The sequence below is a fragment of the Thermococcus argininiproducens genome, assembly GCF_023746595.1.
Lineage (GTDB): Archaea > Methanobacteriota_B > Thermococci > Thermococcales > Thermococcaceae > Thermococcus_A > Thermococcus_A argininiproducens.
This window is the reverse complement of sequence record NZ_CP080572.1, coordinates 511514-569184: the sequence shown is the minus strand read 5'-3', so window position 1 is coordinate 569184 and position 57671 is coordinate 511514. Positions and strand designations below refer to the sequence as shown.

Genomic DNA, 57671 nt, shown 5'->3' with positions numbered 1-57671 from the left:
AACTACTTTGAATCCTCTGTCCTGGAAGGTGCGAAATTCGTAGTTGGACGCCCTGTCCTTGCAGAATTTATTAACGGTGCTTCAAAGGTAAACGGAAAACGCGTCGCAATACAGCTCAAAAACATACTTTTCTCCAGCAATTACATAATCATCGAGAACGAGACTGAAGAAGACTGGAAAAAAGCATGGGAAATCTTTGAAAAATTCAATGATCAAGATGGCATGGATTTGGTGGACTGCCTGAGCTTTGCAATTATGGAGCGTCTTGAAATCACCAAGGCATTTACTTTTGATAGTGACTTTGCAACTTATGGTTTTGCAGTAGTTCCCAAGCCTTCAAAACAAAGGAAGAAGCAAAAGAAGGTGTGAACTGCCCCACCCTTACGGACAGGGTTTTGTCTTTTAGAGAAGACCCCTTCCGAAAGGGAGGGGATGCAAGCACTCTAAAAGCAGGCGCCGAAAAGTTTAAATACTTTTTACTCTGCTGCATAGTAATGAGTGATGCTAATGTACTTAACGCAAAAGAATCACTTGCGAGTGGACAAGAAAACGTACAAACTCCTTCGCACTTTAACTCACTTATCCAAAGACCTCTACAACCTAACCTTGTACGTGACTAGGCAACACTATGAACTGAACGGCTCGTTCCTACCATTCGTTAAAGCCTACCACTTGCTCAAAAACAGCATCCCATACAAATTATTGCCAAGTCAAGCAGCTCAACAAACCATGAAAATCGTGGAGAGAAATTACAGATCATTCTTCAAACTTTTAAAGGAAAGGCAAAAAGGGAACTACAATAAACCAACTCACCCGCCAAGGTTTTTGCCGAAAGACGGGCACTTCCTCCTAATCTTCCCCTACCAGTCCTTCAAGATTAAAGAGGATAAAGTTATTCTAACTCTCGGCCGAAACTTTGCCAAAAAGTTTGGCGTAATGCACTTGGAAATTCCCCTCCCCAATAATGTCAAGGATCACAGGATCAAGGAAGTTCGCATTTTGCCAAGGTATAACGCCCTCTGGTTTGAGGTGGAGTACGTTTACGAGGTTCAGCCTGAAAAGAGGGATTTGGATTACTCAAAGTACTTGGCCATCGATTTGGGCGTGGATAATTTCGCAACTTGTGTAGACACCACCGGGACGGCCTTCATCGTTGAAGGCCGGTGGTTAAAAAGCTTTAACCGGTGGTGGAATAAGAAAAAGGCCAAACTCCAAAGCCAGTATGACAAACAAGGAGTAAAATTCGGCAGAAGGATGGCCCGGCTTTTGAGGAAGAGGAAGAGCGTGATGAATAATTTTATGAATCAAGCCGTGAATTACATAATCAAGTACTGCTTGGAGAATAAGATTGGAAGCATTGTTATTGGCGAATTGGAGGAGGCGAAGCAGAGGGCTTCCTTGGGCAAAGTGAATAATCAGAACTTCCAATTCATTCCTTATGGTCTCTTCAAGCGAAAGTTAAAAGCCAAGTGTGAGCGTTACGGGATTAACTTCGTTGAAGTTGATGAAGCTTACACTAGCAAGGCAGATGCTTTGGCTTTAGAGCCTTTGGAAAAGAAGGAGAAATATTGGGGTAAAAGACTCTGTAGGGGGTTGTACCAATCCTCCACAGGTGTGTTAATTAATGCTGATGTGAATGGTGCTTTGAACATTTTGCGGAAAGTAGCCGGCGATTCCTCCGTTGGGAGGATAGCCGGTAGTGGCCGCGTGAACCGGCCGGTGAGAGTGAGGCTACCGGCAACGGGACGCCAAATGAACTCTCACAAAGCCCTGTCCGTAAGGGCAGGGTAGTTCACGTACGCTACTTCCAGTCCAATTTTTTCCGCCACGTCTCTTTGTTTTTTATCGCTTGTAACAAGTTTGGCTTTTAAATTTCTAGCTTGTGCCAAAAACAAGCCATCATAAATGGAAATGTCGTAATCTACAGCAATTTTCAAAGCTTCTTGCAAATATTTCCTCCCTGTCTCCAGCGTTATAACCTCCTCCCTTATGAGCTTTACCATTTGTCCATAAAGCCCCATGGCTTGCTCTCTCGTTATTAGCCTGTACCTTTTCATGTATTTCCATATCACGTTTGTAGTCTCAATGGTTAACATGTCTACGGCATACGGTTCCAAGTTGGGGTCTAAGTAAGGGATTACCTTTTCCCAGCCTTCTTCCTTTAGTAAGAACTTTGAAAAGGCTGAAGAGTCAATGACTATCACGGTCCTCCCTCACTAACTTTTGTGCTGTTCCCTTTGGCGCTTCGGGCAAGGTTTGGATGTAGGCTACAACTTCTTGGAGGGCTTTTCTCTTTTTGTATTCTTTAATCCTCCTTTTTATGAATTCCCTAATTTCCTCACTCCAGTTAACCTCACCCTTTAACCTATCCATTTCGTGCTTAATTTCTGGCGGAACACGAATACTAATAACATTTCCCATGTAATTCACCTGTAGATAAAATTGTATTACATATATATAAGCATTTTGTATACTCACATTCCTGTTCTTAAACTGGAGCCTCATCCACAATATTTGAAAGCCCTATACCTATGTCGCCGATAAGCTGCCCTCCCCTCGCCGTGAACGACGAGGCCTTCGCGGGGGTAATTCCTAGCTGTCTTTCTTAAAAAGTTCAAACATCAAGGCATGCAAGAAACAGGTAAACCGGGATCATCAAAGGATCAGTGGAGAAATCCTCTTTTGATAATGTCACGACATTTCTTATTTTTCCTACCTTAACTCTCGAAGGTTTGGCATTTTTCCGCCATTTGACTTCAAAGCCAATACCCTCTTTTGTTACCACATCAATTTCGCTCCCGTTCCTCCAGTAGCCAACCTCGTACTTTCTGGCCAGGTGCGACGCAACGACACTTTCAACGATCTTATCCTCACTCGGACCTTCAATCAAACACCAACGTGAAAAGAGGCTATACAAAAATGGATCTATGAAGTGAATCTTCTTCTCTTTTTTGAACTCCGGTTTTAGGGTGTTGGGATTAAAGTACTGCAGAACTTCAAGGACAAAACTTTTCTCAAAAAATTCAACGTAACTAAAAACCGTTTTATGAGAACCAACCTCAACTTCTTTTGCAATTGTGTTCCAAGCTACAGGGGATGGAACCTTCTCAAGGATGGCTTTTATTATCCTTTTTGCAATACCTTCACTCTTTCCCAGCCTGATCAAATCCCCTCTGATCCAAGAGAGGTAGGTATCATAAGTCTCCTCACTTACTTTGCCTTTCTCAAGAACATCTTTCACAGCCCTCGGGAACCCACCGCTCTTCAGATAGAGAACAAAAAGGTCGTACAGTTCTTCTTTCCATGATATTAGCTTCAGACATTTTTCAATCTCAGTGGCAGCTTTAATCTTGGGAATTCTTGAGTAAAGCTCCGGTGCAGCAACTTTTACAAATTCCCTAAAGCTTAGAGGATACATTATGAGGTCCCTTCCTCCCCCCCTCCTGCCCGGGAAAGTTTCAACCTCGCCTTTAAGATACATGCTGAGGGAACCTGTCAGGATCAGAACATCCCTTTTAAATCTCCCCATGTCAATGTAGAGCTTTATTGCCCTGAACCATTCCCTCAGAAATGTAATCTCATCCAAGAGAAAATAAGATCCCTCAACCCCTTCAATCCTCCTGAGCTCCATATACTCATCCAAGACCTCCATAAGTTCTTTGTAATCGCTTAGATAATCACACCGCACATAAAATATCGCTTTAGGATCAACTCCCGTGTCCAAGAGATTTTTTATGATGAGCTTTAGAAGGGTTGTCTTGCCAACCTGCCGTGGACCAAATATGAAATTCAGGGAAAACGGCTCTAGTGAGATCTTTTCAATAGTTTCCGGGATCCATCTAACCTTGCTTTCTTTCCATTTACCGTAATCTTCATCTTCTCCTATAAACTCTTTTCCTTTCCACCATGGATTGAACTGTTCAATCATGTTGGTATTTGTATTACCAATTATTTAAAAATATTTTGGTAACAATATTACCAATACTGTTTACATGACATAACACCTCCATGGAGCCCACGTTTTTACACTTTTGAAAGCCTCGCCCTTTAGGACAGAATAGTTCACCTCCTACCTGTTCAACTGGATAGTGAAAATAGTGTCAAAAAACAAAAAATTTTTATAAATTCTTTAATAATTTTGGCACGGTGATATCATGCTCACCAGAACAGAACTCAGGGTTCTCTCAGCACTCCATAAACCAACATCCCTTAGAGAACTCTCCGCTCAACTGGGCCTTTCCAGGGCAAGAGTCTCCACAATTACCAGATCTCTTGAAATAAAGGGTCTCATAGAGAGAAAAAGGGAAGGCAAAAAGATCATGGTTCTTCCCTCCAGTACCAAACCCCTTGAGCTCTTTCATGAGCTCTTAGCTAGGTTTCCCCATATGAACTTTGCCTCTCTCCTCGCAGGCAGAAACCTCAAAGTAATCGGTGGGATGGCCATCGAAAAGCCAAGAGCCGCATGGGAAATCGCTCTAAGGGCCAACGTGAGCCGCTACACTGTGCATCACGTTTTGAGTGGACTAATGGAAAGGCTCATCGTTGGGAAAAACGAAGAGGGCTACTTCATTACAAAGCGTTTCTCACTCATCAAGGAATTCGCAAATGAATACTTCCGGCTGCAGAACTCAATAAAAGCCAAGAGCTTCAGCGAAGATGCAACAATTGTATGGAGCGGTGTTAATGAGTTCATACTCGCCACGAGAAGCTTCAATGACAAGACATTAGATCTGTTCCAGCTTACAGGTTTGGCCCGTTTTGGAGACTTTGGTCTCACCATAATATCGCCGGGAGTTTACCACTACTACTGGCCTTCCAAGCAGATAACGCTCGAAGAGGCTATTGTTCATGCATTGGTCGTTTCAGAACCCGGTACAAGAGAGCTCCTTTACATAATAACCCTCCTAAAGGCTAAAAAATTCAACACCGCTAAGCTCAGACGTCTTGCCCTCAAGTTTGATGTTCTCGAGATTATTAACGAGATTATTGAATATCTCAATGGAAAAGAGAAAGGCTATCCATTCCCCTCTCGAAGAGAGGTTGAAGAAGTTTATCACCAGTATTTCGGGAGGTTAAAAAGGTGATAACAAGAGAGATTAACCAAAGAATTCACTCTGCTGGATGAAAAAGCTGCACTGCTGGCTTCCCAAGGGGTTATCCCCGAAAGGATAACGCTTTACCTCATAGGTGGTGGGAACCTTGCACTGAGAGGTATGAAAGAGGCGACAGCAGACATCGACATTGTCGTTGAGAATATCCCTGTTCTAAAAGCCCTTGATGAGGTTCTCACAAATACTCCCCCCGAGCTCAAGGTTGGCCCAGGAGTGAGGGTTATCTACATGAAAGAAATTGAGCATGAATATAAAGTTAAACTTGGAGCTTTTTCAGTTTACAAAAAGCTTGACCCAGAGCTGGGTGACTTCACTCTTGATGTCTTTGTAAAAAGAGTTCTAAGAGGCATAACACTTTCAGATGGTATGAAAGTTCGCTCAATAATTCCAGATGAGTTTATGAATTTAAAAGTCCTCAGGGTTCAGCTGGTTTCTCTTGAAGACATCTTCTTATTCAAAGGCGTGACCTCTCTTAGCAGGATCAAGGATATTGACGATCTACTCCGTCTGCTTGAGCACGGTATAGATTTCAGCATAATTCTTGACGAGCTCAATAGTCAAAAAGTTCTCATTGAGCCAGAACGGTTTGAATGGCTTATAGGACTGCTTTACGAAAAGTCATTGATGCTTAAAGACATACTCGTAGAAAGAGGGCTCAAAAGCAGGGGATTGGATAAATTAATTAAAAGTTTAGAGATCTCCTTGCAATCCGAGTAAATAACTCACAGAAAGATGCTTATCACCTTTAACTTTCTCTCCTCCTGAAAGAGGGGACCTGAAAAGGAGAATTACGTAATCCGCATTCTCAGGGGGCTCTACTATGTAAAGACCGTCGAAGAGTTCAAGCTAAAAAAGCTTTAAAACCTCTGGAAATTATCGGGCTCGGACTGAACAAACTTGGCGTGAAATGGCACTATAGCCTGTTCACAGTCCTCAGACTAAACGCCCTAATACATGAGTACTTCACAAGAATATTCCTTCTGAACGACAGGATTTATATTTTTCTTTTGAAAGCTTCGCCTTTTAGGAGAGGGAGTGACCCCCCGCTTTTCAAGATGGGTATATTGAAAAAGAAAAATATCAGTAAATGTTGTATTTCCTGGCTATATTCTGAACTGCTTTTGCAAGCGGATTCTCTGCAATGATGTACTTTCTGCGCTCTTTGCTGTGCTCAACCATTCCTGAGGAAACGAGGTTCCTTAATATACGGCTAAGACTCCTATCACTAATTTTTTCCCTGTGAAGCACTTCGCCAGCGATCTCCTTTCGTGTTAGGCCGAATTTTGATTGAGCTAGTGCCCAGAGTGTCGTTACATAAGCTCTGGTGCTGTAGATGTTAAGAAAAGCCTCTAAATCCTGCTCCCAGATGTTTATGGCATAGTTTGAAGCTTCTACAAGAGCTTCACTGTGGTTCATACCTCTGGTTCTCTGCTTACCATAATAGGCCAAAAATCCGGGTACATTTGAGAGCTCCTCTGCAGCTTCTTCAACTTCAGCTCTGGTGCAGGATACTTTTGCTTTGTGTAGTCCTTTTTTGAGGTATCCCATGCTTTCCTCACGTGTCCAGCGCGGTATGTGAATCCTATCCACATATCTGGCGAACATTGGTTGCGACGCTGAGGGACTGAGTATCTTCTCAAGCAATCCCGGCATCGATCCTGTCATTATCACGGTTATATTGTCCATTGTGTTGCTTATCAATTGAAGAAGGCCCAGCATGTTAACTCCTCTGATGCGGGGCATTACCTGAGCTTCATCTATTATTACAAGAAGATTATCGTATTTACCATTTAGTTCCCTTAAGAGGTTAATCAGGGCATTTTGGAACTGTACCCCATTTTCGGGCTTAACATCAAGCCGTACAAGACCCAGACTGAGCTGGGCATGGTATGAGAGCTCATTTGTTTCAATATTCATCATTGCTGGAGTCAGCTCGGTATAGCTGATCCCTGGCTTGCTCATAAAAGGGGATAGATCATAGTATATGTACCGGTACCTGTACTTATTCAAAAAAACCCTAATGATGCTCGTCTTGCCGACCCTTCTTGGGCCCAGAATTGCTGTAAATGTTTTCTCCTCAACATTCTTCTTCAGCTGTTTAAGAGCTTCTTTGTGCTTTTTTCCATAAAGGTTTTTCTCATTGGTTACTGGCCGGGTTTCAAACATTTATAGACACCCCATTCTATATGGAAGGGGCTTCCATATTTAAACTTTTTGTACAGACAAGCAATTGTGGACAAACTGGAAATATGCAAATTTCTGGTATAAAAGATAGAACAGGCAGAGATTGAAAAACTAAGACAAGAATTATGGAAATCTCAAAAAGAAAAAGATGTGATAAAACAGACAAAAATTGAAAAAGAATTAGAATATTATCTACAGAGAAAAATCTTAATAACAATAGCCGATAATTACGTCAATCTCAGAAGAAGAGGATTAAGACATTAAAAAGAAACCAGAGACACACCCGGTCATCCGCCCCCTCTTGTCATCGGATGGGCTTCACAGGGGAGCGGGCAAAATAAGCTGTTTTCTACATCGATTACTGTTCCCAAGGGTTTACATTATTTCAACCTTTTTAACTCTTTTGGACACCCTATCATTAAACCTTTTTAATACTTCTCCCAATTTGGGAGATATCAATCAAAAAACCTTAAAGAACTCGCTGAGCAAGTATCAAAAATCCAACAACTAAAATTATCAGATTAATGATCTTCTTCAGCTTCTCCCTCTCCACAAGTAAATTTATCCGCGTGCCCAAATAAACCCCCGGCAAAGTGCCAAGTATCAATGCAGAAGCCAAAGAATAATTCACCCTACCAAGGAGAGCATAGTTCAGAAAGCTAAAAGAAGACAAAGCCAACCCGTAAACTATCGTGACACCAACAACTTCCTTTGGGTTGACTCTGGCAAGATTCATTAGAGCAAAGCTCACAATTACTCCCGCACCAACTGAAGTGAATTGAACAGTTAACCCCACGATAAAGCCCAAAAGATATAAGTAATCCCTTCTCGGCCTTATTGGAACCCTGATTTCCCCTTTAATCAGGCTCAATGTGGAGGTAATTAAGAGGACACTGCCCAAGAGGATGGTGAGATACTCGTTTAAAACCGTCCTCTCAATTTCTCTCAAGAGGAAGTTTCCTAATAGTATAGCTGGCAAACTTCCGAGGAAGAGCCTTGAGGCCAGATCAAACCTTAATCCATTATTCTTGTGATGAAAGAAAACACCAAAAATCCTTGTGACCGTTGCATAGAGTAAATCGGTACCAATGGCTATAACAGGCTCTACCCCAAGGAAAATCAAAGCTGGAGTCATCAAAGCTCCGCCACCTATTCCAGTGAGGCCCACTAGAGTTCCCACAAGAAAGCCAAGAAAAGTAAAGATAAACATAGAGTCACCTCAGAGATAACCGAGCTCTTTGGCCTTCTCTAACACGGCCTCTACCTCTTCCTCCGGCGTCATCTTTGAAGAGTCGACTTTCACCTCTGGGTTCTCCGGCTCTTCATAAACCCCATCATAGCCCGTCAATCCCTTTATCTCACCGCGCATGGCTTTCTTGTACAATCCCTTTGGATCTCTCTGAATCCTTACCTCCAAAGGTGCATACACATATACCTCAATGAAGTTGCCAATCTCCTTCCTCGCATACTCTCTCACAGCCTTATAGGGTGAGATCAGTGAAACTATGGTTATTACCCCGTTCCTGCTCAAAAGCTTGGCCATATGGATAACTATTCTGTTGTGCATTTCCCTCGCTTCCTTAGAAAAGCCAAGCTCAGGATACAGGGTCTTTCTTATCACATCTCCATCCAGAATCTCCACCCCATAGCCCATTGATTTAAGCTTCTTCTTCAAAGCATGTGCTAAAACGGTCTTTCCTGCTCCACTTGGGCCAGTAAGCCATATCGTAAATCCATTTTCAAGGCTCTTTTGAGTTTTCTCGCTCATATCACACTCCTCCCGTTAAGTGGTTTTTTCATTCCAAATAGTCTAAGCACAGTTGGTGCAAAGTCGTAAATTGTGAGCTGTGTTCTCTTTGCTTCACTCATTCCAGGTAAGTAGAGTGAGAACACTCCGTATTCAGCGTGCACGGCATCATCTGGGCCTAAATCATTCTCCAAGAGATATGGACTCTCATAGCCAAGAGTTCCCGCTGCTCTCCAGTTCAAATCGTCCAGGTAAACCATCAAATCCGGTTTGTCCCCCTTGGCTATTGGGTAAATCTCCTCCGGATAGAAAACTTTGGTGTTCCACTTCTCCCCATTGGGCCCTCTGATGCTCTTTATTCTCTCGGCAACTTCATCTCTAACCTTATCGTATTCCGAGGGCTCAATTATGCCGTGGGGCTCCCTTCCTTTAACGTTGAGGAAAACCCGTGAGTAATAACCTCCCCAGGCCCAGGCTATTGTTTTGCTCCAGTCCACATCAAGTTCATTGAACCTGACCTGTCTCCCTTCCTCAAGAATCTCCGGGTTCTTGATCTTTAATAATCCCTCATCAATGAGCCACTGATTTATGGCAAAAGCTCCTTTCATGGCCTTTATACCATGATCGGAAACTATAATCACAGCGGTCTCATCCAAGTCAAGAAGCTTTAGAGTTTTACCTATTTCTTCATCAAGGAGCTTGTAGTAATCGGGAATGACGTTTTTGTATGGATTGTCATCGCCCGGGTATAAATGATGGTTCTCGTCAAAGTACTTCCAGAAGGCGTGGTGAACCCTGTCAAGGCCTATCTCCACGAACTGGAAGTAGTCCCACTCCTTCTCCTGAATTAAATATCTTATGACCTCAAACCTCTTTCTCGTCATCTCCCAGAGCTGCTCCTTTGTCTCATCTCTGTTCTCCTTCCTAAAGACAACGTCGAAGATATACTCACCAACCAAGCGCTCAATCTCTCCCTTGAGCTCCTTTGGATAGGTGTAGTCAACGGTTGCATCAGGAGTAATGAAACAGCTTATAAGATAACCGTTTACCCTTTTAGGTGGATAACTCGGGGGGATTCCAATTAAAATCGATTTTTTACCCTTCTCGGCTATGTGGTGCCAAACGGCCTTTTCCTTAACCATCAAAGCATGGGCAATCCAGATATCGTTGTAGGTGCCCTCTTTCCTATGCCTAAAACCGTAAAGGCCAAGTTCTCCCGGTGTTTTACCCGTGGCCATGACCATCCAGGCCGGAATTGTAATGGCCGGAATTGTGCTCTGCATTGGGCCATAAATAGAGCGCTCCACAAGCCACTTTATGTTGGGTAAATCGTCCAAAAACTTACCAAACAAAAGTTCAGGCGGAGCTGAGTCAAGGCCAATGACAAAGACCTTCTTGACCTTTTCAATCCCTTCATTTATTTTTTCTTCCATATTGATCACCCCAAATGAGCGTTAATTATTCTCAAAACTTCCTCAATTTTATCTTTCTCACAAATACACCCTAAAACCTCTCTCTTACCTCCGGCATTGAAGCCTTTACCCTTAAGTTCAGAGATTATTTCACCCATATTTATTTTCTTGGCCATTTTCGACGAAATCCTGAAGTAAATCTGGGCCTTCCCATGGAAGTCCTCATTAACAACCACCGCTCCCTCATAGCCTATCTCCCAGACGGCCTTTCTGGCCACCTTGGAGATAATGTTGAACGGGCTCTTGAAAGTTATGAAGGCCATTCCATCCCTCACCTCTGCCCCCGCAAGGGCCCCATTAATAGCCTCCCCTATTGCCTCAGCCTTTTTGACCCATGGCCCATATGTCAAAAGATCTCTCACAGGGGTTTCAAGAACTACTTTAACGGCCTTTTCAACGCTTTTCCTTTCCGTGGTTATATAATTCGAATCCATGAGCTCCACTAGCCTCAAAGCTTCCTCCTTTGTGAAGCCCTCCCTTTCTAAAAGCTCCCCAACTTTAGGAATCTCAAAGGCCTTTTCCCCTATATCCCCAATAACTCCCAGAGCGCTCCAAGTGTTCCAGAAATTAAAATATTGAGAAACAACAAAGGAAGCCGAGGGAGCCTCCTCACCCTCAAGGGCCGGGTTTATCTGCTTGACTTTTGGGTTTCTGATCCTTGGCTGGATGTGGTGGTCTATGAATACTATGCTTTTATTAATGCCCTCAACTTCGTGGGGAAGGTTTAGATCAAGGATGTAAATTTCCTCCGATCTCTCAATAGCTCTCTTGATCCTCTCATCAAAGCGGAACTCGCCAATGGGAGGACTCATGTTTTTAAATTCCACTAGGTTGAGGGCCTTAACGAGTAAAGCTGCTGAGGTTATGCCATCCGTGTCCCAGTGGTGGATTATCAGCATAGAAATCACTCTACAAAGGGATTATCAAAGCTCCTTATGACCTCATACACCTCGGGCCTCATGAAGTATGCTGGAGGTACTTTGCCCTCCCTTATCATATTTCTGATCTTTGTTCCACTGAAGTATTCCCTATCTTCCATCGGATGTGGACAGATCCTTTCGTTAACTATTGAACCACATCTCCTGCAGTAGAAGAACTCCTTGAAGAACATTGGTGTTATGCCCAGGTCGGGGAAGTGGTTAAAGATCTCATGAGCATCGTAAGGCCCGTAATAATTGCCAACGCCTGCATGATCCCTTCCTACGATGAAGTGCGTTGCTCCAAAGTTCTTCCTCATTATGGCGTGGTGAATTGCTTCTCTAGGCCCGGCATAGCGCATCTCATACCTGACGGTTGCCAGTGTAGCGGCATCCTTTGGATAGTAGTGCTTGAAAAGCACCTCATAGGCCTTGATAATCACTTCATCCTTATAGTCGCCCTTTTTCTTCTTACCCAAAACAGGGTTTATGAAGAGGCCGTCAACGAATGTGAGGGCTGACTTTTGGACGTATTCATGACCCACGTGTGGAACGTTCCTAGTCTGGAAAGCAACTATGGTTTCCCACCCCCTCTCCCTAAAAAGAATCCTCGTTTCAACCGGTCTAAGAGTGTACTTGGCAAAGGGATTCGGAAGCTCATTCAGGAGCTCTATCTCTCCACCAACTAGATAATCACCCATTGAGTAGACCCTTGCAACCCCCGGATGGGCCTCTTCAGTGGTTTTGAATACGTTTTTGGCAAACTCCTTCTTGTCGTAGGTGTAAATCTCCTCCACATGCATTCTCGCTACTGGTAAGTCCTCATAGTAGAGAAGAACCGCGTCTCCTTCTTCAAAGGTTGGATTTTCAACATCAAGCACTATTGGAATGGTCCATGGAGTGTCATCACTCAACCTCATGTGGTCTAAAACACTCTCAAAATCATCTCTCGTTAAGAATCCCTTCAGTGGAGAATAAACACCATGGGCTATGTTCTCAAGGTCAATGGCCCTTCCATGATCAATCTGAACTCTCGGATACTCATGCTGCTCACTTAAAATCCTCTCCCTTGTCTTCGGGGCAGCTATTCTCCTAACCAGTTTTCCTCCGTGGGGCTTAGAAACCATCGCTATCACCTAAAAAGTTTTAGAGAATCAGTCGAGATACCCCAAAGCCCTAAGCCTTTCTTTGACCTTCTCCTCTTCCTCCTCGCTGAAGACCTCTTCCTTCTCTTCTTCCTCAAGGCTTGCCAAAACCTCTCTCAAAACATAGGTCACGTAGTCTGAAACTGACGTAAACCCAGTGCCCTCAATCCTCTTTTTTATCTTCTCATAAAGGGGCTTTGGTATAGAAACGGTTGTATATTTCCTTTCCTCATCCATCATAAACACCTCCAGCTTTAATGATATTTAATTACATTTAATTAAACTTAATTAAAACTTATAAATGTTTTGATTGATAATAAGGAGCATGCCGAGTTAGAAATAGGAGAATTTAGGATAATTTACTTTTTCTTTTCAAGCCTCGCTCTTTAGGGCGGGGAGGAGGCCAGCTACCTCTCTCATGTGGGTTCACCTTCTTCAATTTATGAGCCCTTTATGATTCCTTTGAGTTCTTCAACACATGATAAGTACCTCTTTTTGCCCTAAGGAATAGACTTTAGAGACAATGTAGACCTTCCGGTACACTACCGTTAAGTACAGTAAACCCAAGAAACTTAACGGTACTGTAAAGTTTTGTGAATAACAATACTTAACGGTAAACATGGACGTGAATGATCCAATAATGTTGATAAAAGAAGGGGAGAACGAACGAATAGAATTCAAAATTAACGCCACAAAAGATATGCAAGAGAAATATGTGCCTTAACCAACTCTAACGGTGGCTATATACTGATAGGACTGACCTCCTCCTCACCGTGAACGGCGAGGCTTTCAAGAGGCAACTCTGAATAACTGGAACATGTTGCCCTGAGGTTTTCTAATCATGATTAGTCGAAACTTGTTTACCCATCGATAAATTTTTATATTCAGTAGATGAATAATTCAGTAGGTGAATATAATGCGCTTCATCGACAGGGATACTGAGATGAGAATACTCGAAGAAGCAAAAAAACGCTCAAAAAAGAAGCTCTACACTTTAGTGGTTTATGGATTAAGACGAGTTGGCAAAACAAGACTCCTACTTGAGTTCTTAAGAGAGAAAGACCTCTATTTCTTCGTTAATAGAGGCAAGACTTCTGAATCCCTTTTGAGAGAATATGAAGAAATTCTAAAGAAAAGAGGGGCCATAACAAAGTATGAACATATATCAAGCTGGGACGAGTTTTTTGAAGTGCTTTTTGAAAGATTTGAGGGTGTTGTTGTCTTTGATGAGTTTCAGGATTTCCAGAGAGTTGAACCCTCAGTGTTCTCAACCCTTCAGAAGCTCATAGACCTCCATGAGAGCAGAAAAAACCTCATGCTAGTCTTCACCGGCTCAACAATTGGGATGATTGAAAAGATCTTCAGAGACTCGAAGGAGCCACTCTACGGGAGGATAAAGCGAGAGCTCCATTTGAAGGAGCTTGGAATTAAAGCCAGCTATAAACTGTCAAGAGAGCTAGAAATAGAAGAGATTGATGACTTTATGAAACTTTATGCAGTTTTTGGCGGTTTGCCCAAATACTACGTGGCCATAGAGGATGAAGGGCTTGAAGGAAAAAGTGCAGAGGAAATCATTAAAAATCTCTTCTTCTCTCCTTCAGCCCCACTAGAAGAAGAAGTACCGAGGATACTCTCCCTTGAGTTTGGAAGACGTTCTGGAGTGTACTATGACATACTCGAGGCTGTGGCTAATGGAGCAACATCGCTAAGCAAGATAGCAGGCTATATGAATCGGGAGGAAACATCACTGACAAGACAGATAAAGGAATTGGTTGATTACTTCAAGCTGCTCTCCTATGATAAAGCCATTCTCGGAAAGGAGAGAGTGATTTACATAAGACATCCGCTGCTCAACTTCTGGTTCCGCTTCGTCCATCCGAGACTGAGTGAGTATGAAGCAATGCGTGAAGAGCTCGGAAAAGAAGTAATCTCCATGTTGTCCGACTTCACTGGAAAGAGGTTCGACTTCATCTGCAGAGAATTGCTGTGGATTTTAAATGGCAAGGGAGAGTTACCCTTCAAATTCACCGAAATAGGACGACACTGGGGCTATTACAGGGAAAACGAGCAGAGAAAAGTCTATGAAATAGACATAGTGGCCCTCAGTCGGGACAGAAAAAGGGCTCTCTTTGGCGAGTGTAAGTGGCGGAACAAGCCCGTAAATGGTGAAAAAGTCCTCGAGGACCTGAAGAGAAAAGTTGAGCTAAGCAACTGGAAAGGAGAGAGCTATTATCTCCTGATAGCTAGAAAGGTAAAGAATGCGCCAGAGAACCTAATAGTGCTGGATGAAAGGAAGATCCTCCAGATTTTAGGGACTTGAAAAAGTATAGGGCACAAAAACCTAAAACCTTCTTATTAGCCCTCTCCAAGATCTCAAGTTTCCTCTTCCTATTTGCAAATTTTTCCAAAATTAAGCATTTTTTAACCCCAAGACTAACATTTTCCCGACGCTGCTTCCAATCTAATTGCGATTTTTAATTTTTGATCATCTTTTAACTAGATCACTCCCGATTATTTTTAATGAATTTCAAATTATTTTTTGATTTATATATATTTTTTCGAACAAGAACCTTTATATACTTCAAAACCAATCATGTATTGAGGGGCACTGTGTGGGAAGGGACCGAAGCGAAAGCTTCACCCTGATCCAGAGTTCATATCTAACCGTAAACCGAGCAACTTACCCAGAGTTGTGAGGTTTATGGGTGAAGATGTGAGCTCTGCCTCAGAGCGAAACTTCACTGAGGCCTCCGGACCATGCGGTGTCCCTCACTTGTTCTATTAGACCTTAAAAATTGAGTTATGTGAACTCCACGTCTATTGCTTCATCCTTATTGGCGCTCTCTAAAGCCTTTATGGCAACCATCAGCGCATGAAGTCCCTCTTCTCCGTTCACTAATGGTTTCTCTTCCTTTTTAACACACTCAACAAAATGTTCAAGCTCGTTTCTTAAAGGCTCCTTAAACTGCACCTTCGCCTCCTTGACCCACTCATGATTGTATAGGATCAGCTTCTGGGTTATGTAATTCAATTCCGCTATGCCCTCAGTCCCAACCACACTAAGGGTTCTAACCTTATGAGGAGTGAGCCAGTTGGTCTCCACAACTCCTGTGGCGTTTTCAAAGTCAAGCATTATTATCGCATAATCCTCAAGTTCAAGGGGATTCTTTGCACTCCCAGCCCTAGCGTAAACTTTCCTCACATTTCTCTCAAGTAAAAAGCTCATGACATCAATATCATGAACAGCCAAATCTATTATTACACCAACATCCTTGATCTGTGGAGGCAAAGGCCCAACACGCTTGGCAGTGAGAGTAACCACTTTTCCGATTAAATTCTCATCCAAAATCTCTTTAAGTTTCAAAACACCGGGATTGAATCTTTCCACATGTCCAACCATTAAGGTGACATTATTCTTCTTTGCTGCCCTTATTATTTCTTGAGCGCTCTCAATGCTCTCGGCTATTGGTTTTTCTACTAAAACGCTGACACCATTTTCAATAAACTCCAGAGCAACTTGTTTGTGGAGAGAAGTTGGAACTGCAATACTCACAGCATCAACTCTCCCTATCAGTTCCCTGTAATCACCAAAAGCCTTTGTTTTAAATTGAGAAGCGACTTCTTTAGCCCTCTCTAAGTTAGCATCAGCCACCCCAACAAATTCTACCTCTCCTTCCTTTGACAGCTCAGAATAAATCCTCGCATGATGCCTCCCCATATTTCCGACGCCAACTACACCAACACGGAGCATTTTGATCACCTTGCATAAAAAATGATAGATCAGCTTCAATCGATGTTCTTTTTTGAGAAGTTAAGGTATATAAGCACTATCGTTAGTTATTATAATCTTAATGATAGGAATATTATCCGATGCACAAACACCTCTAATATTCAGCTTAACTGACTTCCTCTCCTGAAGGATAAGGTTTTCAAAAGGTAAGTTCTTAAATAGAGGAGATACTATGTACTCTGAAGAATTTTCAAAACATGATGGGCCTTTTTTGTTTTCTCTTTGAATGGCATTCAACAAAACTTTTTTATATAATTTCGACTTAAGATTATATTATGAAAATTCGAAAATTTGTAAACCGAAAAGAAGAGCTTGAAACACTCGAAAAACTTTACAATAGAAGCGACTTCACTCTTGTACTCGTCACTGGTAGGAGAAGAATAGGCAAAAGCAGACTCGTGAGAGAGTTCTTGACAAACAAGAGCACAATAACAGTGCAGTTCGAGAAGAGGGTGTGGGAATACAACCTTACAAAACTCAACAGGGCGATAGGAGAGTACTTTAGCATCCCCGTGCCAAACTTTTCAACCTTCTCAGATGCTTTCCGTTTCATAGGCTCGCAGGCAAAAGGGAGGCTTATAGTTTTCCTCGACGAATTCTCCTACTTGCTTCGATATTCTGAGGTCGAGGCTGAATTCCAGAGCATAGTGGACGAAATTTTAGCCGACAGTAGTATAATGCTAATCCTGTCAGCTTCCTCCGTTGGTCTTCTAAAGAGGAGCTTCTTTGACTACTCAAGTCCACTCTATGGGAGGAGTGATGCAACACTTAACCTCCAGCCCTTGAAGTTTAAACATCTCTTTGAGTGGTTTGATGGGACAGATCCAGAGGAAGCTGTGAAGATTTATGCAGTAACTTCCGGTGTTCCAAGATACCTTGAGCTCTTTGAAGGTAAAAGTGCCGAAAAAGACATTGAAAAGAACTTCTTTGATCCAAATGCATTTCTCTTCAGAGAGGCCAAAGAGCTCTTAGAGGAAGAGTTCAGGGAACCAGAGACATACTACACAATACTTGAGGCAGTAGCTGAAGGAAAAACACGCGTCAATGAGATAGCCCAGCACTCTTTTATCGAGCCCAAAAATACAGCCCGCTATCTAAGGATACTTGAGGATTTGGGAATACTAAAGAGGGAACTCCCAGTGGCAAGGAAGGCAAAGAGAGGAATTTACCGCTTCAGAGACCTCTATTTTGCTTTCTGGTTCCGTTTCGTGGCACCTTATTTCGAGGAAATTGAAAGTGGTTTTCCAGATGGAGCCCTTGAAGAGTTCAGACGAGGCTTCAACCAGTATATAGGCTTTGCCTTCGAAGAAATAGTAAGGCAGCTTTTAATAGAACTTAATCGCGAAGGAAGACTGCCATTTAAGTTCACAAAGATTGGTCGCTGGTGGCATAAGGGAGAGGAGATTGACATTGTTGCACTGAATAAGAAGGAGAAGAAAGCCCTTTTTGTCGAAGTTAAGTGGAAGGAGTTGAGTGAAAAAAAAGCCCAAGGAATTCTGAAGGACTTAGAAAATAAGATTGAAGTTGTAGGACTGGAAGGATGGGAGAAAAATTGTGGATTGGTAGCAAAAAGAGTCGAGAATAAAGAAGAATTAGAAGAGAAGGGTTTTCTGGTGTGGGATTTGAAGGACTTTGAGATATCTAATTGAGCGGAAAGAATGAACTCTAAAGGGAACTCTTAAAATCAACCCTAAGAGAGAAGCAAATCTTGCTTTTTTCTCTTTAGTTTATAAAGAAAAGGGAAATCACTAATAAAAATTGGCGTCACAGAGTCCCCAGTTCCCTAAGGGTATTGATTATATAATCAATGTCTCCCCTATTAACAGCTGGGTGCACCGGTAAGCTCAGCACTTTCTTTGAGGCTTCAACGGCATTCGAACAAATGTCATTTGGATAGCCAAGCTTTTGATAGAAAGGCTGATGATGAACTGGAATCGGATAATGTACAGCGCTTCCGATCCCTTTTTCCCCCAATTTTACCATGAGCTCGTCTCTATTTAATGGAAACTCCTCCTCCACCCTAATCACATATTGATGAAATACGTGCTTGACTCTTGGATCAGTATAAGGTGGGGTTAATCCATCAATCTCGCTTATTCCATCGGTTAAAAGCCTTGCATTCTCAATTCTTCTCTCATTCCATCCATCGAGCTTTTTGAGTTGGGCCCTTCCAATAGCAGCCGCGATGTTGGTCATCCTCAAGTTATAGCCAAGCTCAACGTGAAGGTACTTCTCCGCCTGGCCGTGATTCCTTATTAAATCGGCCCTCTTTGCTAACTCATCGTCATTTGTAACAACCATACCGCCCTCCCCGGTGGTCATGTTCTTGGTTGGGTAAAAGCTGAATGCAGCAATGTCTCCAAAGGTTCCCACCTTTTGGCCATTAAACTCGGCTCCATGGGCCTGGGCACAGTCCTCAACAAGATAGAGCTTGTGATCCTCCGCTATTTCTTTAAAGGCCTTCATATCAGCAGGCTGGCCATAGAGGTGAACAACCAATATCGCCTTGGTCTTCTCGTTAATCTTTTCGAGGACCTCATTTGGATCTAAGTTGAAGGTTTTTGGATCGATATCAGCAAAAACTGGCTTTGCTCCTTGGAATAGAATTGAGTTTGCTGAAGCGATGAAGGTGAATGGAGTGGTTATAACTTCATCTCCTGGCCCTATCCTCAAAGCCTTAAGGGCAACATCAAGTGCGGCAGTTCCATTTACAACGGCTATTCCATGCTTCACTCCCAAGTATTGAGCAAATTCTTTTTCAAATTCTTCTACTTCCTTTCCACTCGCCAGCATCCCGCTCTTCAAAACCTCAATAACACCGTTAATCTCTTCATCCCCGATCAAAGGTTTAGCTATTGGGATGTTCCTCATAACAACACCTCACAAATCCTTCTCCCTTAGATATCTTTCATAATCTTCCCTTCTGATTTTAACTTCTCTTCCACAGTGGGAACACTTAAAGACTATTCCACTCTCATCTTCTCCGATTTTCTCCTCTAATTTCCTCCCACAATAACACACAAAGCCTTTAAGCCTTGCTGGGTTTCCAAAAACCAGACCAAATGGGGGAACGTCCTTTGTAACTACAGCCCCCGCTCCAACCATTGCGTATTCTCCAATTGTAACTCCACAAACTATTGTTGCATGCGCTCCTATGCTTGCACCCTTCTTTACAAGAGTTGGCACAACTTCCCAGTCCTGATTAAAGGCTCTCGGATAAAGATCGTTAGTAAATGTCATGTGTGGGCCGAGAAAAACGTCATCCTCAACTTTAACACCATGATAAACACTCACCCCGTTCTGGATCTTCACATTGTTGCCAATTTCAACACCAACATCAATGTAAACGTCTTTCCCGATGTTACAGTTTTTGCCTATTTTGGCCTCTTTTCTAATGTGTGCAAAGTGCCAAATTCTAGTCCCTTCACCGATTTCAACATTTTCTTCAACAACGGCCAGAGGATGAACGAAATACTTTTGAGCCATTTTGAACACCACAGAGTATTGAATCCCTAAATTATAAAAGCATTGTTGAGATAACTCATGTGAGGTATGCCCATGGAAACAAAGAGTGACTTAGTAATATTCTCCCAAGCTTTTCCGCCAGAAAAGGGCGGGAACGCATCAAGAATGGGCGACCTTTACAACTATCTCACAAAATTTGGGGTTGGGATTACCGTTGTTTCTGCGATCGAGACCTATCCCTTTGGCACGTTTCCTCGAAAGTTTAAATTTTCAAAGAGAGAGGGAGATGTAATCAGACTTTTCACATACCAGCCAAAAAAAGAAGCATCCGGACTTGAAAGGGCCATGTATTACACATTTTTTCCTTTACTTGCGAGCCTCTGGTTGATTCGGAATAGAAAGCGTACGGATGTAATTCTAATAACCTCCCCACCCCCCCAGATGTATATTGTTGCATTAACCGGAAAACTCCTGAAAAAGAAAGTTATCGTAGACATAAGAGATCTCTTTCTTGATGTTAGCGTAAGCTTAGGCTTCATAAAAAAGGGGAGTATTGTTGAAAGGATCTTTAGATTTCTCGAATCAAAGGCCCTTCAAACGGCCAATGCCATTACAGTAGTCACCCCCAAAATAAGACGCCAGCTGATCAAAAAATATGGAGTAAACCCCACTAAATGTTACGTTGTCCCAAATGGCGTTGATTTAGAAGCATTCAAATGTAAGAAGAAAACAAGAAAACTCCAGATGGTCTATACAGGTTATTTCGGTCATGCTCAAGACTTTGATACATTTTTGGAAGGCTATGCTTTAGTTAATGAAAAGGATAGAATTCCCCTGATCCTTGCAGGAAGTGGGGAAAACCTCAACGAAACTCTGGAAAAGGCTGAAAAACTTGGTCTGTCCAGATGGATAAGCTACATTGGAATGCTGTCAAGAGAGGAAGTTGTTAACCTCTTATGTTCTTCCATCATTGGAGTGGCCCCGATAAAGGCAGACGAGAGCTTAAAATATGCCATCCCCTCAAAAATCTATGAATACCTGGCATGCGGCTTACCATTTGTTGGTGTTGGAGCCGGAGAAATTGAAAGAATAGCCAAAGAAAGCCAAGCAGGGTGTGTAGGGAAAACTCCCAAAGAGGTTGCTGAATGCATTAAAAAACTTTTAAGGTCAAACATGCGGAAAATGAGGCTATATAGCCTAAGATATGTCTCACAGTACAGCCGTGAGGCCTCGGCAAGAAAGTTTTTACGTGTGCTTGATGTAGTGAGGGAGCAAAATGGAGAAGGGCATTGAAAAATATCTGTACTCATTGGAGAATAGCACAAGTCAGCATCTGATAATTGAAGAAGATACTGCATACATAAAAGACCCCGTGTTTGGAATTGTGAGAAATAGGGTTAGTGCTGAATACCTAAAATCCATAATCAGACTTCATGGAGAGAAGAAAAGAGAAGTCATTCAAAAACTCGTGAATTTTCTCTTACTAAGACAGAACCCCAATGGTTCATGGAATGAAATCCATCCAAATTACAATCAAGAATCCGCCCTTGTAACATCATTTGTGGGAGAAGCCCTGCTTTTATCATTACCATACTTGGAGAGCCAGCTTAAAGAAACGATTCAAAAGGCCTTAATAAAAGCACGAGATTTCGTTCTTTCCAGCGAGGTAGAACCTGGATACTTCCTAAAGTCCAAGCTATATAGGGCAGACTACCTTAACGTTGATGCCACCTGCGGGGCATTTTTGGCCCAATATTACAAGGTTTTTAATGACGGAGAAGCCCTAGAAGGTGCAAAGAGAGCTGCCAAGAGAGTATGTGATTTCCAAGAGACCGATGGTTCCTTCCCATATACTGTAACAAAAGGAAACCAACAACATCACCTAAAAGTCCCATGCATCCACTATCAAGGGGTTACCCTTTATTACCTCTCAAAAATTCATGAGGTTATTCAAGAAGAATGGCTCAAAGAATGCATGCTCAAAGGAGCTCAATGGCTTTCAAAGGCCCAAAAAGATAATGGAAGGTTTGATTGGTCAAAAAGTGGCCTCATGTTTGCTTATTACCTAACAGGGGCCTATGCTTTTGGAATTGCATCCTTCCTATACACCTCCAAATGGGATGAGCATTACCTAGAGAATGCAAGGAAATCACTACCCATCTTAAAAGAAAACACCCCGGATATAGCTCTTAGATGGGAAAGAGGGAACTGGCCAGGTTTCCCAACAGATGTCCTAACTTCATTCAAAAGCGCTTGGATTGGAGATTATGCATTAACACATAAACTATTTAGGTTTGGCTACGCTATTTACAGACAGATAGCGAGGAGAAGGTTCTCCAAGGAAGTAAAGGACGACATGCTCTTTAAAATTGTAACAAAGCTTTTAGGCATAAAGGCCTCAACGATTGAACCTTCTAAGAACTTTCCGGATATGTTTATGACGTCTGAAATTCTTGATTGTTTGACCTATTCATTAAAGCTTCTTGAGGGTGAATTCAAATGAATATCCTCTTCCTAGCGTCCAACTTCCCAGATCCAGTGAACAAAACGTGGGCACCTTGGAACAAAAGCGCAGTTGACAGTGTTTTAGAATTTGCAAACCCTGTGGTAATAGCTCCAAGGCCCTTCGCTCCCCCATTTTCCAAATTTGCCCAGATTCCAAACCAAGACCTCTCTTATGGTTATCCTGTATACTATCCAAGATTTTTGTATCCCCTTCCAAAATCCCTCTTTTATTGCATTACCGGGGAGCTTTACAGATATTCTGTTAGCAAATTCATCACGAAAAGCTTGAAGAGAGGGGAAATTGCAAAGCCAGATATTATCCACGCTTTACATCCTTATCTTGACGGATACGGAGGCATCCCCATAGCAAAAAAGCTGAATACCCCAGTCATAGTAACAGTACACAGCCCAAACAATCTTAACATATGCTCAAAAAATGTCCTTTCAACACTCCAAGCTGCAGATAAAGTCATAACAATTGCAGAATTCCTTAAAAGAACCCTAATAAATTTGGGCATCTCTGAGGAAAAAATTGAACACATAAGCCTTGGAGTTGACCCCAATGAATTTAAGCCTCTAAAGCGGGAGGACTCAAAAATCGTTATTCAAAAGTATGGAATCACTCCTGAGAACATGATAGTGCTGTATGTCGGCCAGCTGATACCGAGAAAGAACGTCAAAACCCTCTTGCATGCAATTCCAGTAGTTTTACAAAGACTTTCCCAAGAAGTTAAGAAGAACATCAAATTTGTCATTGTTGGAGGCGGCCCCGAAGAGAAAAAATTACAAAAGCTGGCCCTAGAGCTAAATATTAGGGACTATGTTATTTTCACCGGCAGAGTTCCATTTAATGAGCTCAAAGAGTGGTATGGGATTGCAGACGTATTTGTCCTACCCAGCCTCTCCGAAGGGAAGCCCGTAGCAATCTACGAAGCCATGAGCAGTGAATGTGCAATCATAGCATCCAACATAAACGGAATCCCAGAGCAAGTTTTTGACAACGTGAATGGATTCCTCATAAATCCAAGTGATACCCAAGATCTTGCAGAGAAAATTATCTATTTACTGGAAAACCAGCAAGAACTGGAGAGAATGAAAAAGGAGAGTCGACAGTTATTATTTAGGCTCGGCTACACCTGGGAAAGCTATGGAGAAAATATAAAGCAAATTTATAATTCTCTGATGCCGCAAAACATATAAGTTATCCCCCGAGATGACTCTAAAGGTGAGAGAATATGAGTGAAATCAAAAAAGTACTGCTTATCACAATTGACTGTCTTCGTGGTGATCACCTTCACTATAACGGTTATGAGAGAAATGTCACCCCCACAATAGACAAACTTGCCAAAGAAGGCTCAAACTTCTTCATGGCCTTCTCAAACGGCCCGCACACACACTACTCGTTTCCATCAATTTTAACATCCACATATCCCCTGATGTTTGAGGGTCCCAAAATAGGAGCGGGAAGAATAACTTTAGCCGAAGTCATGAAAATGCTTGGATTTAAAACAGTGGGATTAAATTCCAATCCATTTTTATCCGAATACTTTGGGTATGGAAAGGGATTTGATATTTTCAACGACTTTCTGAGTGGAGAAGAAGCCAAGAAGAAGAGTTCTCTGGCTGTAAAGTTAAGAAAGAAAATTCCAAAGGGAAGTGTGATTTATAGATTCCTTCAGTTTGCTGATAAATACAGGGCGATAAAAAACCGCAAAACCCCGTACATTACGGCGGATGAACTTAGAGCAAGGGTTATTGATTATCTTGAAAAGTACAAGGATGAAAAACTCTTTCTATGGGCCCATTTTATGGATGCCCATTATCCCTACCTCCCAGATAAAGATATAATGGAGAAACTTGGTTTCAAAGATGTGAGTGACTTCAAAAAAGCAAGGCTCTTCACCAAGATGCTCAACGCCCCAGAGAAAGTTACCCCAGAGGAAGCCCAGATTTTAATCAACCTTTACGATGCCCAAATTTACACAATAGATCAAGAGATTAAGAAAATCCTCGAGTATCTTGATGAGAATGGATTGCTCAATGAAACACTAATTGTAATCACCGCAGACCATGGGGAAGAATTTGGCGAACATGAAGACTTCACCCACAGAGTCGATAAAGACAAACCAACGCTCTACAACGTCCACATTCATGTGCCTCTGATATTTTACAGTGGAAGCTGGGAATACCAGGATGTTAAGCCTAATGTCTCACTAATGGATCTTGCCCCAACCATTGTAGATATTGTCTCTGGTCAGAAAGTGAAGAAATTTATGGGGAAGAGTTTATTACCCTTAATGGGTGGAGAAGAAGAGGGACATAGGGCATTCTACTCGGAGCATGAATACCAGGAGAGCGAGATCGTAGGCAACATCATGAAAGAGAGAAAGAAAGCAATTGCATACGTTGAATATCCCTACAAACTGATCTATTATGAAGGGGACAACAGCTATCAACTTTACAATTTTGAGGACGATCCAGAGGAGAGAAATAATTTAATTAATGACCCGAACTCCCAAGAGATTGTTTCATACATGAAAAATAAGATTAGAGAGCATTTGAAAGAGATAGAAATGTCTAAACTCAGGATTAAAATGAAAAGGTTAAAGTTATGATTCCTGAGGTGTCTAAACTATGATCAAAGCCGTATTGGCAGGCCCATACCCATACATCGGCCAAGAGATTACTGGAGGCGCTTCTGCAGTAGTATTTAACCTCTATCAGGGGTTTCGTAAATATGGAGATAAGGTTTCGATTAAAGTTCTCAGTGGAACTCCAGAAGCCAAACAAGACTATGAAACCTATGATGATATTGTGTATATAAAAAAGCCCAAAAAAGCCATAGGGAGTACATTCCTGTCCAGATACCCATTTAGAGTAAAAACACAGATACAAAGAATGGACTTCGACGTGATAAATGCTCATTCCCTAGATTTTGCATACTATGCTATCACCCAAAAAAAGGTGGATAAGTTGGTTTTTACGTTACACGGAGTGACATGGGAAGAGAAAAAGTATCTGCCAAAATGGAGTCAGATAGGGTGGGATATCCTATATGTAAAGCGCCTAAAAAGAGTATTAAATGAGTTAAAATATCTTGTGGCAATTAACCCCTACGTAAGAGAGGTCGTAAACGGTAAAACCAATGCAACGATTTTTGACATTCCAAACCCAGTGCCCGAGGAATTTTTTAAAATCCCCACAGACATGACTGAGGAAAATAGAATGTTCTATATCGGAGTGATTGGGAAAAGAAAGAACTTATTTACATTAATAAAGGCTCTTCCCTACGTGAGAAAAGAAGTTAAAGATTTTAAACTTGTAATTGCCGGAAAAGTAAGAGATAAAACTTACTTCCAACAAATACAAAATCATATTACCAAACATGGGTTGTCAGAGAACGTTGAATTTCTGGGAACAATAAGTGAAGAAAGAAAATACGAAGAGTTCTCTAAAATGAGTTTCTTAATTTTGCCCTCTTTCCAAGAAACGGCCCCCATGGTTATATCGGAAGCATTTGCCGCTGGAAAACCTGTGATAGCTTCTAACGTTGGTGGAGCCCAATATATGACAGGGGATAATGAGAGAGGACTCTTAATTGACCCCTTTAACGAAATGGATATTGCAGAGAAGATACTATACTTCCTAGAAAACCCGGATGAAGTCAAAAAAATGGGGAGAAAAGCCAAAAGATATGCAGAAATGGAACATTCATTAAAGAACGTCATTAAAAGGTATGAGGTGGCTTATGAAGAGATATCTAATCAAACATAGGAGGCGAAACAGTACATGAAGAAAGATAAAAAAATTGTTATAATTGGATTGGATGGAGCGAATAAAAACACTGCAGGATTTATAGGGTTAGATACAAAAAATATCCATGACATGTTATCGACGATTCCTCCCTACACTCCTCCAGCGTGGACTTCAATCTTAACTGGAGTAAATCCCGCAAAACATGGGATTATGGACTTTCAGAAAATTGACTTCAAGACGTTTACACCAAGACTCACAACTTCTCATGATGTGAAATACTATAGAATATCAGAGCTACTCAATATGCATGGGCTGAAAAGCATTCTTATTAATCTACCAATGACATATCCCTTTGATGGTATTAGATTCAAAAAAGAGAATATAATCGTCTCTGACTGGGCGGCCCCACGACAGGAGATATACCCACAAAGACTCAATGAGAAGTACCAGGAATATTTACTTGACCCACCTTCTTCTTGGAGAAAAGCTGCCAATTTGCAAGAATATGCAAACGTTGTGGAGGAGTACACAACAACTAGACTTAATTTATACTATGATCTGCTAGAAGATTATGAGTGGGATATGTATTTTATCGTATTCAGTGAAACGGATTGGCTATCTCACATATTTCCCCAAATTTTAGAAGGAAAGAATGTTCATACAATAAATCCTGTTTTTCAAAAAATAAAAGAATTTATTGACAGAGCTATGGATATTGCGGATATAACGTTCATTACTAGTGACCATGGATTTGAGGTTAAGCACAAAATTTTCTATGTAAATGAAGCCCTAGCCCGTTCTGGTTTTATAAAATATAATCACGTTAAAGCAACTTTAGCTAGATTTGGCGGAAAAATACTCCCTAAAAAAATTATAAAAATGTTCGTTAAAACTGGAAAAACCCAAATTTCATTCTCCTCTGATCCCCAGAAACGTAAAGCTTTTATGACATCCAGTCCCTCTTGGGGAGTATATTTAGCCGACAAAACCATTAAAGAACACGTGAAGAAAGCACTTAAAGAATTTCCAGAGATTTCCAATGTGTTATCTCCTGAGGAAATATATAATGGGCCCCATTTATATTCACTTCCCGACTTATTTATAATTCCAGAAAAGGGCGTAAAACTGTCACGTCATATCAAAGGAAAACTTATAGAGCCAATTTATATGGGTGATCACGACTTACATGGAATTTTTGCACCCTATGGAGAAGGAATTAAAACATCCATTACCTTTAATAGTCCTCCTACTGTGTACGATATAGCCCCAACAATTCTCCACATTTTTGGTCTGCCTATCCCAAATGATATGGACGGGAGAGTTCTAATAGAAATCTTTGAAGAGGATTCAGAATTCGCAAATAGAGAGCCCAAATATGTTAGTCCAAGTTACTATAAAAGAACGAACAATGAAGAAAAATTAAAAAATGTTATTAAAGAACTTAAATTAAAAGGAAAAATTTAAGGGAATACAAATGACACTCCCAAATTTTATAATTTGTGGAACTCAAAGGGGAGGAACCTCATCTCTATATCACTACCTTAATGAGCATCCAGAGATACTCATGAGCTCGATAAAAGAAGTTCATTATTTTGATTTGAACTACAACAAGGGTCTAGACTGGTATGAAAAGCATTTTATATCTTCTACATCAAATTATAAAGCCATAGGAGAAGCTTCCCCATCATATATGTATTTCTCGGAAGTTCCAGAGAGAATTCATGAATTACTCCCAGATGTCAAACTCATTTTTATCTTAAGAAACCCAGTTGACAGAGCTTATTCCCATTACTGGCACGAAGTTAAACTTGGGTATGAAAAGTTATCATTTGAAGAAGCTATAAAGATAGAAAAAGAAAGGCTATCCAATGGTGACATAATCAGCGTACGGCATTATTCTTACCTAGATCGGGGAAAATACATTGAGCAAATTAGGAGATTTAAAAAATACTTTTCAAAAGACCAGATGTTGATATTGTTTACAGAAGAGCTTAGAAAAAATCCCGAAAAAGTTATGAAAACTCTGTTTGAATTTCTAGAAGTAGATCCCAACTTCAAAAGCGATTTATGGCATAAAAAGAAGGCCAATGTAGGAAGAAGGCCCAGAATCAAAGAAATACAATCTCTCAGAGGCAAATTACACAAAATTAAAACTTACGATTTTCCCAGACTCTCAATTATCATCAAACCACTTATATATGGGATTGATAAAATTAACCTGATCCCCGGATATCCCCCAATGAACCCAGACACTAGAGAAAGACTGTTAAATTACTTTAAAAAATACAACAGGGAATTGGAAAAAGAGCTGAAAAGGAATATCCATTACTGGTACAGATAGGAGGGAAATTCATCATGAAAATACCTCAAATAAGAAGATATAACTTGATCCACTATCCAATTGACCTGATTTCGTATAAATTAATTAAACATAAGTTCAATATCCAAGATACCATTATAATTGCAGGAACACCACGAGGAGGAACAACGTGGTTTATGGAACTTCTAGAAACTCTTCCAGAGTATAAGTCAATATTTGAGCCATTCAATAAAAAATGGTTCCCGGGCGTAAAAAAGCTTAATCTACCACCAAGGCCATATTTAGAACCAGATACTGAAAATAACCCCCTTAAAGACTATTTAAATCTCGTTTTTACTGGTCAAACGGTAAGTCGAGCACCAAGATTTTCCTTGACTCCAAGATCCATTAAAAAACGTCTATTAGCAACAAAGGTGGTGGTTAAATTTATACGTGCAAATAGACTTTTGCCATGGATTATTAACAATTTTAAAATAAGAGCCACGTATTTTCTACTCCGCCACCCTTGTGCCACAATAGCTTCCCAACTTGAAACAGGAGCTAGAGGATATTTTATACCAAAATCTGCCTCTATCCCAAAAGAGACAATTCTAAAAGAAGCTTCTCAAATTCCACAGATAAAAGAAAATGAATGGTTAATGAAAAAACTCACTACAATCCAGAGCCCTGAGGAAATCCTTGCAACTATCTGGAGCTTAGATAATTATGTACCCCTCCTTTATCTGAGCAGACATCCAAATGCGTGGTATACCACCACATATGAAAAATTGATCACAGATTTCGATGAAGAGATTGAGAAAGTTTTTGAATACATTAATGAAGAAGTCCCAGACGAAGTCTATGAGAAATTTAGAAAGCCCAGTGCAACAACACACGATAAATCACATTTGGGAACCTCCAAACAACTCACAAAGTGGAAGAAAAAACTATCCACGCGTCAAGTAAAAAACATATTAAAAGTAATTCACTGGTTCGGTTTGGATTTTTACACAGAACATCCAGAGCCTGATTATGATAAGTTAAGGAATTGGAAACCATAGAAGAATCGTTATAAATCAATAAATTATATAGACTCCTAACAATAAATAATATTGATGAAGCACTATGATAACTGTAAAGACTAAATCTCATCACCTGATACAAAGAGCAATGCGTAATCAAACATTAAAATGGATTTTAATTCATAATGCTTCCTTATTTTACAGGGCTCAAGGCAAGCTCAATGCTCACTTTCTTCATGTCAGCAAAACTGGCGGCACCGCAATAAAAGAAGCTTTATCCAACATTACAACAACACCCAAGTACAAAATTTGGTTACACCGCCACCACATCAAACTTTCTGACATTCCCAAAGGTGATAAGGTCTTTCTCTTTATCCGTGACCCAATTGATAGATTTATAAGTGGTTTTTACAGTAGAAAACGAGAAGGAAAACCTGGACACTACAGACCTTGGAATTCTGTGGAAAAATTGGCATTTCAAAGATTTAGAACTCCCAATGAGCTTGCAAAGAGTTTATCCTCGCCGGATGAAGAAATAAGAAATAGTGCATTCCAGGCAATGCATGGAATTGGACATGTAAAAACATTCATTAAAGATTGGGTGGGTTCAGAAGAATATTTGCTCAGTAGAAAAGAAGACTTCCTATTTATTGGCTGTCAAGAATATCTGAACAGAGATTTTGAAACCCTTAAAGAGCTTCTGGAAATACCCCCCGAAATGGCAAAGCTACCCGAAGACCCCACAAGAGCCCACAAAAGCCCAACTAATGTCGATAAACACCTAGATCCCGAAGCTGTTAAAAATCTCCTCGAATGGTATGAAGAGGATTATGAAGTTTATAGAACCCTTTTAATGCTCAGAATGAAAATTCTGAGAAGATTAGGCAAAGAACTTCTAACTTGTGAAAAATGGAAGTATTGGAAAAAAATCGCCAGAAAACCAAAATAATACATCAAACAAACCTTTTGAGGATCTTTTTCACAACTCTAAGGTCAAGCCCTAATCGTTTTTCTATTGCCAATATCATCTCAATATCCTCTTTATCTATACTTTTGCTTAGAAGAATCAAGAACACATAGGCCATAAGAAATACCATCAAAACTGGAATTACATACCATATGGTTGGAACTCTCAAGTGCAAACTCTTGATGATTCCGAGTAAAACAAAGCTAATAACCAAAGGCTTCACGTAATTCCGACCAAACGGATGGATTCCACTTTTCACATAAAGCCAAAATGACCTAGAAGCATTGGCCGCAAAATATGAAACTGCAGTAGCAATGGCAGCCCCATTCAAGCCATATTTAGGAATTAACAACATGTTTAATATTACATTGAGGGAAGCTGCAATAAGGTTTCCAAGGAGGTTTAACTTGGGTTTGCCAATAACTGTCAAACTCAATCCATTTAACCCCAAAAACGTGTGAAACATAAAACCTAACGCGAGAATTTGAAGAGCGGTAGTAGCCCCCAAATATTCCTTTCCAAAGATGAAATTAATAGTGACCTCTGGGAAAAGAAACATCACAGCAAAAATAGGCAACGTCAATAAAAACACCCACTTTGTTAGAATTTGATAAACTCTACCCATCTCTTCAATTCTCCCTTGAGCATAAAGTTGAGAAGCTATCGGCGTGTAAAGAAACCCTGCGGAGTTCAAAAACATAGGGAGCATTCTAGCTAATGGAGCCGCTGCATTATAAACCCCAACAACTTCTAAACTCAAATAATAACCAAGCATTAATGTATCAGTCCAATTCATTACAAACGCTAAAATCCCAGTTAACATTAAAGGTAAGGAGAAAAATATTAGTTCTTTCCCTAAAGAAGGTATAAACGAGGGGCTAACCTTAATAAGACCTATTCGTGTCACATCAAAGAGCAATAAGAATAAAGTTATGCCCTGCGCAACCACATAAGCAAAAAATATGTATGAGAACCCCATTTTTAACAAAGCACCGGTTAGAATCAGGATGAAGAAAACTGTTGGGTAGGTCACATTCTGGAAATAGACTTTCTCTCTAACCCTCCCAAAGCCTCTAGAAATTGCGACCAAAAGATACGTCAATGCAGAAAAGGGCAAAGAAATTCCAAGTATTCTCAGCGGATAGTCCAATCTTTCATCATGAAAAAGCAGGGCCACTTTATCAGCACCAATCACCAACAAGACTGCTAAAGAGACATTAGTTAGAATTGCAATAAAAAGTGCCGTTGATATTAAATCCTTCAATTGGGAAGGTTTCCTCTCCCTATATATAGCAACTTGTCTAGGAAGAGAATTCCCAAACCCTAAAGTACCTATAACAAGAGAAATACTAAGAACAGTAAGGGCCATGTTAAAGACACCATACTCTCCTCTGGAAAAATATCGAGCAATAATTGCTTTATTTAAAAATCCAAAGAATGTCGAAATAATTATTCCAGTAAATATTATCCCAGCGCCCCTTGCAATCCTCTGTAAAGCCCTGTTAACCTCACTCATTCTCTCACCCAAGTAACTTCCGCACAAAAGTCATTATCCTTTCAAGCATTATTAAAACTTTACTACGAAAAAGCCCCACCTTAAAGAGCTAAACTTCAATAGAAAAAGTAGCAAACCAATTATCTCAAGAACCCTTTGTCATGGCAAAAAGTTTTAATCTAAAGGATTATCAATGTTGATAATCTTCCTATAACATGACTAATAATTTAAAGCCACTACCCCCATATAGGAAAAGGTGAGAAAAATGAGTAATGAAGTTAAAAAACCAATATTCATTGTTGGGACTGGACGATCAGGTTCTACAGTGTTTCACAGAGTATTTTCTACACATCCAAACGTAGCATGGTTCTCTTATGTTTTAAAGAGATTTCCAGACAAAATTATTCTGAACAAGCTCATAATGTACTCCCTCGATATACCTCTTATCAATAAAATAACTAAAAAAACTGGACCCGGAGAGGTGTATCAGTTCTGGGATTACCATTGTAAAGGATTTAGCAATCCATGCAGAGATCTTAGAGCTGATGACGTAACAGTTGAAATTAAAAGAAAATTGCCCATTGAATTCTCTAAAACCCTAACCAAAAAGCGAAATAGACTTTTGATTAAAATCACCGGCTGGCCCAGAATTGGATTTCTTCATGAAATATTCGAAGATGCAAAATTCATTCACCTAATCAGGGATGGAAGGGCCGTTGCATATTCTCTCTTGCAACAACCATGGTGGTGGGGCTGGAGGGGGCCCCCAAATTGGAGACTAGGAGAACTCCCCCCACAGTACAAAGCCGAGTGGGAGAAATACCAAAAATCATTCATTGTACTTGCCGGTATATACTGGAAAATCCTACTAGATGCCATGGAAGAAGCAAAAAAGAGCATTCCAAAAGAAAATTACCTTGAGATAAAATACGAAGACCTATGCGAAGATCCAGTTGAAGTATTCAAAAATGCTGTAGAGTTCACAGAGTTGAAATGGGATCAAAAATTCGAAGAAAGAATAAGAAAACATCGTTGGATAAGTGGAAATGAAAAATGGAGGAATGGACTCACTGATTACCAAAAACAAATACTTGAAGAAGTTCTTAAAGACCACTTAAAGAAATATGGTTATTTATAAGGGGAAGCTAATCTCCCCTCTGTATCTTCGCATGTCCCCCAACTAAACTCTTCTTTAACTCTAAATTCCTTATTTCACACTTCTCATCAATGATCGAACGCCAGATTGTTGAACTCCTTATCACAGTCCCATCAAAGATTATTGAATCACTCACATCAGAATTCTCAATCACACAGTTTTCTCCAATATAAGCATAGGGTCCAACTATTGACCTCCCAAGAATCTTTGCTCCCTTTTTAATCACAACCGGTGGGATTATTTTGGAATAGGGGCTTATCTGAATCTCTTCAATCTTACTCTCCTTTAAAAGAGTCTTCATTGCCTCAAGATAACTATCCGCAGAACCAATGTCATACCAATAATCATCAAACTTGTAGGCATAAACCTCTATGCCCTGTCTCAAAAGCCACTCAATAAAATAGCCGGGGGAATCTCTATTGCCGTTCTTAAGATATTCGTCAACCTTCTCCATAACCTCCTTCGGAAAAGCATAAACACCCGTGCTTATCAATGTGGACTTTGGCTGCGGAGGTTTCTCTTGAAAATCAACGACTTTATTTCCTTCAACGAGCACTACACCATATCTCCTTGCCAGTTCAAAATCACCAACATCATAGACCGCTATTAACGGCTTTCCACTGTAGTGTTTCAAAAAGTCTTCCAGAGAAAAGGAGAACAAATTGTCACCAGCGACTATGAGATAATCATCAACACCAAGTTCCGAGACTGCATATTTAATAGCTCCAATAGTCCCCAGCTTTTCCTCTTCACTTATGGTTTCTTCCACAATAAGTTCAATGTTGTTCCTCTCGGCCCAGTTCTTAAAATGCTTCTCAAAGAACTTGTTGGTGGATACATGAACTTCCAACCCAAGATCCTTAGTCTTCTCAAGGATGTAATCGATGATATACCTATCTCCCACAGGCAAAAGAGGTTTTGGTTTACCTTTTGTAATCGGCCACAAACGAGTGGCATAGCCGCCAGCCATTATTAAAACTTTCATATCTCTCCCTCCAAGCAGTGTTAAAGTTACTCTAAACATATTTAAATCCTTTGTCATAATTAAGGTGGTGATTAAAATGAAAATTCTGGTTACTGGCGGTGCTGGATTTATAGGTTCTCATCTTGTTGACAGGCTCATGGAAGAGGGATATGAAGTTAGAGTTCTCGATGATTTAAGTGCAGGAAGCTTGGAAAATCTCAAAAAATGGATTAATCACGAACGTTTTGAGTTTATGCAGGGAGACATGAGAGATCTTGAGATCCTCAAGAAAGCTGTTGATGGAGTTGATGCTGTTTTTCATCTTGCTGCAAACCCGGAAGTAAGAATTGGCTCACAAAGTCCACAATTACTCTACGAGACCAATGTTCTCATAACTTACAACCTCCTTGAGGCCATGCGAGAGAGAAGGATAAAACTGCTGGCATTCACTTCCTCATCCACAGTTTATGGAGAGGCAAAAAGGATACCAACTCCTGAAGATTATGGTCCCTTGGAGCCAATAAGCGTCTATGGAGGGGCAAAGTTAGCAGCTGAAGCCTTAATATCGGGTTATGCCCATACCTTTGATATAAAAGCTGTGGTTTTTAGGCTGGCAAACATAATAGGGAAGAGATCAAACCATGGGGTTATCTATGATTTTATAAACAAGCTCAAGGCAAATCCCGACCGCTTGGAGATTTTAGGCGATGGAACACAGAGGAAAAGCTACCTCCACGTTAGCGATACCATTGAGGCCATGCTCTATTTATTTAAGGAATTTTTAAAGGAGGACAAAATCTACGATGCTTATAATATCGGCAGTGAAGATTGGATCACGGTTACAGAGATAGCGGAGATAGTGAGCAGGGAAATGGGCCTAAGTCCAGAGTTCTACTTCACCGGCGGCGTAGATGGAGGAAGAGGATGGAAGGGTGACGTTAAGATCATGCTCCTAAGCATAGAGAAGGCCAAAGCAAAGGGATGGAAACCAAAGATGAACAGCAGAGAAGCTGTTGAAAAAACGGTGAGAGAGTTATTGGGGAAAGAATAACTACCGAGACAAAAGCCACTTCCACAGAGGCACTATCTTAATTTCCTTCCCTTTCTCTTTAATCACTTCTTCCTGATCCCACGTAATAATTAGAAGATCATTACAGCCAAGTTCTCTTGATGCTTTGATTAGGGCAGAGACCTCTCTTTCATAGTTGTTATCGTTAATTTCGTAGGTAACCTGAACTATTTCCTTTACACCCTTCTTTTCCTTTAGGACAAAATCCACCTCTTTGTTGTCCCTTGTCCTGTAGTAATATAGATCCCTATTTGGCTCCAGGCCCGCTTTTAAAAGTTCGACAAAAACCAAATTCTCCAGTAGTTTGCCCTCATCTTCAATACCTAAAACAGCCAGTAGTCCATTGTCCACCAAATAGGGCTTGAACCCATACAACTCTTGCAACTTATACGACTTCACCAGAGGTTTAAGAGCATAGAAGATCAGAGAATCATCTAAATACTCCAAATAATTCGCAACCGTCGTTTTTCCAACTTCAATACCAATTCCCTTCAGGTTTTTATAAGCCTTGGAAATCGAAAGATGCGATGAGAAAGCAAGCATCTTGAAAAGGACTCTCAAAGCTTTTATGTTGGTTACTCTCCACCTTTCAATAATATCTCTGTAAATAGTGAGGTCAACTATCTCTTGAAGAATATCTCTCCTCAAAGAAAAGTCCAGTACAACCTCGGGATAACCTCCCCAAAGGAGATATTGCCTAAGCAACTTCTTGATCTTTGCCTCCTCGTAGGTGGAGTAGAATGTATCGAGCTTTATTCCATGAGAAATCAATATCTCCTTGAATGAAAATGGGTAAACTTTTATAGGAATACTCCTTCCCCTCAGTTCGGTTGCTATTTCTTTTGATAAAAGTCGAGAGGAAGACCCTGAAACTACCACTCGCTGATTTTTATCAAGTAAGAACCTCACAAACTTTTCCCAATTTTTGACTGTTTGAATTTCATCTAGGAAGAAGTGATTATATTTCTTGACATTTTCAGGGAATTGGGAGTAATAGACATCCAAAAAACCCAATAAATCCTCCAAACTGGTATCTATTAGTCTGGGATCTTCCAAATTAATGTAAACCGTCTCTTCTTTCCTAACTCCCTGTTTTAGAAGTTCCTTAATTATCTGAAACATGAAATAAGTTTTTCCAGCTCTTCGCGGCCCAATAATAACTAAAGCTCTTTGGACCTTAGGTATGGTGTATTTTATGTTTCTCTCAATAAGTTCAACATCCCATTCAAGATAATCTCTTATGATTCTTCCCCATACGTCTTTTGGTATCATGTACTATATATAGTGCTAATACTTTATAAATATTTGTACTATTAACAGTCCAACCTTTAAAACAATTTATATTCCACCAAGTATGTAGCCAATTTTAATGTTACTCTGCTTTCTACCATGGCCGCAATAAAAATTAAGATAACTGAAATTGCCAGGAGTTTGAAGAACTCTTTTGCGTCTTCTTCAGTGATCATTTCTTTCTTCTTACCCAACGCAAATCTCAACAGTTCGTAAGGAATTTTAAAACCCGCAGCACCAGCAATAATTAAAGCTGGAATCTCAAAAATGCCATGAGGTAGGATAAGAAAGAAGAACGAGTTAAGTTCGCCCACATGACGCAAGTTCCATGAAGAATGCAAAAATAACCCCAAAGGAATCCCATTAAATATCAAACCCCAAATAGTCAAACCACCAAAGGTCAAAATACCACCAAAGGATAGAATGAGGATAACTTTCAAATTATTTATAAAAAGAAATCTGAAGTTTGGCACTATTTCATTTTGTTTTTCATAAAACCCAAAAATATTGGGCACGTTTTCACTCTTAGGTGTATTCAATAAATTAAAACCAAGAAAAGCCCCAATTAAGAACAGAAACATCGAAAAAACTAAAAGCCTGTAAAAAATCTGCATTATTTCACCTCTATTTAATAAACCACCAATGTGAATACTCCTCAGCATATGACTTGTAAATTTTTGCTTTTCTTTCATCCCCCTCTTTCAGTGCTTCTCTATAAAGCTCCATATAATGGTGATATTTACTCACCCGCTTTGTTTGCATGATCCCCAGCAAAAGAATTGAAATTGTAAACAGACCAAACAAGATGTAATTATCATTCATACTTCTCCCCTCCTATGCAAGTCCCGCTAATGCCAACACTGAAACCCCTAACCCAAGTGGATTCCCACTAGCGGCACCAGCAAGAGCTGCGGCCCCAAACATGCTAATCCAAGTTGTGTAAAGATTCATTTCTGAACTATATTCCTCTGCTAGCGATTTATAATAATCTGCCATTCTATTGTTGCCATTTAATAATGCTTTTCTGTACAACTCCATATAACGGTGATATTTTTCTTTTGCACTGTTGTACTTGTGGATTGCATAGTTTGCTTGGTTAGTTACCTCTCCAACAACTACTCCAAAAGCCATCAACACTAACCCAAGGGCAAGAAGTTTCTTCCACATTAATTACCACCAATGATTATAACTAAGCAACTACGATAAAAAGTTTTTTGAAAGAAAGTTGATTACCACCATTGGGGTTTTGAATCATAGTTAAATAACTATCAACCAACATTCAAAGTCTGCGTATTTTTGACAAAATCTTCAGAAGCCATTAACTAGCTAAAACACCCAAAAAGGTTTAATAAGTCCCAAACGTATTGAATATCATGTTTGATATAGAAGAATTTACTCGATGGATTAAACAGGCGGAGTATACACTTAAAAGTGCAGAGCGCGATAAAAACAGTGGAGATTACTCTTGGGCATGTTTTAAGGCTCAACAAGCCGGAGAACTTGCGGTAAAAGCTCTTTTATATGGGCTGGGAATAATGGCATACGGACATTCAATAAAGAAGCTCTTAGATGTTCTGTCAAAGGATGTAGATGTCCCAAATGAAATGTTTAGATATGCAAGGATTTTAGATAGGCATTATATCCCACCCAGATATCCAGATGCATATGTAGAAGGGTCTCCCTACGAATTTTACGGTATCGAGGATGCTGAAGAGGCAATTAGAGCCGCTAATGTCATAATAAACTTCATAATGGGTGTTGCAAATGATTCCATACGAAAAAGAGATTAAAGAATACGTCAAGAGTATTAAAGAAAAACTCGACCCCAAGCTGATTATTCTTCACGGATCAATAGCAAAGGGAACATTTGGTCTGGGGAGTGATGTTGATCTTCTTGTGGTCTCAGATGAGCTTCCCAAGAATTTCAATGAGAGATTGAAGCTACTTTACGAATTGGACAACACAAGAGCCCCGCTTGATATAAAAGGATATACAAGTAAAGAGTTCAAGAAGATGATATTAAAGGGCCATCCCCTTGTGTTAGATGCTCTAGAGGATGGGGTAGTACTCTTTTCAAAGAAAGAATTCTTGCAAGAAGCCAACAAACTCTTTAAAAAGGCCAAAAGGTCATTTAAACGCATTGAAAATGGATGGATGAAAGTTAAGAGATAAACTTTCCAAGTAACACTCTTAGAAAATTCCTTCTGACTCTTCAGATATTTTTAGCTATTTTCATGGTGATTGTGCTTTCAATTACTGCTGCAATGAATATTAAAACTATTGATATGCCTACAAACTTGAAGAACCCTTTTGCGTCTTCTTCAGTGATCATTTCTTTCTTCTTGCCTAAGGCAAATCTCAATAGCTCGTAAGGAATTTTAAAACCCGCAGCACCAGCAATAATTAAAGCCGGAATCTCAAAGACACCATGTGGGAGGATGATAAGAAGGGTTTTTGTTAATCCAATTTGGGTTGCCGTTGTACCTATTGCTGAGCCTATAACAAAGGCATTAAATAGCAAGTTCACTAAAGTGGTTATGCCAAATGTCACTGCTCCTGACCATAATAAAAAGGCTACGTTGATATTGTGTCTGAAAAAGAACAAAAATCCAGGGTTGAAATTATCAAATGGATCAAAGCCGAAATATGCTGAGTAATCATTTTGAGAAGCAGAAAAAAGACCAAAAATCAAACCAAAAATAAAAATAAGTGGAGATACTGCTCTATTCATATTCTCTTCCTCGCATTTTTAATTAACTTATAACAATACAAGTAACATTGCAAATACAAAGAGTAGAAGTATTACTGCATCTCCAAGCCAATCATGGCCACTCCGGATTTTTGTTTTCTTCATTTTAATCCCCTCATAGTGATGCTCCAACAACTAATAAAAACCAGCCTGTTGCTGCTGCCAAAGTAGTTATAATACCTGCTTTTATTAGTACTGCTCCCATTGCCAAACCACCAGTAATTGTAGCTCCCCCCATTTTTTCTGAGTGTGTAATTTTCCACACTAAAAGACTCTCTTCTGTTACTGTTCCACTAATTGCAACCCCTAGAGCCATTAACACTAACCCCAAAGCAAGCGCCTTCCTCCACATTGATTACCACCAATGATTATAACTAAGCAACTACGATAAAAAGTTTTTTGAAAGAAAGTTGATTACCACTATTGGAGTTTTGAATCGAGATTGAACAATTGCCAAAGATTCCCGACCAATATTCGAATATCTTTACTTTAACAAATATCTACTGAACTGCGTAAGTTATCTTATAGTTCCACAACATTTTTATGCCCTATATGTCAACGTAATTTGCTAATAAGCCTCTTTACGGGGGTGCTAAAATGAAGTACATAAAAATAAAATTAACGCTTTTAGTGCTATTAGTCTTCACGGCCGCCCCCATAAGTGCTTTAACAATCCCCATTGGCACCCTCGAAACCAAGTACATAATTATATCCAAAAACCGTCCCACAATCCTAGGGGTGGCCCTAAATTACGATATCTCAATGAGTGAGTTATATGGCTCAATAATAGAAGGAAAGTATGAAATAAGCCTAGCAAACTACAGCGTTGAGTATGCTATGTATACAGGAAAAAGGAAAATTATCTGGGCACCCCCGGTTAAGTCCTCAAAATTTATCCCACGATATAACGAGTCCGTTTATCTTCCTGAAGATTTGAAAAAAATAGTTAAAGAAATTGCAGAGTCTAGTGACACCGTCGCTGAATTTGTATGGCGAGTTTCATGGTTTGTCCACAAAACCATAACATATGAAGATGTTTCTTACATAACTGAACTTGGGCGCGTGATTTTTACCAAAAATGAAACGAATTGGCTGATTGACGAAATATGGGAAAAGAAAAAAGGTGTTTGTAGACACAAGGCAATTTTAGCACAACAAATGCTTAGATATGCTGGTATTAAAGCTAAATACGTTGGAGGCTACGTTTTAGTCCCTGTAAGTGGAAGCCACAAATATATTGACCCGTCCGAACTCAATACAATACCAGAATTAGTACAGTTCTCAACCCACACGGGCCTAGGTCATGCATGGGTCATTGTAAATGATCCTGAAGTAGGTTGGTACCCCATAGATCCAACAAGACAGAGAGATCCTCTCCATCCGATACTCCACGACAACATCGCAGTATACGTTGGAAATTACACCCCCTTTGCACCAGACGAAATCCCTCTTTTCAGACTTGAAAGTGTAGAGAATTACACTACCAACGCTAATGAAGTGAGATATAAGGGTATGAAAATAATTGAATCCAGCGAAACAGGCATAGTAATTTACAACCCCAAAGAGGATCAAATTGATTACTATTCTGGTGGTTATGCATTAATAATCCCCCAATCATTTAATTGGTCTTATGGGAGGTACTTCCAGAACACCACAATAAACACGAATATAACGGTAATACACAGAAAAGGAAAGTACTATGTTAAAATCGATGGAATTGAAATGCCTTTATATTTCACAAACAGAGACAAGATTGTAAAACCATTATATAAAAAGGGAGAGTATTACGTGTACAGAGAAAGTGATATCCCAATAATAGACGAAAAGGCCTCTTTTAAAACACCATATTACCTGTTAAAGGTGGATGTAAAAGAGGATATTTTCATGGAAATTCCTGGAGCTAAAATCCCTAACTCCCCCCTTCCGTTCCAGTGTGTGATCCTTCCATATTAATTTGGTCTCGTTCTCAGCTTTTTAGAACAGTTTAACATCCCAAATTTTCTAATAAATTCAATACAAAAAGCATCGAAAGATTTATAAATTAATTTTTGGTTATCAACATCGACGCCCCGGTGGTGTAGCCCGGTCAATCATGCGGGACTCTCGATCCCGCGACCCGGGTTCAAATCCCGGCCGGGGCACCAGAAAGCGGGCCCGTGGCTCAGCCTGGTCAGAGCGCCCGCCTGATAAGCGGGAGGTCCGGGGTTCGAAGCCCCGCGGGCCCACCAAAAACTCTTCTAAGGAAACGTTTCGAGAGCTTTTTATACACAAAAACCCAGTGATAACTATGCACGTTAAAACTTACATTGCTAAACTCGTTGATCTTGTGGAGCTTGAAAGAGAGGCCGAAATAGAGGCCATGCGAGAAGAAATGCGAAGACTTAAGGGATATGAAAGAGAGAAAGTTGGTAGAGCGATTTTAAATCTCAACGGGAAAGTAATTGGTGAAGAATTTGGCTTCAAACTTGTAAAGTATGGAAGGAAAGAGCCATTTAAAACTGAAATTGGAGTTGGGGACCTGATTGTAATAAGCAAGGGAAATCCACTAGCGAGTGATCTTGTTGGTACTGTTGTAGAAAAAGGAAGCAGATTTATTGTGGTAGCCGTCGAAGCTGTGCCCTCTTGGGCTTTTAAAAACGTTAGAATAGACCTCTACGCTAACGATGTAACCTTCAGAAGACAGCTCGAGAATCTTAAAAAACTGAGTGAAAGTGGTATTAGGGCCTTAAAGCTTATTCTGGGCCAAGAAGCCCCATTAAAAAGTTTTCCTGAAGAGTTTACACCTTTTGACAGGAACTTAAACCAGAGTCAAAAGGAGGCCGTAAGCTACGCCTTAGGAAGCGATGATTTCTTTCTAATCCACGGGCCCTTTGGTACCGGTAAAACAAGAACTTTAGTAGAACTCATTATACAGGAGGTCAAGAGAGGAAGCAAAGTTCTTGCAACGGCCGAAAGCAATGTAGCCGTTGATAATCTTGTAGAAAGGCTTTGGGGGAAAGTTAAACTCGTCAGGTTGGGCCACCCTTCAAGAGTCTCAGTCCACCTAAAGGAATCAACACTCGCCTTTCAAGTCGAATCCCATGAGCGATATAGAAGGGTTAGAGAACTGAGAAATAAAGCAGAAAGGCTTGCAATGATGAGAGATCAATATAAAAAACCCACACCACAAATGAGGAGAGGATTAACCAATAAACAAATACTTAAGTTGGCAGAGAGAGGCAGAGGAACCAGAGGTGTTCCAGCTAAGGATGTTAGGCAGATGGCCCAATGGATAACACTAAACGAGCAAATTCAGAAGCTCTATAAATTTGCAGAAAAGATTGAAAGTGAGATAATACGGGAGATAATCGAAGATGTGGACGTTGTTCTGAGTACAAACTCCTCCTCAGCCCTTGAATTCATAAAAGATGTTGAATTTGACGTTGTCATCATAGATGAAGCTTCCCAAGCAACGATCCCAAGTGTTTTAATCCCAATTGCAAAGGCCAAGCGATTTATTCTTGCTGGAGACCACAAACAACTTCCCCCAACAATTTTGAGTGAAGAAGCCAAAGAGCTGAGTGAGACCCTTTTTGAAAAGCTCATAAGTTTATATCCATCCAAGGCGAGAATGCTTGAAGTCCAATACCGAATGAATCAACTTTTAATGGAATTTCCAAGCAGAGAGTTCTACAAGGGGAGGATAAAGGCCGATGAGAGCGTAAAAGATATAACGCTGGCCGATTTAAAGGTTAGAGAACCCTTCTTTGGCGAACCCTGGGATTCAATATTAAAAAGAGAAGAGCCCCTTGTCTTTGTAGATACCAGTGATAGAACAGACAAATGGGAAAGACAGAGAAAAGGTTCAACTTCAAGAGAGAACCCCCTAGAGGCCCTTTTAGTTAAGGAGATTGTCGAAAGACTTCTTCGAATAGGTATTAAAAAGAATTGGATTGGAGTTATAACGCCCTATGATGACCAAGTTGACTTAATACGCTCTCTTATCGAAGATGAAGACATAGAGATCCACACAGTGGATGGATATCAAGGGAGAGAAAAGGAAGTTATAATCCTATCTTTTGTTCGATCCAATAAAAATCATGAACTCGGGTTCTTGACGGATTTAAGAAGATTAAATGTTTCTATAACAAGAGCAAAGAGAAAGCTTATTGCCATTGGAGACAGTGAAACTCTAAAAGAGCATGATACTTACAAACGCTTCATAGAGTTTGTAAAAAGATATGGAAGATCCATAAGACTAAGAAACATGGAAATACACTAATCCCTTTTTCTAATTTGTGGGATCGGTCTTTTTGAAATTGAAGTACTAAGGGAAATTCCAAGCAATGGGACAAGAGGAAACATTGCCAGAAAGCCCATCACAGAGGCTGAAGCAAAATTCATGTCAAAACCTATTTGAGAGGCTATACCACCACCGATTAAACTTCCCAAAATAAATCCAGTTGAATTGACCAAGTTAGAAGTTGCTAAAATGCTTCCCTGCTCTTTTGTACTACTCCTTCTCCCTATAAATGACGTTGAAGAAACACTTATGTAAGACCAAGAATAGCCCCAAAGGAGATAACTTGCAGTGCTTGAGAGCATCAAGGAATATTGAAAGTCCATTTGTACTAATAGGAGGAAAATTCCAAGAGCCCTAAAGAAATACCCCTGTACCAACCCTAAAACAGGGTTCTTTGATCTGAGCTTTTTCCCAACCCTTTGATAAAGCATTGCTGATGTTGAAGAGTTTAGGAGAGCCAATCCAAAGACTTCTTGACTAGTAAACCCATTTTTTATTAAAAATACAGGGAGTTGAGTGGTATACATTCCAGATGATACCCAAAATAAGAAAGAAGATAAATAAAACCCTCTGAATTTTGGCGAGAGTTTTAGTCTCATGGGAAGATGAATTAAGAAGTTGGGCAAGTATCTTCCCTTTTGAATTACCTGATTCACAAGAGGTTTGATATTATTCCTATGAAGGTAAACTGGTGCTTCTCTAATAGTCTTCCAAGCTATAATGAACGCAGGAATATTTAAGAGAGCAAATAATAGAAGAAGCTCTCTAAAAGCAAGAAACCTGACGAGTATAAACCCCAGTAAAAGGCCAATTACCCACGCCCAACCCCCAATTTTGTTGAACTTTCCAACACCTTCTTCCCATCTTGTCTTTCTAACATTTCTAAAAAGCAAAACAATTGGTATAGAGACTGTTGACGCCAAGAAGAATGAATAAAGAGCATTAACGAGAATTAATTCCCAAAAGTTTGATACAAGTGAAAGAGCGCTGAGGAATACGGATACACTAAAAAAGCCCATTAAGATAAAAAGCTTCCTTTTAAGAAGCTTATCACTTAATTTACCCCAGAAAACTGTCCCCAATGTTGATGCAAATGCCGACAGAGAAGTTAACAAACCGATTTCACCTGCCTCAGCACCAAGCTGAAGTGCATAAAGGGAGATGATTTGAGAAGATCCACCCGTAGCTACCTTAAACGGAATGAAAGAGTAAAACCACCTAGGCATTTTGGAGTTTGGACTAAGCAGGGAAGCTTTTCTAGCCTGCATTGTTGCGTTTACCTTTTTCCTCATTTTTCAACCACCACGATACTCTCGCCGAACGAAGTTCGCTTTATAAAGTTTTGGGACGCAAAAAGAGGCCTAATGAACAGAGATGAACAGAGAAGAGAAGAAAAATTTACCAACCTTGAACCTTCTGAAGAACCTCATCCCCAACCTTGCCCTCTTCTACATCAGTTATTGCTTGTTCAAGTCTGTTGAGGCCCTCTTCGAGGATTTCTTCCTCAACTGTAAGCGGAGGTTGGATCCTCAGCACATTTCCCTGGAGAAAGGCAAGAATTAAACCAAGCTCATACGCTCTCCATATGACCTTTTTAGCTTCATCATAGGCCCTTTCTTTGGTCTCCCTGTTCTTTACTAGATCGATTCCTATCATCAATCCCTTACCCCGAACATCCCCAATCAACTGGTGCTCTTCTTTCATCTTGTTAAGTCTTCTCATGATGTAATCTCCAAGCTTTTTGGCACGTTTAAGTAGATCCTTTTCCTCTATCTCCTCTATAACAGCAAGTGCTGCTCTGCTTATAAGTGGATTTCCGCTCAATGTAAAGGCATGCCCTAAAGAAGGAAGAGAATCCATGATCTCGGCTTTTCCAATAACAGCGCTTATAGGCAACCCTCCACCCAAAGGTTTGGCCACTGTTAATATATCTGGCTCAACTCCAAAGTGCTCTATTGCAAACCATTTTCCAGTTCTCCCAAGGCCACTTTGCACTTCATCAACAACTAGAAGAATCCCATGCTCATCCAAGATCTTCTTAATCCGTCTAAAATAATCCTCGGGTGGTACAACCATTCCAGCATCTCCTTGAATCGGCTCAGCAAAAAGAGCTGCAACACCATCTGCGTAAACTTCACCCTCAAATTTGGCTTTTAAGTATTCAACACATTCCATCTTACAAGAGCCTCTTTCTTTGCCGAAAGGACACCTGTAACAATCGGGATATGGGATGTAATGAACATCACTAAGCTCTCCAACCAACGCCCTGACGTGAAAATCTAATCCAGTAATACTTGAAGCCCCATAAGTACAACCATAATAGCTTTTGAGGTAACTTAGAAGGGTTCTCCTTTTTGTGTAAGCGCGAGCAAACTTTATTGCACCGTCATTAGCATCACTCCCACTTAAGCCAAGGGATACTTTTGGATTCTCCACAGGTGAAATCCCAGCAAGTTTTTCAGCCAAAAGAAGTGGTTCTAAGGTAAAACCATAAACAAAGGTAAAGTGAATAAGCCTTTCTACTTGTTCCTTTATTGTCTTCACAACCCTTTCGTTGTTATGACCAACATTCTGAACAGCAGCATCACTTAGAAAATCTATGTACTCTCTCCCTTCTATATCCCAAACTCTCGCATTATTGGCCCTAATCCCAACTATGGGAGCGTAAGTAACGCGAGAAGCTTTTGGAAAGATCTTGGAATATCGTTCAATTACATCTTCTTTTTTCATGGTTTCACCGCTTGATATATGCGTTTGAAATTAATAGAAGTTTCGGTCAATTTCTGCTTAATCTGACAAAAATAATAGAATATATTTAAAAACCAACAATACAATATTTAAACAAAATGCTAATTGGTGATAAAGGTGGCACTTGATAATATTGATAGGATGATTTTAAGACTCCTCCAAGAGAATGGAAGAATGAGTTATTCAGAGATAGCAAGAAGAACCGGGGTTCCGGAATCCACAGTGCGGTTAAGAGTAAAAAGGCTCATGGAAGAGGGAGTAATAAGGAAATTTGCCGCCCTTATAAACCCTTTTAAGGCGGGTTATACAATAGTGGCGTTTATAGCAGTAGACGTTGAGCCAAGCAAAATCAAGAGAGCCGTAGAAGAATTATCCAAACTCCCAGAAGTGGACGTATTAGGGATAGCAACCGGGGCCCATGATATTTTAATGCAAGTAACTGTGAGAGATCTTCAAGAGCTAGAGAACTTCCTTATAGAAAAGCTAGGAAAAGTGGAAGGAATAAAAAGTACTGAAACCTCAATATTAACAAGTGTTAAAAAATGGGGATATGCAAGAGTCTTTTAACTTATCAGATGGGAAGCCCCTTCAGAAGGGACGAAAGCCCGAAAAACGTAAATAAAACTGTGGAGGAACGCCTTCTGGTCACCTCATACTTCCTCGCCACCTCAGGCCAAGTAACCCTCAACATTCTCAAAGCATACGCTGAGAGCCAAGGTGAGAAAATCACCGGTTTTTTCGTGGTCTCTTCAAGGTATGTATCCTCCTCTTTGTTTCTTTGAGAGCCTCGACCCTCTTTTGGGCCTTCCCTTGTTTCATGGCTTCAACTTCCTCCTTAAAAGCCCACTTAAGAAGCGGGGGTGTTATCAAGACAGATATTGTAATGAAAATCAAAGTGGCCGCTATAAATTTTGGAGCATCGCTTTCTGGAATCGCCCCACCATGGATAGCCACCATAAGATCGACCAAAGCCACCTCCGTCCTTGGAATTGAGCCTATCCCCATTTGAAGGGCCTTCTTAGTGCTCCAACCCATTATAACTGCCCCAACACCCCTACCAAGCACTTTTCCAACCACTGCTACGAGGGTCAAAACCCCAGCTAAAGATAAGGCATCAAAACTTGTAAAAACCCTCAAATCAAGCATTGCTCCAGTGTAAACAAAGAAAACAGGGACCAAAAAACCATAACCAATAGCCCTCACATCTTCCATTATCCTCTTACCCTCAGGAAGCCTTGAAAGGACAAGCCCCGCCATGAAAGCCCCCTCAATAGCAGCATCAAACCAATGTTCAGCCAAAGCAGAAAACAGGAACATCAAAGCAAGCACCATTCCAAGAATACCCTTTTCCACATGGAGCCATTCCACAAAGCGGAGATATTTATCTATGCTGTACCAGGCCACTAAACCTGTGATTATAAAAAACACCGCCATTTTACTAATTAAACCCAAAATACTCCCAGTACCAACTGCAAATATGATAAGTGCTATACCCAAGAAATCATCCATAACACTTGCACTTAAAGAAGCAGCACCAACTTCACTTCTTAAAACCCCAAGATCCATCATAACCCTAACGGTAATTCCTATGCTTGTGGCAGTTAAAAGAACTCCCCCAGCAAAGGCCTCTCTAGAGGGATATCCCATAAACTTAAGTCCAGAGTAACCAAGAACCAAAGGTACAAAAACCCCCAAGAGGGTAGAAACCGTTGCAACTGCACCAGTCTTTTTAAGCATTTTAACATCAGTATCAAGACCACCCAGGAAAAGGAGAAATATTATTCCAAGCCTAGCTAAAAACTCAAAAGTCTCATTTGAGTGTAGAGTCAAATATTGTGGGCTAATGAGCCCAAAATAAATCAGATTTCCGAGAATCATACCCATAAGTATTTCTCCCAAAACGCCAGGGAGTTCAAAACGCTCCATTATATGATCGCCTAATTTGCTAAAAACCAAGGCTACTCCCAGGGTGAAGAGGAGCCATGTTGCGTCCATTGGACACCACCCACCTTAATCAGCCTTAAAAATTCATCAATGAGCAGTCTTAGGCTTATTTCGCCTTTTAAAGTATTATTTTCATCAACAATTGCTAAGATCTGAACTTTATAGCGCCTCATTTTTGTTAGAGCATCTAGCACTGTAGACTCTTCGTCTATTGTCATTATATTTCGTTCCATGACATCAGCAGCCTTTTCTGCCCCACCCAAAATCGACTTAAAGACTGCACTTATATTTCCAAGTCTTGCTTTAGTGGTCTCTGGTGGTAAAAGAATGCACATAACGTCAAGATACCTTATTACACCTTCAAGTTTCATACTTTCCCTATCACTCACAACCCAAACGTGATGTCTTGTTCTAAGCAGTTTAAGCACGTTAACGATAGGTGAATCCAAAGTAACAATTGGCATTGAGATTATTGGTGGCATGATATCACTCAGCTTCATGGAATAAAAAGTCTGAAGGGCCTTTTCTACGCCAGTCATGCTCTCACCACCACAAACATAATTTAAAAGTTCTTAAAAAGATACGTGCCAAAAAATCTACATTCCTAAACATTTATAACCCATAAAGCATACCCTTGCATAAGGTGGTACTTAATGAAAAAAATTGTTGTAGGGATTCTTGCACTTCTCATAATTGCTGTCGTTGCAAGCGGGTGCATTGGTGGAGAAAACACCCCCCAGAGCACCACAGAATCCACAACCCCAACAGACTCTAACACATTCACTCTTGACAAATCAAAGTTCCACTTTTACATGTATGGGCTGGCCACGTGCCCCCATTGTAAAAAGATGAAAGAAGAACTCCCAAAATTCTTCGGAGAAAACTCCTTAACTTACTATGAAATACAAGGGAATGAATACAATGGCAAAATGTTTGAACAGCTCTATCAGATACTCGGTGTAACTGGAGTTCCTGTAATAGGAATATTCTATGATGGAAAGCTCTATGCAATAGTCAATGGCGAATTCCCAGTCGATTATGCCGATGATTTCGTAGAAGAAGCAAAAAAAGCAAAAGGAATTCTCTTTATAACTGACAAGGTTTATTTGATCCCAGAAAACAACACCGAAATCATTAATAAACTTGAATACGTTTTCACCAATGGTGAGCCGAGTGAGGTCTGAAATCAAAGTTTTGCTTTTAATTATCTTCTCTTCCCTCGGATTAACTGCAGGAATCCTAACCTTTCTTGGTCTGAAAGACTTAATTTATCCTCTTTTAGGACTTGCGGGGGCAGATTCCATAAACCCATGCACATTTGTCATCTATACCATGTTGCTCATAGCATTATCTCTAAAGGAGAACATCACTAAAAAAAGAATTTATGCTGTTGGGATGGCCTTTGTGAGTGCAATTTACATCTCTTACTACCTACTCGGGGTTGGCCTAGTAATACTAACCAAAACAATTCCAGTATGGGTTGCTGGGGCAATATCAATAATCTTTGGAGCTTATACATTTGCCACAGGGTATCTAGAAAAGAGCAGAATTGTTGGAAAAAAAGAAGCAAGACGAAATATATTCAGAAAAGAAGCAACAATTTTTGGGGCCTTTTCATTAGGAGTTATAATATCATTCACGCTTTTACCCTGCTCTTCTGGTACTTATTTGGCCTATGCCATCTTAATCTCCAAAGTTGGAAGAACATTAACGCTGATACTTCTGGCCCTATACAACATCATCTTTATTCTGCCTTTGTTGATAATACTCTTCACTGTAGGGAGTATAACAGAAAGTAAATCAATCTCTCAAAAAATTGTACAGAGATCAAGAGAACTTTCGATGATAGCAGGAGTTATTTTGATAGCCCTAGGAATATACGTGATCATTGAGATGTAGGAAAACGTGAACTACCCCCTCGCTTACGCAAGGGGGCTTCCCGCTTCACTGAGAGAACTTGCCCCTCGATCACCTTCCGATAGGGAATAATTAGGAGTAGAGGTTCTCTCTCCACGGGCGTTCGGGACCGTCCCAGCCCCACATCTAAGATGTTTAGGGAAGCGTTGTAATCTCTGTCCGCCTCCCATCCACAAATAGGACAAACAAACCATCTATCCTTCAAGGTTAGGTTTTCCATGACATAACCACACCTAGCACATCTTTTTGAAGTGTTAGCAGGCTTAATTCTCAGCACCCACCTACCAGCTCTTTCAGCCTTGTAGGCGAGCAGTGAGAGGAATTTATACCAAGCAGAATCGTGAATGTGTCTATTCAGAGTTGAGGAGTTACCGTTCTCTACCATATCCCTAATGTCGAGATCTTCCACGCAAATTACGTCATAGTTGTTGACATAATATCGAGAGAGTTTATGCAGGAAATCGTTGCGTTGATTTTCGAGCTTCTCATAGAGTTTAGCCAGCCTAAGTCTGACTTTCTCTCTTCTTTTTGATCCCTTCTGCTTTCTTGATAGCTGTTTCTGCACCCTCTTTATTTTCTCAAGAGTTTTATCGATGAACTTTGGATTCTCGAACGCAAGTCCATCAGAATCAACGCAGAAGTTCTGAATTCCCAAGTCTATAGCAATAGCTCTCCCCGTTGGAGGTAGGGGTTCTGGCTCCACTTCAGCTTGCACGATTGCGAACCACTTACCGCGTTTGGTTCTCTTGATTATTACACCCTTAATCTTACCTTCAATTGGACGGTGAAGCTCTATCGTGATCTCTCCAACTTTGGACAGGACTAACTTCCTCCTCTTGAAGTCAATTCTGAATCCGCTCTGGTTGAAATTCAGAGTTTTAAATGAGTTTGGTGAGGTCTTATAACGAAGCCATCCAACCTTCTTTCCCTTCTTTCTCAGCTCGTTTAAGCCTTTAATGTTTGACCAGAGCTGGTGGTTCACCATCTGTAAAACTTTGGAGTAAACGTTCTTCAGCTCTGGTTTTTCTTGCTTAATCTTCACGATAAGAGCTTGAGTGTCTCTCCAAGTTATCTTTCTACCTTCTCTACGAGCTTTGTTGACTTCTTCAAGCAAACGGTTATACAACCAGCGACATAACTCAAGCTGTTCGTTTAGTTTTGCTTCTATAGTCTTTGAGGGATATATGCGGAATTTGTAGCTAATCAGCACCATTCTCACCTTGTGATTCCACATACTTCTTCAAAACATCCAACGTAACTTGTCCAGTCGTTGCGAGAAAATATGAAGGAGACCAGAAGACGTTCTTCCACAGCTTCTTCTTCACCTCTGGAAACTTTCTCCTTATCTCTCTCGAAGTTATGGTTTTCAGGGCGTTGATGTACTTGGGGATGTTCAGGGTTGGCTTTGCTTTGAACAAAATGTGAACATGATCCGCATCACACTCTATTGCAAGAACTTCAACTTCAAAAGTTTCTGAAATCTCGTGAATCTTCTGTTTGAGGAAGTCAATGATTTTATCATTTGTAAAAACTTTTCTACGGTACTTTACTACGAAGATGAGATGATAGTGAAGAGAGTATACGGAGTGAGCTCCTCTGTCAAGTTTGTATTTCATAGTTACATATTTTTTGTTGAAACTATATAAAACTTTCCATCTACCACCCCATCTCGCCCCTCCTGCCGTATTTCCTCCCTTTCGGAAGGAGACTTAACAGCAACAAAAAAGTTAAATCTTTCAAATGCAAAACTTATGTGGTGTTCATATGCAAGAGTGGTATCAATCACGGGCCCTTTATGAAACTGTTTCAAAACTCATAACTCGTGGGGATTTCGCTAATGCCTTCGAAATAGCCCAATCAATCCCGGATAAGGGGATAAGAGCAAAGTCACTTTCCATGGTAACTGTTGAGATGGCTAAACAAAGGATGGATTATAAAGAAGCCCTTGAGAAAACGATAGAAGCAATAATGGAGATAGAAAACTACGAAAATGTGACAAAGGCCCTTATGAGTCTCGCTTTTGAGTTCTTAGCACTCAAAAGGTTTGATGAAGCCTTAAGAATAGCCGAATTTATAAAAGATGTCTCCAATAGATCAAAAATCCAAGCAGAAGTTGGACTGGCCTTAGCAAGAGAGGGAAAAATACACGAAGCGTTTAAGATAATTAACGATATTCTCGATGATGACGTAAAAACCTGGGCCACTTCAAAGCTCGCCTCAGAACTAAAAAGAGGTTAACATTTTTCTGATTATTTTCTACTTTTCTTTCCATTAAAATATAACCAAAATAGTTCACAAGACTTTTTAATACCTGGCTCAAGCTTTGAGAGGCAAAAGGGGAGAGAGGTGATAAAATGAAAGAAGCAGTGGGGCTAATAGGAATGCTTCTTCTCGTGAGCTCTTGGATTCCTCAAACACTGGAAACGATAAAAAATAAAAAATGTCCACTGAATTTAGAGTTCATTATGGTATATGTTACCGCTTCTACATTGTTAACAATCTATTCATATCTAATTGGAGACATTGTGTTTTTAACGTTGAATTCACTTGCAGCATTTCAAAGTGGAATTAATCTATACGTTAAGCTCCGCTATAAGTGATTTTTTCTTTTTCAAGCCTCACTTCAAAGGATGAAGTCAGCTTCTTTCATAAAGCCCAACAAGTTCCCCAAACTGAATGATATGGCCCTGAATAGCCTTCTCTAACTCCTTCTTTGTAGCTCCAGGTTTTAAGTCAAGAGTTGTATCAAGTACGTAAATCTTGAAGTGGTAGTGGTGCACCCCATGACCTCTCGGAGGGCATGGACCATTGTATCCAATTCTTCCAAAATCATTCTTACCTTGCAAAGCCTTTATCGGAGATTCGACTACTTTTTCCTTTGGAACACCTTCTGGAATTTCATCTACAGGAGGAATATTCCAAGCAACCCAATGAGTGAAAGTTCCTACAGGAGCATCAGGGTCATCCACTATTATTGCAATGCTTACTGCCTTGTCACTAAGCCCTTCAAGATGTAGTGGGGGGCTTACATCTATCCCCTCACAGGTGTATTTAGAAGGAATCAACTCATTTTCTCCAAAGACCGAACTAACTTTCAAACTCACTTTCTCACCTCCCCCAAGACAGCCAGCTGCAAAGACAAAAATGGCAATTAAACATCCCAAAGTTTTCATGATTCAATATTTTATTTAGGAACGTAAAAATATTTCGGAATTAAATTTTGCTTAGTACATAATAGTGGTGAAGATTTGGATGTATAGACATGATTGGAAAAGTGAAAGCTATAGACGGCAAAGGGATTAAATTTTTAACGTCATCCTTCAACATTTTTCCATGAAAATCGTTTGGGAAAAAGAAATCCCCACAAGTAGCATTAAAATTTCACCAAGACCAGTATGGAAGTGCAGAAGCTGTCCAAGTTATGGGAAAAGCCCTTCTTGCCCCCCATATGTTCCTTCATGGAAAGAAACAAAAGAATTACTAAAACATTATCATACAGCTCTTTTAATAAAATTTACAATTGACCCTGAAAAATTCGAAAATGAAAAACGAGAAATTTTAAGGTATCTTCTCAACAAAGAGCAAGAACTATTTAAAAATGGAAACTTCTACACAATAGCATTCTTTCCTGGAGATTGCAACCTATGCAAAGAATGTGAGTTTGAAAAAAGTGGAAAATGCAAAATGCCAGAGAAAGTGAGGCCCTCAATAGATGCAATCGGAATAGAACTCTCAACTATCGTTAATCTAGACTTTTCCGAAAGTGTTTTGTATGGTCTCATACTTATAGATTAAAGTGAGGAGAATGAAAGCATACATAACAATGCTTGGAAGATCCACATGGGCCATGGTGAACGCTTACTATGCCACAGTTATGAATGGATACAAACCCAACGAAATTTACATTTTTCTAGAAAATGCCTACAAACAAAATCTTCCAAAGGCTGTGGAGGCTTTAAAAATAATCTCAGAAGCTTATGATTTTTCTCCAAAAATTGAGTGGGAAATCATTGAAGAAGACAACTTTCTTGAAGCTGATGAGAAGATTGGAAGCCTTTTAAAGACATTGAAAGAGAAAGAGTATGAGATAGCAATGGATATAACCTCTGGAAGAAAAGCTCTTGTTGCAGGAGCTACTATCCATGCACTTCCACTGGAAGTAGAGCACCTTTTCTACCTCTCTCTCAGAGATCTTGAATATGCTAGCAGGCCATATATGATGATTCCCCTACATGTGCAAAGGTTAAAAGACTTCATGGAGGGCCGAAGATGGAAGAGATTATAGAAAAAGCTGAACTACAAATCTTGATCAACTTAATCCAGAGAAACAATAAGATCCAAGTGAAGGCACCCCTATACGAACTTCCACTTCTCGAGGCCTATCCATACAAACAAGGTTACAAGATAAATGTTCTCGCACATGAAAATGACTTTTACCATATTTTAAAAGGAAATGAAAGGTACTTTTATGACCTCCCAAATTATAGGGATTTCTATGAATGCTTCATCTCCAGTGGAGTGATAACATATGAAAACATGGATGAATTTGATAAAAAATTAAAAGCTTATAAAAGCTTAACGAAGAAGATTATCTTCGCTCCAGATACAAACCTCCTATATCATGCATTCCTTTCTAAGTTCAGGGGTGTAGAAGGGGTTCAAATAGCAATAGTGGATCTTGTGAAAAAGGAAATAGAAAATGCAATGAATTTTAAATACAGCCCTGGCCAATTGAGAGAGTTTAAGAGGATTTTGCACAATTCTCACCTCCTGCACGAATTTAGCAACAGAAGAATGAAGAAATCGCGAAAAGCCACTTATATTGCTCTAAGAGAGTATGAAAAGATCAAAGACAAGATAATCGAAGTCAAGAGTATTAACGAAAAGACAAACACTAATGACGAATTAATAATCAAAACCTTAAAGGAATTTGATAGGAACACACCTTCCCTAGTTGTCCTCTTAACTGCAGATATAGCAATGACAGACATGGCAAGGATGGAGGGGCTTGAGTATTTCCTTTTTCAGTACCCACATGAAGAACTTAATGAACACTATGCAAGTGGATACCAGTTGAGAACGCTTTTGTTTAACTTGGCAGCAGTTTTTGGAGTAATTGAGATAAACAACGTGTTAGTATTTGGCGAATTTGGAGGAAAAACAAAACTTAATGAGTTAAAGTTAAGATTTATGAAAGACATATATCAAGAGTTTCATTTCCACTGGAACCTGTGCAGAAAATTAGAAGAGTTGAAAATTGAGAGATGATTAAAGATAACCAACTTCCTCCTTTGGTTTTCTTTCTTCAATTATCCTCTTTAAGAACTCTTCAGCATCTTTAGTATCCATCCCAACTTTGACAATTAAGAATTTCAAAATTTCATCTTTTTTCATGCCTTTTTCCAGACGATCCATAACCATCAAAGCAATCCTCTCAAACACTGCACGAGCAAATTCCTCTTCCAAACCCAAAGCCAATATTAGTTGATTCAAACCTATGAGGAGAGCTGTTAGGGCGTCATTAAACTCTGCTTTTCCAAGAGTTTTTCTGTCAAGATCCACCCTCAACATTATTTCTTCATTCATCCCACTTATAGTGAACTTAAGAAGATTTAATTTTTCATTGAGAATCAACAATGTGTGATAAATTTTTAACCGCTCGGGCAGGTCCAAAGCTACAGTTTCTACCCCACTGGGGACTATCAAATGAACAAACTCTTCTGTTATCACCACGTTCAATACGAATGGAATCTTAGGATATTCAGCTATGAACACGCCCTCTGTCTTTTTCATTACATTCCATGGGAGATCTACAATATCCTTCGCACTATCATGTCCTTCTTTCAACCACTTAATAACTTCCACTTGAACCACCATATGAAAATGAACACTTGAAGTATTTAAGTCCACGCTTCCAATGGAAACCCACTCCCAAACTCAAGAGAAATCATGAAAAAATTTTACAAATAGAAAGAAGCAGACGTATCCAATTGAGGATTTCTCTTGGAAGAAAAATGCACATTTATGTTCATTAAAATGTGATCATTAAAGTACATTTATATCCATGTTGTTAAACAAATTTGTTTAAATTTTGTCATTCAAGTAAACAGAAGACCTACCCCCCAGAGTTTCATTTCCACTGGAACCTGTGCGGAAACACCATCCACTTTAATTAAAATGGTGTAAACACTCCCATTATTTTTATTCTTTGGGGTATATATATTTATCTATGAACATTGTTCAGAAAATTTAATAAATATTAGTAAAGTTCTATGAGAAATTAAAAACAATAATTAAAGTGAGTGAACAAACTCATATTTACGAACAAAAAAGAGCTTTATAAGCAGCCTTTATCCTTGATTCGCATACAAGATCCGTCCATTATTTCAAACTGGGTTCCAGTGGAAATATAACTCTGGGGGGTGGATGTGATATTTGGTTAAGCGTTAATATGGATATCGAAAAAGACCTTCATTTCCACTGGAACATATGGACACCAATGTATTTTGTTGATTTGTAATGGCCTACTTAATGCAACAATTTGGAGTAGAATTTCCACTGGAGGTGCTAATCTTTTTAATGTTCTAGACAAATATAGTAAATGTCATGATACCGGTTCCGCTTGTTAGGAGGCTCATAAAACTAAAGTTTAAACTTAAGAGAAGCAAGATATTTGCACTAGCCTTCGCTGTTATTCTACTTGCAATTATATTGGCCCTTTTATATATGTATGCAGAAAATGTGAACTTTTTTACAGCTCTTTATTGGGCTGTTATTACAATGGCCACTATTGGGTATGGTGATGTGACTCCAAACACGCTTTTGGGGAGAATAATAGCAATATTTGCATCTATTGCTGGAATTGCTACTTTTACGGCTTTTGTTTCAATTTTGGCTGAGTATTTTTTGTCTGGATCAATAAGGAGGATGATGGGAATGCACAAAGTGAAATTTAAGGATCATTATATTATCATGGGTAGGGGAGAGAGTGTGGAAAGTGCACTTTTGGAACTTAAGGATGCTATATCGAACAAGCAAGCTGAGAACAGGCCGATTATTGTGGTGTTGCCAGACGAAAATGAACGAAAGAGGTTAAATCTTCCAGAGGAAACAGAGGTCATAATTGGGGAGTTCACAAATAGGGAAACTTTAGAACGGGTGAATGTTAGAGATGCTAGTCACGTTCTTCTGGCACTAGACGATGATTCAGAGTCCGTTTTTGTAACCTTAATGATAAAACAGATCTCAAAAGCTAAAGTCTTTGTTGAGGTCCTCAAACATGAAAGTGTCCATTTGTTAAAGCAAGCTGGGGCTGATAGGGTAATAACAAGCAGGACTCTAACTGGAAGATTACTGGCCAGTTCAATATTTGAACCAGAAGTTGTGGATGTTATAGATGATATAACGACAGCTCTTGGGGATTATGATATTACTTCTATAAAAGTGCAAGAAATGGAAGGGAAGACATTTAGAGAAGCTTTTGAGGCTCTTTATCCAAGAGGCCTTTTCCTTTTGGGATATGCAAAGGATAAGATTTACCTTATACCGCCGTTGGATGAAAAGATACCTCCAGGGGCTAAGTTATTAGTTATTCGGTCTACAAGATAGCCCTCATTTCCACTAGGGATTAGCCCTCTGATGCTTTAGTTTCCCAATTATTCTTTTACTAATATTTGG

The 57671-nt window shown here is 40.0% G+C and carries 59 protein-coding genes and 2 tRNA genes (1 of these 61 cut by a window edge); 32 read left to right on the top strand and 29 right to left on the bottom strand.

Translation table 11 applies throughout. The annotated features are described in order from the left end of the window. Both K1720_RS02980 and K1720_RS02975 read left to right on the top strand, forming a co-directional pair. A protein-coding gene (locus K1720_RS02980; protein WP_251949785.1) for a type II toxin-antitoxin system VapC family toxin crosses the window boundary here: on the top strand, window positions 1-369 show its 3' portion. It extends 102 nt beyond the left edge of the window; 369 of the gene's 471 nt are visible here — the last part of the coding sequence; its start codon lies off the left edge, out of view; it ends in the stop codon at window positions 367-369. A 132-nt stretch (window positions 370-501) separates the two neighbouring features. Beyond that, window positions 502-1791 (top strand): RNA-guided endonuclease InsQ/TnpB family protein, encoded by a 1290-nt coding sequence (locus K1720_RS02975; protein WP_251950462.1) that lies wholly within the window; start codon window positions 502-504, stop codon window positions 1789-1791. On the opposite strand, the gene K1720_RS02970 is transcribed toward K1720_RS02975, so the two are convergent. From K1720_RS02970 to K1720_RS02960, 3 genes are all read right to left on the bottom strand, one after another. Then, on the bottom strand, window positions 1761-2204 hold the full coding sequence (locus K1720_RS02970) for a type II toxin-antitoxin system VapC family toxin (protein WP_251949783.1): 444 nt from the start codon (window positions 2202-2204) through the stop codon (window positions 1761-1763). The genes K1720_RS02975 and K1720_RS02970 overlap by 31 nt on opposite strands. Next, entirely contained in the window at window positions 2191-2421 is a 231-nt protein-coding gene (gene vapB / locus K1720_RS02965) for a type II toxin-antitoxin system VapB family antitoxin (RefSeq protein WP_251949781.1), read from the bottom strand. Before vapB ends, K1720_RS02970 begins: the two co-directional genes overlap by 14 nt. Before the next feature lie 193 nt (window positions 2422-2614). Next, complete coding sequence (locus tag K1720_RS02960) at window positions 2615-3928, bottom strand: ATP-binding protein (protein WP_251949779.1); 1314 nt, start codon at window positions 3926-3928, stop codon at window positions 2615-2617. Window positions 3929-4154: 226 nt separating this feature from the next. Between K1720_RS02960 and K1720_RS02955 the strand changes: the two genes are divergently transcribed. Then, complete coding sequence (locus K1720_RS02955) at window positions 4155-5084, top strand: helix-turn-helix domain-containing protein (RefSeq protein ID WP_251949777.1); 930 nt, start codon at window positions 4155-4157, stop codon at window positions 5082-5084. 129 nt (window positions 5085-5213) lie between these two features. Continuing rightward, on the top strand, window positions 5214-5828 hold the full coding sequence (locus tag K1720_RS02950) for a hypothetical protein (protein WP_251949775.1): 615 nt from the start codon (window positions 5214-5216) through the stop codon (window positions 5826-5828). A gap of 363 nt (window positions 5829-6191) precedes the next feature. Here the strand turns inward: K1720_RS02950 and K1720_RS02945 are convergent, their stop codons facing one another. The 7 genes from K1720_RS02945 to K1720_RS02915 form a co-directional block, all read right to left on the bottom strand. Next, complete coding sequence (locus K1720_RS02945; protein ID WP_251949773.1) at window positions 6192-7277, bottom strand: AAA family ATPase; 1086 nt, start codon at window positions 7275-7277, stop codon at window positions 6192-6194. 487 nt (window positions 7278-7764) lie between these two features. Beyond that, the gene (locus tag K1720_RS02940) at window positions 7765-8505 is read right to left on the bottom strand and encodes a sulfite exporter TauE/SafE family protein (protein WP_251949771.1); all 741 of its coding nucleotides are present in this window, start codon (window positions 8503-8505) and stop codon (window positions 7765-7767) included. Window positions 8506-8514: 9 nt separating this feature from the next. After that, complete coding sequence (cysC, locus tag K1720_RS02935; RefSeq protein WP_251949769.1) at window positions 8515-9063, bottom strand: adenylyl-sulfate kinase; 549 nt, start codon at window positions 9061-9063, stop codon at window positions 8515-8517. Further along, window positions 9060-10475: an alkaline phosphatase family protein gene (locus K1720_RS02930; RefSeq protein WP_251949767.1), complete on the bottom strand. Its 1416-nt coding sequence runs from the start codon at window positions 10473-10475 to the stop codon at window positions 9060-9062. Before K1720_RS02930 ends, cysC begins: the two co-directional genes overlap by 4 nt. Window positions 10476-10480: 5 nt before the next feature. After that, on the bottom strand, window positions 10481-11413 hold the full coding sequence (locus tag K1720_RS02925; protein ID WP_251949766.1) for a DHH family phosphoesterase: 933 nt from the start codon (window positions 11411-11413) through the stop codon (window positions 10481-10483). Window positions 11414-11418: 5 nt separating this feature from the next. After that, window positions 11419-12558, bottom strand: a complete 1140-nt coding sequence (sat, locus tag K1720_RS02920) for a sulfate adenylyltransferase (RefSeq protein ID WP_251949764.1) — start codon at window positions 12556-12558, stop codon at window positions 11419-11421. Between the two features lie 27 nt (window positions 12559-12585). Next, a complete protein-coding gene (locus K1720_RS02915; RefSeq protein ID WP_087036090.1) occupies window positions 12586-12813 on the bottom strand; it encodes a ribbon-helix-helix domain-containing protein in 228 nt (75 codons plus the stop codon). Between the two features lie 679 nt (window positions 12814-13492). Between K1720_RS02915 and K1720_RS02910 the strand changes: the two genes are divergently transcribed. Next, complete coding sequence (locus K1720_RS02910) at window positions 13493-14896, top strand: ATP-binding protein (protein ID WP_251949752.1); 1404 nt, start codon at window positions 13493-13495, stop codon at window positions 14894-14896. 480 nt (window positions 14897-15376) lie between these two features. On the opposite strand, the gene K1720_RS02905 is transcribed toward K1720_RS02910, so the two are convergent. Continuing rightward, window positions 15377-16327 (bottom strand): UDP-N-acetylglucosamine 3-dehydrogenase, encoded by a 951-nt coding sequence (locus K1720_RS02905; protein WP_251949750.1) that lies wholly within the window; start codon window positions 16325-16327, stop codon window positions 15377-15379. 314 nt (window positions 16328-16641) lie between these two features. On the opposite strand from K1720_RS02905, the gene K1720_RS02900 reads away from it, so the two are divergent. Next, the gene (locus K1720_RS02900; RefSeq protein ID WP_251949748.1) at window positions 16642-18015 is read left to right on the top strand and encodes an ATP-binding protein; all 1374 of its coding nucleotides are present in this window, start codon (window positions 16642-16644) and stop codon (window positions 18013-18015) included. 115 nt (window positions 18016-18130) lie between these two features. Here K1720_RS02900 and K1720_RS02895 read toward each other — a convergent pair whose 3' ends face one another. Both K1720_RS02895 and K1720_RS02890 read right to left on the bottom strand, forming a co-directional pair. After that, window positions 18131-19237, bottom strand: coding sequence for a DegT/DnrJ/EryC1/StrS family aminotransferase (locus K1720_RS02895; protein WP_251949746.1), 1107 nt, complete (start codon window positions 19235-19237; stop codon window positions 18131-18133). A gap of 9 nt (window positions 19238-19246) precedes the next feature. Next, window positions 19247-19852 carry an acyltransferase gene (locus K1720_RS02890; RefSeq protein ID WP_251949745.1) on the bottom strand — a complete coding sequence of 202 codons (606 nt, stop codon included), beginning with the start codon at window positions 19850-19852 and terminating at the stop codon, window positions 19247-19249. Window positions 19853-19924: 72 nt separating this feature from the next. Here K1720_RS02890 and K1720_RS02885 point away from each other — a divergent pair, with 72 nt between their 5' ends. The 9 genes from K1720_RS02885 (at window position 19925) to K1720_RS02845 (ending at window position 30362) form a co-directional block, all read left to right on the top strand. Further along, window positions 19925-21124 (top strand): glycosyltransferase family 4 protein, encoded by a 1200-nt coding sequence (locus K1720_RS02885; protein WP_251949741.1) that lies wholly within the window; start codon window positions 19925-19927, stop codon window positions 21122-21124. Continuing rightward, window positions 21108-22334, top strand: coding sequence for a prenyltransferase/squalene oxidase repeat-containing protein (locus K1720_RS02880; RefSeq protein ID WP_251949739.1), 1227 nt, complete (start codon window positions 21108-21110; stop codon window positions 22332-22334). Before K1720_RS02885 ends, K1720_RS02880 begins: the two co-directional genes overlap by 17 nt. Further along, the gene (locus tag K1720_RS02875) at window positions 22331-23536 is read left to right on the top strand and encodes a glycosyltransferase family 4 protein (protein ID WP_251949737.1); all 1206 of its coding nucleotides are present in this window, start codon (window positions 22331-22333) and stop codon (window positions 23534-23536) included. The genes K1720_RS02880 and K1720_RS02875 overlap by 4 nt, the downstream gene beginning before the upstream one ends. A 35-nt stretch (window positions 23537-23571) precedes the next feature. Continuing rightward, window positions 23572-24951, top strand: coding sequence for a sulfatase family protein (locus K1720_RS02870; protein ID WP_251949735.1), 1380 nt, complete (start codon window positions 23572-23574; stop codon window positions 24949-24951). A gap of 19 nt (window positions 24952-24970) precedes the next feature. Further along, window positions 24971-26110, top strand: coding sequence for a glycosyltransferase family 4 protein (locus K1720_RS02865; protein WP_251949734.1), 1140 nt, complete (start codon window positions 24971-24973; stop codon window positions 26108-26110). A 15-nt stretch (window positions 26111-26125) separates the two neighbouring features. After that, window positions 26126-27556, top strand: a complete 1431-nt coding sequence (locus K1720_RS02860) for an alkaline phosphatase family protein (protein ID WP_251949732.1) — start codon at window positions 26126-26128, stop codon at window positions 27554-27556. Between the two features lie 10 nt (window positions 27557-27566). Beyond that, complete coding sequence (locus K1720_RS02855; protein WP_251949730.1) at window positions 27567-28433, top strand: sulfotransferase domain-containing protein; 867 nt, start codon at window positions 27567-27569, stop codon at window positions 28431-28433. A gap of 14 nt (window positions 28434-28447) precedes the next feature. Continuing rightward, on the top strand, window positions 28448-29452 hold the full coding sequence (locus tag K1720_RS02850; protein ID WP_251949727.1) for a sulfotransferase domain-containing protein: 1005 nt from the start codon (window positions 28448-28450) through the stop codon (window positions 29450-29452). 64 nt (window positions 29453-29516) lie between these two features. Next, the gene (locus tag K1720_RS02845; RefSeq protein WP_251949725.1) at window positions 29517-30362 is read left to right on the top strand and encodes a sulfotransferase family 2 domain-containing protein; all 846 of its coding nucleotides are present in this window, start codon (window positions 29517-29519) and stop codon (window positions 30360-30362) included. Window positions 30363-30366: 4 nt separating this feature from the next. Here the strand turns inward: K1720_RS02845 and K1720_RS02840 are convergent, their stop codons facing one another. Further along, window positions 30367-31896 carry a flippase gene (locus tag K1720_RS02840; RefSeq protein ID WP_251949711.1) on the bottom strand — a complete coding sequence of 510 codons (1530 nt, stop codon included), beginning with the start codon at window positions 31894-31896 and terminating at the stop codon, window positions 30367-30369. Window positions 31897-32140: 244 nt separating this feature from the next. Here K1720_RS02840 and K1720_RS02835 point away from each other — a divergent pair, with 244 nt between their 5' ends. After that, window positions 32141-33013 (top strand): sulfotransferase family protein, encoded by an 873-nt coding sequence (locus K1720_RS02835; protein WP_251949710.1) that lies wholly within the window; start codon window positions 32141-32143, stop codon window positions 33011-33013. Between the two features lie 7 nt (window positions 33014-33020). On the opposite strand, the gene K1720_RS02830 is transcribed toward K1720_RS02835, so the two are convergent. Further along, on the bottom strand, window positions 33021-34016 hold the full coding sequence (locus K1720_RS02830; protein ID WP_251950460.1) for a sugar phosphate nucleotidyltransferase: 996 nt from the start codon (window positions 34014-34016) through the stop codon (window positions 33021-33023). Between the two features lie 76 nt (window positions 34017-34092). Between K1720_RS02830 and K1720_RS02825 the strand changes: the two genes are divergently transcribed. Then, window positions 34093-35046 carry an NAD-dependent epimerase/dehydratase family protein gene (locus tag K1720_RS02825; RefSeq protein WP_251949708.1) on the top strand — a complete coding sequence of 318 codons (954 nt, stop codon included), beginning with the start codon at window positions 34093-34095 and terminating at the stop codon, window positions 35044-35046. On the opposite strand, the gene K1720_RS02820 is transcribed toward K1720_RS02825, so the two are convergent. The 4 genes from K1720_RS02820 to K1720_RS02805 are packed head-to-tail and all read right to left on the bottom strand — an operon-like array spanning window position 35047 to window position 37521. After that, window positions 35047-36336, bottom strand: a complete 1290-nt coding sequence (locus K1720_RS02820; protein WP_251949706.1) for an ATP-binding protein — start codon at window positions 36334-36336, stop codon at window positions 35047-35049. It lies immediately after the preceding gene. 56 nt (window positions 36337-36392) lie between these two features. Continuing rightward, window positions 36393-36968 carry a stage II sporulation protein M gene (locus K1720_RS02815; RefSeq protein ID WP_251949697.1) on the bottom strand — a complete coding sequence of 192 codons (576 nt, stop codon included), beginning with the start codon at window positions 36966-36968 and terminating at the stop codon, window positions 36393-36395. Window positions 36969-36978: 10 nt separating this feature from the next. Next, entirely contained in the window at window positions 36979-37176 is a 198-nt protein-coding gene (locus K1720_RS02810; RefSeq protein ID WP_251949695.1) for a hypothetical protein, read from the bottom strand. A gap of 12 nt (window positions 37177-37188) precedes the next feature. Then, a complete protein-coding gene (locus K1720_RS02805) occupies window positions 37189-37521 on the bottom strand; it encodes a hypothetical protein (protein WP_251949693.1) in 333 nt (110 codons plus the stop codon). Between the two features lie 206 nt (window positions 37522-37727). On the opposite strand from K1720_RS02805, the gene K1720_RS02800 reads away from it, so the two are divergent. Together K1720_RS02800 and K1720_RS02795 are read left to right on the top strand one after the other, a co-directional pair. After that, a complete protein-coding gene (locus K1720_RS02800; protein WP_251949692.1) occupies window positions 37728-38144 on the top strand; it encodes a HEPN domain-containing protein in 417 nt (138 codons plus the stop codon). Then, complete coding sequence (locus K1720_RS02795) at window positions 38119-38526, top strand: nucleotidyltransferase domain-containing protein (protein WP_251949691.1); 408 nt, start codon at window positions 38119-38121, stop codon at window positions 38524-38526. Before K1720_RS02800 ends, K1720_RS02795 begins: the two co-directional genes overlap by 26 nt. A gap of 40 nt (window positions 38527-38566) precedes the next feature. Here K1720_RS02795 and K1720_RS02790 read toward each other — a convergent pair whose 3' ends face one another. Both K1720_RS02790 and K1720_RS02785 read right to left on the bottom strand, forming a co-directional pair. Continuing rightward, entirely contained in the window at window positions 38567-39085 is a 519-nt protein-coding gene (locus K1720_RS02790; protein ID WP_251949690.1) for a stage II sporulation protein M, read from the bottom strand. A gap of 133 nt (window positions 39086-39218) precedes the next feature. Next, window positions 39219-39455, bottom strand: a complete 237-nt coding sequence (locus tag K1720_RS02785; RefSeq protein WP_251949689.1) for a hypothetical protein — start codon at window positions 39453-39455, stop codon at window positions 39219-39221. Window positions 39456-39700: 245 nt separating this feature from the next. Between K1720_RS02785 and K1720_RS02780 the strand changes: the two genes are divergently transcribed. The 4 genes from K1720_RS02780 (at window position 39701) to K1720_RS02765 (ending at window position 43364) form a co-directional block, all read left to right on the top strand. After that, complete coding sequence (locus tag K1720_RS02780) at window positions 39701-41056, top strand: transglutaminase-like domain-containing protein (protein ID WP_251949688.1); 1356 nt, start codon at window positions 39701-39703, stop codon at window positions 41054-41056. Window positions 41057-41169: 113 nt separating this feature from the next. Then, a tRNA-Glu gene (locus K1720_RS02775) sits at window positions 41170-41247 on the top strand. Window positions 41248-41253: 6 nt separating this feature from the next. Next, window positions 41254-41331 (top strand) — tRNA-Ile (locus K1720_RS02770). A 59-nt stretch (window positions 41332-41390) separates the two neighbouring features. Continuing rightward, the gene (locus K1720_RS02765; protein ID WP_251949687.1) at window positions 41391-43364 is read left to right on the top strand and encodes an IGHMBP2 family helicase; all 1974 of its coding nucleotides are present in this window, start codon (window positions 41391-41393) and stop codon (window positions 43362-43364) included. On the opposite strand, the gene K1720_RS02760 is transcribed toward K1720_RS02765, so the two are convergent. Continuing rightward, complete coding sequence (locus K1720_RS02760) at window positions 43361-44677, bottom strand: MFS transporter (RefSeq protein ID WP_251949686.1); 1317 nt, start codon at window positions 44675-44677, stop codon at window positions 43361-43363. The genes K1720_RS02765 and K1720_RS02760 overlap by 4 nt on opposite strands. Window positions 44678-44783: 106 nt before the next feature. Then, the gene (locus K1720_RS02755) at window positions 44784-46115 is read right to left on the bottom strand and encodes a leucine/methionine racemase (protein WP_251949685.1); all 1332 of its coding nucleotides are present in this window, start codon (window positions 46113-46115) and stop codon (window positions 44784-44786) included. A gap of 135 nt (window positions 46116-46250) precedes the next feature. On the opposite strand from K1720_RS02755, the gene K1720_RS02750 reads away from it, so the two are divergent. Next, window positions 46251-46700, top strand: a complete 450-nt coding sequence (locus tag K1720_RS02750) for an Lrp/AsnC family transcriptional regulator (protein WP_256468525.1) — start codon at window positions 46251-46253, stop codon at window positions 46698-46700. A 159-nt stretch (window positions 46701-46859) separates the two neighbouring features. Here K1720_RS02750 and K1720_RS02745 read toward each other — a convergent pair whose 3' ends face one another. Together K1720_RS02745 and K1720_RS02740 are read right to left on the bottom strand one after the other, a co-directional pair. Continuing rightward, complete coding sequence (locus K1720_RS02745; protein ID WP_251949684.1) at window positions 46860-48128, bottom strand: cation:proton antiporter; 1269 nt, start codon at window positions 48126-48128, stop codon at window positions 46860-46862. Then, entirely contained in the window at window positions 48092-48616 is a 525-nt protein-coding gene (locus K1720_RS02740) for a CBS domain-containing protein (protein WP_251949683.1), read from the bottom strand. The genes K1720_RS02745 and K1720_RS02740 overlap by 37 nt, the downstream gene beginning before the upstream one ends. A 114-nt stretch (window positions 48617-48730) precedes the next feature. On the opposite strand from K1720_RS02740, the gene K1720_RS02735 reads away from it, so the two are divergent. Then, window positions 48731-49261: a thioredoxin domain-containing protein gene (locus K1720_RS02735; RefSeq protein WP_251949682.1), complete on the top strand. Its 531-nt coding sequence runs from the start codon at window positions 48731-48733 to the stop codon at window positions 49259-49261. Continuing rightward, on the top strand, window positions 49251-49976 hold the full coding sequence (locus tag K1720_RS02730) for a cytochrome c biogenesis protein CcdA (RefSeq protein WP_251949681.1): 726 nt from the start codon (window positions 49251-49253) through the stop codon (window positions 49974-49976). Before K1720_RS02735 ends, K1720_RS02730 begins: the two co-directional genes overlap by 11 nt. On the opposite strand, the gene K1720_RS02725 is transcribed toward K1720_RS02730, so the two are convergent. Both K1720_RS02725 and tnpA read right to left on the bottom strand, forming a co-directional pair. Further along, the gene (locus tag K1720_RS02725) at window positions 49963-51204 is read right to left on the bottom strand and encodes an RNA-guided endonuclease InsQ/TnpB family protein (protein WP_251949680.1); all 1242 of its coding nucleotides are present in this window, start codon (window positions 51202-51204) and stop codon (window positions 49963-49965) included. The genes K1720_RS02730 and K1720_RS02725 overlap by 14 nt on opposite strands. Continuing rightward, window positions 51194-51610 (bottom strand): IS200/IS605 family transposase, encoded by a 417-nt coding sequence (gene tnpA, locus K1720_RS02720; protein WP_251949679.1) that lies wholly within the window; start codon window positions 51608-51610, stop codon window positions 51194-51196. The genes K1720_RS02725 and tnpA overlap by 11 nt, the downstream gene beginning before the upstream one ends. A gap of 148 nt (window positions 51611-51758) precedes the next feature. Between tnpA and K1720_RS02715 the strand changes: the two genes are divergently transcribed. Continuing rightward, on the top strand, window positions 51759-52232 hold the full coding sequence (locus K1720_RS02715) for a hypothetical protein (RefSeq protein ID WP_251949678.1): 474 nt from the start codon (window positions 51759-51761) through the stop codon (window positions 52230-52232). Between the two features lie 116 nt (window positions 52233-52348). Continuing rightward, a complete protein-coding gene (locus K1720_RS02710) occupies window positions 52349-52594 on the top strand; it encodes a lipid-A-disaccharide synthase N-terminal domain-containing protein (protein ID WP_251949677.1) in 246 nt (81 codons plus the stop codon). Between the two features lie 36 nt (window positions 52595-52630). On the opposite strand, the gene K1720_RS02705 is transcribed toward K1720_RS02710, so the two are convergent. Further along, entirely contained in the window at window positions 52631-53098 is a 468-nt protein-coding gene (locus tag K1720_RS02705; RefSeq protein ID WP_423837316.1) for a YbhB/YbcL family Raf kinase inhibitor-like protein, read from the bottom strand. Window positions 53099-53327: 229 nt separating this feature from the next. On the opposite strand from K1720_RS02705, the gene K1720_RS02700 reads away from it, so the two are divergent. Genes K1720_RS02700 through K1720_RS02690 form a run of 3 tightly spaced genes read left to right on the top strand, consistent with a single transcriptional unit; the run spans window position 53328 to window position 55262 of the window. Continuing rightward, window positions 53328-53789, top strand: a complete 462-nt coding sequence (locus tag K1720_RS02700; protein ID WP_251949675.1) for a DUF2284 domain-containing protein — start codon at window positions 53328-53330, stop codon at window positions 53787-53789. Window positions 53790-53799: 10 nt separating this feature from the next. Continuing rightward, window positions 53800-54279 carry a hypothetical protein gene (locus K1720_RS02695; protein WP_251949674.1) on the top strand — a complete coding sequence of 160 codons (480 nt, stop codon included), beginning with the start codon at window positions 53800-53802 and terminating at the stop codon, window positions 54277-54279. Next, complete coding sequence (locus K1720_RS02690; RefSeq protein ID WP_251949673.1) at window positions 54264-55262, top strand: PIN domain-containing protein; 999 nt, start codon at window positions 54264-54266, stop codon at window positions 55260-55262. Before K1720_RS02695 ends, K1720_RS02690 begins: the two co-directional genes overlap by 16 nt. Here K1720_RS02690 and K1720_RS02685 read toward each other — a convergent pair whose 3' ends face one another. Continuing rightward, window positions 55263-55859, bottom strand: coding sequence for a DUF8183 domain-containing protein (locus K1720_RS02685; RefSeq protein WP_341480973.1), 597 nt, complete (start codon window positions 55857-55859; stop codon window positions 55263-55265). 741 nt (window positions 55860-56600) lie between these two features. On the opposite strand from K1720_RS02685, the gene K1720_RS02680 reads away from it, so the two are divergent. Next, window positions 56601-57602 carry a potassium channel family protein gene (locus tag K1720_RS02680; protein ID WP_251949671.1) on the top strand — a complete coding sequence of 334 codons (1002 nt, stop codon included), beginning with the start codon at window positions 56601-56603 and terminating at the stop codon, window positions 57600-57602. Window positions 57603-57671: the final 69 nt, after the last annotated feature.

Coding starts and splice junctions, on each gene's coding strand:
- K1720_RS02975 (WP_251950462.1), top strand. CDS start 502: ATGCTAATGTACTTAACGCAAAAGAATCACTTGCGAGTGGACAAGAAA.
- vapB (WP_251949781.1), bottom strand. CDS start 2,421: ATGGGAAATGTTATTAGTATTCGTGTTCCGCCAGAAATTAAGCACGAA.
- K1720_RS02960 (WP_251949779.1), bottom strand. CDS start 3,928: ATGATTGAACAGTTCAATCCATGGTGGAAAGGAAAAGAGTTTATAGGA.
- K1720_RS02955 (WP_251949777.1), top strand. CDS start 4,155: ATGCTCACCAGAACAGAACTCAGGGTTCTCTCAGCACTCCATAAACCA.
- K1720_RS02950 (WP_251949775.1), top strand. CDS start 5,214: ATGAAAGAGGCGACAGCAGACATCGACATTGTCGTTGAGAATATCCCT.
- K1720_RS02945 (WP_251949773.1), bottom strand. CDS start 7,277: ATGTTTGAAACCCGGCCAGTAACCAATGAGAAAAACCTTTATGGAAAA.
- K1720_RS02940 (WP_251949771.1), bottom strand. CDS start 8,505: ATGTTTATCTTTACTTTTCTTGGCTTTCTTGTGGGAACTCTAGTGGGC.
- cysC (WP_251949769.1), bottom strand. CDS start 9,063: ATGAGCGAGAAAACTCAAAAGAGCCTTGAAAATGGATTTACGATATGG.
- K1720_RS02930 (WP_251949767.1), bottom strand. CDS start 10,475: ATGGAAGAAAAAATAAATGAAGGGATTGAAAAGGTCAAGAAGGTCTTT.
- K1720_RS02925 (WP_251949766.1), bottom strand. CDS start 11,413: ATGCTGATAATCCACCACTGGGACACGGATGGCATAACCTCAGCAGCT.
- sat (WP_251949764.1), bottom strand. CDS start 12,558: ATGGTTTCTAAGCCCCACGGAGGAAAACTGGTTAGGAGAATAGCTGCC.
- K1720_RS02915 (WP_087036090.1), bottom strand. CDS start 12,813: ATGGATGAGGAAAGGAAATATACAACCGTTTCTATACCAAAGCCCCTT.
- K1720_RS02910 (WP_251949752.1), top strand. CDS start 13,493: ATGCGCTTCATCGACAGGGATACTGAGATGAGAATACTCGAAGAAGCA.
- K1720_RS02905 (WP_251949750.1), bottom strand. CDS start 16,327: ATGCTCCGTGTTGGTGTAGTTGGCGTCGGAAATATGGGGAGGCATCAT.
- K1720_RS02900 (WP_251949748.1), top strand. CDS start 16,642: ATGAAAATTCGAAAATTTGTAAACCGAAAAGAAGAGCTTGAAACACTC.
- K1720_RS02895 (WP_251949746.1), bottom strand. CDS start 19,237: ATGAGGAACATCCCAATAGCTAAACCTTTGATCGGGGATGAAGAGATT.
- K1720_RS02890 (WP_251949745.1), bottom strand. CDS start 19,852: ATGGCTCAAAAGTATTTCGTTCATCCTCTGGCCGTTGTTGAAGAAAAT.
- K1720_RS02885 (WP_251949741.1), top strand. CDS start 19,925: ATGGAAACAAAGAGTGACTTAGTAATATTCTCCCAAGCTTTTCCGCCA.
- K1720_RS02880 (WP_251949739.1), top strand. CDS start 21,108: ATGGAGAAGGGCATTGAAAAATATCTGTACTCATTGGAGAATAGCACA.
- K1720_RS02875 (WP_251949737.1), top strand. CDS start 22,331: ATGAATATCCTCTTCCTAGCGTCCAACTTCCCAGATCCAGTGAACAAA.
- K1720_RS02870 (WP_251949735.1), top strand. CDS start 23,572: ATGAGTGAAATCAAAAAAGTACTGCTTATCACAATTGACTGTCTTCGT.
- K1720_RS02865 (WP_251949734.1), top strand. CDS start 24,971: ATGATCAAAGCCGTATTGGCAGGCCCATACCCATACATCGGCCAAGAG.
- K1720_RS02860 (WP_251949732.1), top strand. CDS start 26,126: ATGAAGAAAGATAAAAAAATTGTTATAATTGGATTGGATGGAGCGAAT.
- K1720_RS02855 (WP_251949730.1), top strand. CDS start 27,567: ATGACACTCCCAAATTTTATAATTTGTGGAACTCAAAGGGGAGGAACC.
- K1720_RS02850 (WP_251949727.1), top strand. CDS start 28,448: ATGAAAATACCTCAAATAAGAAGATATAACTTGATCCACTATCCAATT.
- K1720_RS02845 (WP_251949725.1), top strand. CDS start 29,517: ATGATAACTGTAAAGACTAAATCTCATCACCTGATACAAAGAGCAATG.
- K1720_RS02840 (WP_251949711.1), bottom strand. CDS start 31,896: ATGAGTGAGGTTAACAGGGCTTTACAGAGGATTGCAAGGGGCGCTGGG.
- K1720_RS02835 (WP_251949710.1), top strand. CDS start 32,141: ATGAGTAATGAAGTTAAAAAACCAATATTCATTGTTGGGACTGGACGA.
- K1720_RS02830 (WP_251950460.1), bottom strand. CDS start 34,016: ATGAAAGTTTTAATAATGGCTGGCGGCTATGCCACTCGTTTGTGGCCG.
- K1720_RS02825 (WP_251949708.1), top strand. CDS start 34,093: ATGAAAATTCTGGTTACTGGCGGTGCTGGATTTATAGGTTCTCATCTT.
- K1720_RS02820 (WP_251949706.1), bottom strand. CDS start 36,336: ATGATACCAAAAGACGTATGGGGAAGAATCATAAGAGATTATCTTGAA.
- K1720_RS02815 (WP_251949697.1), bottom strand. CDS start 36,968: ATGCAGATTTTTTACAGGCTTTTAGTTTTTTCGATGTTTCTGTTCTTA.
- K1720_RS02810 (WP_251949695.1), bottom strand. CDS start 37,176: ATGAATGATAATTACATCTTGTTTGGTCTGTTTACAATTTCAATTCTT.
- K1720_RS02805 (WP_251949693.1), bottom strand. CDS start 37,521: ATGTGGAAGAAACTTCTTGCCCTTGGGTTAGTGTTGATGGCTTTTGGA.
- K1720_RS02800 (WP_251949692.1), top strand. CDS start 37,728: ATGTTTGATATAGAAGAATTTACTCGATGGATTAAACAGGCGGAGTAT.
- K1720_RS02795 (WP_251949691.1), top strand. CDS start 38,119: ATGATTCCATACGAAAAAGAGATTAAAGAATACGTCAAGAGTATTAAA.
- K1720_RS02790 (WP_251949690.1), bottom strand. CDS start 39,085: ATGAATAGAGCAGTATCTCCACTTATTTTTATTTTTGGTTTGATTTTT.
- K1720_RS02785 (WP_251949689.1), bottom strand. CDS start 39,455: ATGTGGAGGAAGGCGCTTGCTTTGGGGTTAGTGTTAATGGCTCTAGGG.
- K1720_RS02780 (WP_251949688.1), top strand. CDS start 39,701: ATGAAGTACATAAAAATAAAATTAACGCTTTTAGTGCTATTAGTCTTC.
- K1720_RS02765 (WP_251949687.1), top strand. CDS start 41,391: ATGCACGTTAAAACTTACATTGCTAAACTCGTTGATCTTGTGGAGCTT.
- K1720_RS02760 (WP_251949686.1), bottom strand. CDS start 44,677: ATGAGGAAAAAGGTAAACGCAACAATGCAGGCTAGAAAAGCTTCCCTG.
- K1720_RS02755 (WP_251949685.1), bottom strand. CDS start 46,115: ATGAAAAAAGAAGATGTAATTGAACGATATTCCAAGATCTTTCCAAAA.
- K1720_RS02745 (WP_251949684.1), bottom strand. CDS start 48,128: ATGGACGCAACATGGCTCCTCTTCACCCTGGGAGTAGCCTTGGTTTTT.
- K1720_RS02740 (WP_251949683.1), bottom strand. CDS start 48,616: ATGACTGGCGTAGAAAAGGCCCTTCAGACTTTTTATTCCATGAAGCTG.
- K1720_RS02735 (WP_251949682.1), top strand. CDS start 48,731: ATGAAAAAAATTGTTGTAGGGATTCTTGCACTTCTCATAATTGCTGTC.
- tnpA (WP_251949679.1), bottom strand. CDS start 51,610: ATGAAATACAAACTTGACAGAGGAGCTCACTCCGTATACTCTCTTCAC.
- K1720_RS02715 (WP_251949678.1), top strand. CDS start 51,759: ATGCAAGAGTGGTATCAATCACGGGCCCTTTATGAAACTGTTTCAAAA.
- K1720_RS02710 (WP_251949677.1), top strand. CDS start 52,349: ATGAAAGAAGCAGTGGGGCTAATAGGAATGCTTCTTCTCGTGAGCTCT.
- K1720_RS02700 (WP_251949675.1), top strand. CDS start 53,328: ATGAAAATCGTTTGGGAAAAAGAAATCCCCACAAGTAGCATTAAAATT.
- K1720_RS02695 (WP_251949674.1), top strand. CDS start 53,800: ATGAAAGCATACATAACAATGCTTGGAAGATCCACATGGGCCATGGTG.
- K1720_RS02690 (WP_251949673.1), top strand. CDS start 54,264: ATGGAAGAGATTATAGAAAAAGCTGAACTACAAATCTTGATCAACTTA.
- K1720_RS02680 (WP_251949671.1), top strand. CDS start 56,601: ATGATACCGGTTCCGCTTGTTAGGAGGCTCATAAAACTAAAGTTTAAA.